Origin of the sequence: Streptomyces sp. NPDC001315 (genome assembly GCF_042896175.1) — a bacterium.
Lineage (GTDB): Bacteria > Actinomycetota > Actinomycetes > Streptomycetales > Streptomycetaceae > Streptomyces.
Genome location: NZ_JBIAWZ010000029.1, coordinates 1 through 56461, shown reverse-complemented (window position 1 = coordinate 56461; position 56461 = coordinate 1). Strand labels below are relative to the sequence as shown.

Here is a 56461-nt window from a genome sequence, read left to right as displayed (position 1 = left end):
GACGTGGGCGGTGCCGGGGGCGAAGTGTTCCCCGGTGACGATCAGCAGGCGTTCGCCGTCGTGGTACGGGGCGGTCCGCACGGAGCGCGTGCCCTGTTCCGGTGTGATGTACATGTCGCGCGGGGCGCGGTCCTCGTCGATGGGCGAGGCCACGACGAGTTCACGGCGTGAGCTGAGGCGGGTGAAGAGCAAGGCCCGGTCGAAGACCGGGTAGTGCGTGGCGACCACGACCTCGTCGGAGCGGATCGAGACACCGGAGTCGGTCCGCAGGGTGCAGGGTTCGCCCTCGGTGAGACCCACGACGCGCGTTCCCTCGTACACCGTGCCGCCGCGCCGGCGCAGATCGTCGGTCAGAGCCAGCAGGTACTTACGGGGATGGAACTGCGCCTGCCCGCTCACCCGGACCGCCCCGGCGACCGCGAAGGGCAGGTCGGTCTCGGTGACGAACTCAGCCGGCAGACCCGCCTCACGCGCCGCTTCGGCCTCCGCTCGCAGCGCGCCGACGCGCCCTGGATCCTCGGCATAGGTGCAGGCCGCAGCCTCCTCCCACTCGCAGTCGATGCCGAGTTCGTCGACGATCTCAAAAGCGCGCCGGATCGCCGCGGTTTGCGAGGCCGCGTACAGGCGTGCGCCCTCGGGGCCGCGGGTGCGGCGCAGGTGGTCGTAGACCAGGGTGTGCAGGGCGGTCAGTTTGGCGGTCGTGTGGCCGGTGACCCCGGCGGCGACGCGGTCGGCCTCCAGCACCGCCACCTCGCGTCCCTGCTGGACCAGTTCCCAGGCGGCGCTGAGTCCGGCGATACCGCCGCCGACCACGGCGACATCCACGCTGAGGTCACCGGACGGTGGGGGAGCGGGGACGCCGGGCGGCGCGGTCTCCAGCCAGTAGGAGCCCTGGATTCCGGTCTCGGCGTTCATGGCGGCCGAGTGCCCCTGGAGGTGCGTGATACGCACCGATATACCCATACCGGTCTTCTTCCTCTGGCCCGGGTACCCGGCGTCGTGCGGAACGACCGCCAGTGAGGAGGAACCGATGAGCACCGTGAAGGAAGCAGTGGACGTCGAGGTCCCTGTCCACACCGCCTACAACCAGTGGACGCAGTTCGAGGAGTTCCCGAACTTCATGGAGGGCGTCGAGGAGGTGCGGCAGCTCGACGAACGGCACAATCACTGGACGACCAAGATCGGCGGGGTGCGGCGCGAGTTCGACACCGAGATCGTCGACCAGCTGCCGGACGACCGGATCACCTGGCGGGTCGTGGAGGGCGAGCCCCAGCAGCGGGGATCGGTCAGGTTCGAGCGACTGGATGACACGCATACCCGGGTGGAGCTGACGATGGACGTCGAGCCCTCCGGCATGGCCGAGAAGGGCGCGGACATGCTCGGCATGATCGACCGCCGGGTGAAGGGAGATCTGCACCGCTTCAAGGACTTCATCGAAGAGCGCGGGGGAGAGACAGGCGCCTGGCGGGGACGCATCCGGCCCGAGAATCCTGGCTCGGCCTTCTGACCAGCAGGGGTGCCAGGACTACGCGCCGGACTACGCGCCGGACTACGTGTCGGACTCTCGTCGATCGGTGACCGGGTGGTTCAGGCCGGGCCAGGCAGATTTCCGCGGGCGGCCGCGCCGTCCGCGGGCACGTTGCACGCCCAAGTCGGCACGGCCCCCGTCGTTCACCCGGTCGCCGTCGACTGAGCCGTCGTAACGCCGTCACATGCCGTGGGCACCCGGCTCGATCACCCGTCGGGAGCGTCACGCAAGGGCCGCCGGACGGCTGCCAGGCGCCGCGATGACGCTCTGACTGAATGCGGGTGATGACGTCGTCGACGCAGGTCGGCTCCGAGGATCAGTGCGTCAGAGCGAAGGCGGCGGACCCGCGGAACCCCGCCCACACCGCGAGTCGGCGATCGTGCCGCGGCATATCACCTCATTCTTGCGAGGATGCCCCGGCGTTCACGCCGGGGAGGAATCGCATCCCGTGACGGCGACGCGGAGCGTCGCCGTGTCCGGTCTCCTGGGGCGCGGAGCGCCCGCAAGATCGCCCAGCTGAGCCGGGAAAGCGAACGCGTGTACCTGTGCTCGCTGGTTGCGGTGACGGTGTCGTGATGGGGGTACGGGCGTGCGCGTGTCGCACGTACGGTCTCACCATGCAAAGCCGGGATGAGCGGGCGGGGGAGGGAGATGTCGTGTCGGTGGTGATGGAGGCCGGGGAGGGCGGGCATGCCCGGTACACGTACCGGCTTCGCGTGTCGTCGACGGCCCGCACCGCGCTGCTGGCGGAGTGGGACCGTTGCCGGTGGATCTGGAACGAATGCGTCGCCCGCTCGAAAAGGGCCCGCCACGACGGGGAGAAGTGCGGCCCCGCCCGGCTGGACAAGATGCTGACCGAGGCCCGTGCCATGACGCCGTGGCTGGCCGGGGGCTCGTCGGTGCCGCAGCAGCAGCTCATCCGTGATTTCGGCAAGTCCCGCGCGAAGGCGCTCAAGGACGTCAAGGACCGCCTGCCACAGCGGCAGCGGGCCGGTATGCCGAAACACAAGAAGAAGCGCGAGGCCGACCCCACTCTCAACTACACGCGGCGCGGCTTCCGGCTCAAGGACGGGTGCCTGCACCTGGCCGGGAACATCGTCCTGACGGTGGTGTGGTCGCGCCTGCTGCCCGCCGAGCCGTCCAGTGTGCGCGTGTACCGGGACAGCGTCGGCCACTGGTACGCATCGTTCGTTGTTCCCGCCGAAGTCCAACCGCTGTCCGCCACCGGCCGCGTGATCGGGATCGACTGGGGTGTGAAGGAGACCGCCACCACCACGTCGCAGGCCCACGACCTCCCCCACGCCGAACACGGCAGGAAGACCAAGGCGAAGCTGTCCCGGTACGACCGGATGATGGCCCGCCGCAAACCGCCCAGGGGGCACGCGGCGTCGAAGGGCTACCGCGAGGCGAAGCACCTGCGCGCCAAGGCGCACAAAAAGGTCGCCCGGCAGCGGCAGGACACCGGACGCAAGTGGGCGAAGAAGGTCGTGACCGACCACGACGCCATCGCGGTGGAGGACTTCCGCCCGAAGTTCCTCGCCAGGACGTCGATGGCCCGCAAAGCAGCGGACGCCGCCATCGCAGCCACCAAGAAGGCCCTGATCGAGATGGGCCGCAAGCACGGGCGGGACGTCCGCCTTGTGCACCCTGCGCACACCACCATGGACTGCGCATCGTGCGGAGCGAGAACCAAGCACGCACTTCCTCTGTCGGAACGCGTTTATGCCTGCACCGCGTGCGAAGCGGTGTCCCCGAGGGACAAGAACTCCGCGCGTGTGATGCTCGTCCGGGCTGGTCTGGCCCCGGCTGGTGTCGAGGGCGTAAGACCTCCTGGAGCGCTGCTCCAGGAGGCAGCCTGAGCCAGGAATCCCCTCCCCCCTTCAGGGAGGGGGCAGTCAAGGCATGAGCCTGTCCTGATGTCCCGCGCGCCACTCCACCAGGAGGACGGTCGCGTCGTCGTCGAGGCGGCCGACATGGTGTTCCACGACCGCGTGCATCAGACGGCGCAGAGTCTCGTGGAGCGTCTGGTGGCCGGAGTGGTGGCGGACGATGAAGTCGACGAAGCGGTCGCGGCCGAACTCACGGCCGTCGGCGTCGCGAGCCTCGACGATGCCGTCGGTGTAGAGCAGGAGCCGATCGCCGGGCTGGAGCTGGTCGCGGCGCACGACGACGGGCAGTCCCAGCGCGGTGCCCATCGGAGCGGCCGGTGGGCAGGTCAGCTCGATGGTCCAGCGGTTGTCGCGGACCACGAGCGGCAGATGGTGTCCGCGGTTGATCCAGGTCAGTTGCCCGGTGCCCAGGTCGAGCTCGGCGAGGATGCCGGTGACGAAGCGGCTGGTGCCGAAGTGGGCGGTGAGCACGTCCTCGACGGCCTGGCCCGTCCGGGCGAGCGAGGCCCCCTGGCGGCGGGCGTTGCGGCAGGCCGCGACGGCCACACTGGCGGTCATCCCCGCGGTGGTGTCGTGGCCCATGGCGTCGAAGACGGCCAGGTGCAGGGTGGAGCCGCTGACGGCGTAGTCGAAGGCGTCGCCGCCGACCGCGTAGGCCGGCTCGATCATGGCGCCCACCGTCACCCCGGGACCGGCGAAGGCGGACGGCGGCATCAGGTTCCACTGCAGTTCCGCGGCCACGTTCATGGGCTCCGTACGCACCAGCCGGGCGAAGGAGTCGCTGAAGGACCGCTTGCTCAGCAACAGCAGCGCCACCAAGGAGGCCAGGTCGCGAAGGTTCTGCCGGAGGCCCTCGTTGTCGTCGTGCTCGGCTGTGTCCACCCGCAGGACGCCGATCCGTGCGACGCCGTCGGTCACCGGAACCCACCAACGCCGCCACTGTTTCTCATGAACGGGCTCGGCAATGATCTCGACGCGCTGATAGGCGCGTCCGGGAAACGTGTGGTCGACGCCGAGCTGTTCACCGCCGCCCCCCGCGTCGTCACCGCGGCCGGTGATCTGCCGCAGCACCGTCTCCTGGAGATCGGCGGCGAAGACGGCGACGTCGTGGAGGCCGGCACCTTCCGCGTGCGAGGCGATCAGATCGGGCAACTGCTCGAGCGTCGCCAGGTGAGCCGCCTGCATCAGCTCGCGCAGCATTCGCCCGCTACTCGTCGCCATCGACATGGTCCTCTCCGGTACCGCACCACACGCGGCACCGACCGTGTACCCGCCCAGGGCGGCGTTAGTGGATGCGTGCCTTCGACCGGCTGCTGCCCACGGTCCTGCAGGGCATCTACCAGTCCCACCAAGACGGTGCGAGCATCCGCACCGTGCCTCACCACACCAGCCACCCCAGTGGAGGATGAGCGGAGTCCGGTGACCCCCGTGGTCGGCCCGGGTGGCCGGGGATCAGACTGCCAGGCGGCGGATCGCGACCACGGCCGCGTCGTCGTTGAGGTGTCCGTCGAGGTGGGCCATCAGGTCGTCCTCAAGATGGCGCAGGAGTTCGTCGGGGTCGTCCTTGGTCCACTCGGACGCCCGTTCGGTGAAGGGGTAGAAGACTCCGTCGGCATTGCGTGCTTCGATGACGCCGTCTGTGTAGAGGAGCAGCAGGTCGCCGACCTCGAAGGGGAACGTCTGGACGTCGTAGGCGGCGATGCCGAAGACTCCGCCCAACCCGATCGGGAGGTGGCTCGCCTCGGGCATGAGTGGGGTGATGTGATTCCCCCGCAGCAGGAGCGGCGGTGGGTGGCCGCAGGTGATGAAGTGGACGACCGGATCGTGGTCGGGGATGTCGAGCAGCATGGCGGTGGCGAAGTCCTCGTTGGTGTCCTGTTCTGCCTGTGATCGCCACTGGCTGGTGTCCCAGCGGAACGCGGCGTCCAGGTGGACGGCGAGGCGAGCGAGGGTGGCCTGCCGATGGGCGGCTGCGCGGAAGGCGCCGAGCAGCAGGGCGGCGTTGTTGATCGCGGCCAGGCCATTGCCGCGCACGTCGCCGATGAGGAGCCGAGTGCTGTCGTGGTCGGTCCGCGCGGCCGCGTACAGGTCCCCACCCAGGTCGGCTTCTTCCTCGGCGGGGATGTACAGACCGGCGATCCGGAGCGGGCCCGCGCGTGTGGGCAGTGGCTGCAACAGCACACTTTGCGCTGCCTCGGCCACCGACCGCACCCGGTGCAACTGCTGCTCGCGCCGGTCCCGCACCACGCAGACGGTGACACAGACGATGGAGACGACGATCAGGGCAGCGATCTGGGCCTGGATGTTGGCAGTGGGCAGGACCCCTCTGAGCACGCCGATCAGCACCTGGGCCGCTACCGCGAGAGCTCCCATCAGCGCCGTCACGCGGGCGCCCGCGAACGCCACCGTGATCGCGGGTGCCGCCACCAGCAGGGGACCGAGGTGGATGTGCGGCGGAGAGAGCACATCGACCACACAGACCGTGACGATCAGCCCCAGTGGGATCACGACCAGCGCGGGTGCGTGACCCGGCCGCCAGGAACGCCGGAAGTCCAGCCATGGTCGAAGGGTCATGCCCCAAGCCTTCCACTTGGCTCCGCATACGGGGATGCGCCGCTCCGGGGACCCGGGGGCCGTGGCGGTGCGGGACGGAAGTTGTCCATCGGACGCCCAGGACAAGCCGGTCACCGAGAGCGATCTCCGCTGGTCGCTCCACGAGGCCGGAGGCCATATGGCGTCGGACCGTGCGGGCGTGGTCGCGGCCGTGGAGGCGGCCGTTGAGCCTGGCCTGGGTGGCGGCCAGGCCGTCCGTGCCGGGCATGCGGATGTCCATGAGGACGACATCGGGCTGTCCGCTGCCGTGTTCCTGTCCTCGTTGAACGGCATCTTCGCCGGCACGAACGACCTCGTGAAGAAGATCGGCGGCACCGACCCCCTCGATGTCGAAAGCTTCGTCGCCCAGAACCGGCCGGCTTTCGACCTGCACACCGCCTGAACCCTCGGGACCACCAGCAGGCCTTCTGCTGCGGCCAGTGCAAGTGGGCAAGTGGCAAGTGAGGCTGTCGCGCTTGCTGTTGAATGAGCTGATGAATGAGGCTGCTGTTCTGCGACTTCGTCAGGCCGTCCGGCGCATCCAGGACGTCACCCGCGAACGTGCCGGCACGGGGCGTGGCCCGGAGGAAGCTGACGACGTCGCCGGCACATTCGCCACGGACGGCGCGCTCGGCTTCGATCCGTTCCCTTTCCTTCGTGCTTTGTACGAGACCGGTTCGCATGGGGTGGTCATAGGCCAGGTCGCCGGCATCATGCACGGCTCGATAGAGCTGACCGGCGACCTCGACCTGCTGTGGGACGGCACGCCCGAGCAGGCACGCGCCCTGCGCGACGCCCTGACCGCCACGGGCTGCACCGACCTGCCCGACCTCGACCGGCCTCAGGTGGCCTACCAGGTGACCGGCGCCAGCGGTGACCTGTGCACACCCGCCCTGCCCTGGGGCGGCATGGACATCGCCCCCTGCCTGGCCCGGGCGGTGAGCACCCAGGACCCGGCGGGCTTCACCATCCGATACGCCGCCCTGGACGACCTGATCGGTATGCGGCGATCCCTCGGCCGTCCCAAAGACCACCGCCGCGCGGACGAACTCGAGCGCTTGAGCCCCTGAGGAGCTGCGCGAGAATCCCCGCGATATGGGCCGGGCGGCGTTGATGCACCATCCGGTACCCGGCCAGGCCGAGCAGGCAGACGAAATTCCCCGAACGGGCCTCAGCAGGACGGGGTTACCCTTTTTGTGGCGCTCGCCAGGTGGGGCGGTCCCTGATCGCGCAGATCGGGCCTGGTTCGTGGATGAAGACGTCGATCGCCTGATCAACAGGCTCAAGTCCTGGCGAGGCATCGCCACCCGGTACGCCAAGACCCCAGAGAGCTACCTCGCCGGCCTCCACCTGCGCGCCTCGATGATCTGACTCAAAGACCTCACCCAGACTGTCCCTCGATCACTGACCGATCCATGCCTAGAGCGCCGAGATGGAGGCCGGTGCGCGTTCGGCGCGGCTCAGTGCGCGCAGGACATTGGTCGCGCCATGCCGTCGCAGCGCGATCCGCGACAGCAGGTCCACGACTGTCTCAACGGCCGGGGCCGGGAACTCAGGTGTGGGCAGTCCGACGCTGCACGCGAGGTCATCGCAGTGAACGATGAGCTCCAGGGTCCGGCTGGTGATGAAGTCGTCGAGGCTGATCGACCACGGTCCCCAGGTCGGGCGGCGGACGAGGCGATCCGGCGCGGCGGGCAAGGTGTCGCGCAGCTCGTCGACGCACGTGGCGACCCGCGCGGCCAGTGCGGCGGGGCCATCGACTGCCTCGTCCTCGCCGTTGGACCGGATGCCCTGATTGAACGGCGTCTCGAGGTCCGAGCCGATCCAACTCACCCGCCTGTAGTACTCGTGGATGGAGATGGCGGGCTCAGAAGGTACTGGCTCAGCCAGCATCTTGGGAACGAAGAAGACCTGCCCGGCCAGGTGGCCCGCCAGCCCACGGACGCTGAGCTTCGCCAGGGCAGAGGGCTGGTGCCAGCCCTCTGCGACCGCCGGCTCCGCCAGCAGCTTCCCCGCTGATTCCGCCACGCTCAGGTAGAGCTCCCTGGCCTGTGTCACCTTTTCGTCCCCCCTGTCGCCGACGATTGCCTCACCGGTCAACATCGCGAGCAGGTGAAGCATTCCCGGACACAACTCGCTTGGGCGCGTACCGTTTTGGGCCGCCCATGGAAGATCATTCGTCCTCAGTGGGACCAGCTCGGTGAGGGGCGCGGGCGTGGGTCCCGCCCTGAAGAACGTGCGGGTGCACCGGCTGCGTAGGCTTGTGGGGGCGGCGTTCGAGGGGACACGGCGTTCACGTGTGCCGGGAGGTGGGGGACTCGGGAATGGGTGTGCGGAGCTGGATGTCGGGGTGTTCGGTCTGGCGTGTGCGGTGGGGCGGGGTGTCGGCCGCTCTGGGTCGCCGCGCTGTCACGGGCCTGCTCGCCGTCGTCGTGGTGGCGGCGGGGACCGGGTGCGATCCCGATCCCCTTTCGGACGAGGGCTCGGACTCGCGTCCGCCCGTGTCGGCCAAGGCGACGAACCCGCCACCGGGGCTGCCCGCGGCCTTCACCGCCGGCCAGCGGCTCAACTGGTCGGCCTGCCCGGCACCTTCCGCGGCTCAGGGCGGCGGTGACGCTCCGGGCGGTGACTGGGAATGCGCCACCATGAAGGCGCCGCTGGACTACCGAAGGCCCGGCCGCGACGCGATCGACGTCGCCCTGATTCGCAAGAGGGCCACCGGACCGGAGCGCAAGCGCATCGGTTCGCTCGTCCTGAACTTCGGCGGACCGGGCGAGTCCGGTGTCATGGGGCTCCCCGACTTCGCGGGCGACTACGCCTCGCTGGGGCAGCGCTACGACCTGGTCAGCTTCGATCCGCGAGGTGTCGGCGGGACCATCCCCGTCAACTGCGGGGAGAACGCGTACGAGGGCAGCGACGTCTGCGAGAAGCACTCCGGCAGGTTCCTGCCGTACGTCGGCACCGCGCAGACGGCGCGCGACCTGGACCTGATGCGCTATCTCCTCGGTGACCAGAAGCTGAACTACTTCGGCGTCTCCTACGGCACCGAGCTGGGCGGCGTATACGCCCACCTGTTTCCCAAGAACGTCGGCAGGCTCGTGCTCGAAGCCCCGGTCGACCCGACCCAGAACCTTCTGCAGGAAAACATCAGCCAGGTCAAGGCCGTCCAGTCCGCCTTCGACCGCTTCGCGCGCCACTGCGCGGACGCCTATGACGACTGCCCCACCGGCAGCGACCCCGAGCAGGCCGACCAACGCGTCATCGAGCTGCTGGACAAGCTCGAGAAGACCCCCGCCGCCACCGACGGCGACGAGAAACTCGACGGCAACCTCGCCGCCCACGCCATTTCGAACTACCTGGACCTCGGCAAGGAAGGCTGGGGGCCGCTGGTTAAGGCGCTCCGCGAGGTCATGGAGCAGGGCACCAGCAGCAAGCTGATGAAGAAGGCGTACGACCACGCCCCGGGCGCCCGGGCCCTGCCCCGGGCCGGCACCGGAGCCCACAACGAGCCCACAGGCGGCAATGGCACATCCGCCCTTGTCGCGATCACCTGCGCCGACTCCAACCTGCGCCCCGGATACACCCGGGCCGAGCAATGGATCAAGGAGACCGAGGCGGCCTCTCCCGTCTTCGGGGAAGCCTGGTCCGTCGGTGTCTACCTCTGCTACGACTGGCCGTTCCACGGTGAGCGCGCCACCCCCGACGTCCGTGCGGACGGTGCTCCTGCGATCCTGGTCGTCGCCAACACCGGCGATCCGACGACGCCGTACGCGGGAGCCGGGCACATGGTGAGCGAGCTGGGCGAGAAGGTCGGCGTCCTGCTGACCGTGCGGGCCGAAGGCCACGGCTCGTATCCCCAAAACCAGTGCGCGAGCGGGAAAGTTGACACCTACCTCCTCGACGGGACACTCCCCGCACGTGACACGACGTGCTCGTGACACAGTGACGACGACGCGAGCCGACGAATGGGGCGCCGACCTGGGTCTTCCGGACGGACCGGAAGGCCATCGGCCTCGCTTGCGACGCGGAGTGGTCGGGGTCCCAGACGGTGGCCGTGGTCGGGCCGGTGGTCGGGGCATTGTGCAGGCCCGCGCAATGCACGGTCACGGGTGCGCAGAGTGCACACCACTGGAGCTGAGGTTTTGAGTCGTTGGGAGACAGCAGCGCTCGGTGGCGTCAGCGAGCGGTGCACGGACTGTCGTAGGCGGGTGAGAGTCTGGACCGGTGCTGATAGAGGGATTTGTGGACGCCCCTGTTGTCGCGGGGGAGGAACTGCTGGCGCTGCCTGGGTTCTGGGCGGCCTACCTGATGTGGCTGAGCCAGACAGAGGAGTACGACCCCGTTCCGGAGTGGTTCGGTGTCGACGGGGCCGATGCCGACGCGGCCTTCGACGCACTGCACGACGAGGACCAGTGGCCTGTCTTCCGGATCCCGTTCGCGGGCGACCACACCGCGATGGTCCTCTGCTGCAACATTCCCGAGGATCCGGGAACGGAGTACTTCATCACCCACCCCGAGTGGGGACGGCACGGCTACCTGGCCACCATCGGCGGCCACCAGGCCGGCCCGGGACTCTCCTGGCGAGAGCTCCACCACATCGCCCGCACGCCTGACCTCAACGCCCCGGGAGTCCACGCCGAATACGCACGCCTGCTCCTCCTGCTGCCCACGCTCGGCGACCAGGACCTGCCCGACGACGCCGCAGACATACTCGGCGACGCGCTGGCGCATGCCGGCCTCCCGTCAACGCTGGCGCCGTCCCTCGCGGAAGCGCTCCTCGCGGACCATCCCTTGTGGGAGCCGGCTGAATGGACGCTTCCTGCCGCATCCCCGCTCTCGGGCAGCCAGGAACCCTTCCAGGGAATCCTGCACTGCGACGAGTCCATGAGTCCGCGGTGTGGTACCCGCCTCGCCCAGGGCATCACCCGAGAGCAGAGCGACCGACTGGCCCACGCACTCGGTACCTGGCCCGCCACATGAACGGCCCACCCACAGCCGAGGGGACGGCCGGCCCGTCGCCGCCCCCGTTGTCGCCGAAGACGATCCAGCCCGGTGAGCCGGCCGCCCCCCGCGCGGCGGCGTAGGGGCGCGGGCCAGTTCACCGGGGTTCGTGGGCGGGCAGGGCGCGGAAATCAGTCGGCCAGAGGCAAGGAGGCGGCTATCACGTTCCGCTCCTTGCGGCCGACCAGCGGGAAGATGATTTTCAGGCCTTGCTCGCTGTCCGGCGAGGAGATGATGAAGGACGAGTTGAGCACCCGCTCCTTGATCGCCGAGCGGACGAGACCGGCGCGCGGGATCGTCATCAGGTGTTCTTCCGGCCGGGCGAACGTCGGGTTCGCTCGGAAGATGAAGATGCGGCGGTCGGTCATCGCCAGGTACATCGGTGCCGGCGCCGGGATCACGGCCATTGCACCGCCGCTCAGGATGGCCGAGGCTGCCGCGAACGCTGCCGTCCGGCGCACGGTGACGGAACTCAGGTTCACGATGGTCGTCACCTCGACCTGCTCCCCGGGCTCGAGCATGGGGTCGATGGCGGCCAAGAGAAGTCGGCGGCGCTTGCCGTTCACGTGCGTACTCCTGAAAGGTCGGGCGTGAACCGTACGGGACTGTCCCGTACGGCTTGCGACTGTCCGGCTCCGCTGGCCCCGCAGGGTCCCGGCACCCGGAAAACAGCCGGGCCGGGGTCCCGCGCGTAGCCCGGTCGGCGTGAGTCGTCGGCATACCTTGCCATACGTGGTCAGGGACTCATCGAGATGCCCCGGACGCATGGCTGAGAACGACGGTGAACATGGTCGTGGAGTGCGAGGTGCCGTCAGGACCAGCGCATGCCGGGGGGCGTCGAGTGCCGTGCGCCGCTGCTCGCTCAACTTCCCGGTGCGACGGCGGGCGTTGTCCAGGAATGCACCGAGCTCGATTTCCTGCCCGTCTGCCATGTCGACATGCTTGGGTGCCGGCCGTAGGTGGCCTTCGCGGTCATGGAACTGCCGGGCGGCCGCGAGATTGGCCGCCCACCGCGGCCCGCGTTCGCTCCGCGTCCGGCGGCACGCATCCTGTGCGTGGTCCGGGAATGCGGGGGCAGGGTTCGTCACGCCCCCGGGTGCCGTGTCCGGCCTGGGCGGTCCGATGCCCACGACGATCGCTCTGGTCGTGGCGGGGCGGTGCCGTCCGTCGCCGGATGCGGTGTCCGAGGGCGCGTCGTCCGATCGCCACGGCAGCGCTGTCGTGGCGGGTGGTCTTGCGAGTCTTCGTGGTGAGGGACTTCTGCCGGTGCTCGGCGCCCCAGCGGGAGGTGTACGCCGCTGCGGGAGGGCTACCGCTGTGCGGCAGCCTGGTGCAGATGGCGGCTCACATCGCCGACCAGGTTGATGCGGGCTCGTCGCTGAACGAAGCGCCACTGTCCATCACGGCGTTCGAAGCGGTCGTGGTAACGACCGCCGGCGATGGGCTGCAACGGCAGGTCGGGCAGCGCCTGCAGCACGGTGACGTACGAGCGCGAGCGCGCCGTGCCCGCCTGTTCGTCGACCTCGATGGCCACATTGGTGGTGACGTGCTGGGTTCGTGGTGTGCCGTCGGCGTAGACGATCAACGTGTCCTTGAACATCTTCTCGATCGCGTCGCGGCCGCTGACCGGCTCGCCGCTGCCTGTGAAGGTGGCGTCAGCGAGAAGGGCGCCGAGTCCAGCGAAATCCCCGTCGTCCACGAGCTCGGCGTATCGGGCGATCAAGTTCTCGACAGCCCGGTAGCTCGACGTCGGGTCGGTGGCGGGCATGCTGCTGGATGTGGACATGGTCTCCTCCAAGCGGGACGGGCGATTCTCAGCGGGCTGCCTCAGCGACAGCAGAGTCTCGGATCGCAGACGTGGGACACACGTACCATGGCACGTTTGCTGACACCCGAATTGTCTCAGGCAAGGTGACTGCCCGGATCACCCCCTCGTCAGCGACGACCATGGTGCTCGGGCACGGACCTCGGCTCGTCGACGGTCGCCCGGCGCGTGAAAGCACAACTGCCGCACGGCGGAGCAGGAGCGGTGGCCTGGCCGGCGTGCAGGTGGACGCGCGCGATGTGCGTCACCCCGTCCCGAGGAGAGCGCACCCGGCCCGGCAGGGGACGGCCGCTCAAGACCACCCCTGCTTGCGTGGACCAGCTGGTTTCCGTGACCTGGTTGAAGAGTGGGCCGGCGAGGTCGACACCTGTGACCGCTCCGTTGCCGTCGCGGGAGAAGCTCCGTTGCCGTCGGGGAAGAAGCAGCCGCGCTGCCCCGCCCGACGACACCTGCGCGTTCGGCCTTCAGTCCCTCCTCGACGGCTTCGAGGCCCGCCTCACCACCGACCGTGCCGGAAGGCGTGAGCCACCCGAGCCCGGACACCACCCGCCCGAGCCTCGACAGAGGCTCGTCGAAGTGCGCAGCCCCACGTCAAGGCGCCCGGCCACCGCCTGAGTTCCAGGGTCATATCCTCTGGTGATCAAGCGGTGGCCGTTGCCTCCCACCGGGCCGGACGCGGGTTACGACCCGTTGGGGCGGAACCTCAGAAGGTCAGGCTCCAGCGCTGGAGATGACCCGGGTCCCACTTGAAGATGCCCGGGGTGCCGTCGGTGACGCGCAGCTTCCAGGTGCCGACCGCCGTGACCGCCGAGGCGTCGACCGTGTAGGTCTCATGCAGCTCGGGCGTGGGTTCCCAGCTCGGTCCCCACGGCTTGACGGGGATGACGGTGCCGTCGGGGCCGATCAGGTCGATCAGCATGAAATTGCTGAACTTGTGGTCGAGATCGACCGTGACCTTGAGGTCACTCGGTGCGTTGCCCGGCTTCCCCCGGACGATCAGCGGGGACTCGACCTTTCCCTCAAAGGGGATCACATACGTGGTGGGGTTGACGAAGAAGTGTCCGCCGGATTCAAGAGCGGTCCAGGTGAACGAGAGGCTCCGGGTGTCCCCGGCCCCGTCCTTGATGACGATGACCGAACTGTAGTCACCGGCCTTGTCGGGCGTACCGGTGATCAGGCCGGTGGTGTGGTCGATCGACAGGCCCAGAGGCAGCGACTTGGCCGAGTAGGTCAGCGAGCCGGGACGGCTGCTGGAGGCGGTGATCTGGCGGCTGACCGGCTGGCCTGTCGCCACCGGCTCGGTCGGCATCGGATCCACGGCGATGTGGTTGACGAATCGGTTTCCGACGTTGACGGCCGCCCAGGCGTTGGCCACGGCCTCCCAGGCGTCGCTGCCCGAGCCGTAGAGGTCGGCGGCGGCCTGGAGCGTCGCGGTCCGGGTGCCCGCGTAGTCGGTGGTGCTGGTCATGTAGACGGTGAGCGCGCGGTACACCACGTCGGCGGCGTCGGCCAGTCCGATGCCCGCCACCGGCAGCTTGTCGTACGTGGGGCTGTCGTAGTCCACGCCGTTGATGGTCTTCTGCCCGCTGCCCTCGGCGAGCAGGTAGAAGAAGTGGTCACCCACCCCGGCCACCATGTGGGGTTCTTCGGACTTCGCCTGCGGCGTCCAGTAGTCCAGGGGCGCGTAGCCGACGGAGCTGATGCCGGCCTTGGAGGGACGGTCCATGTAGCGGATGGGCTTGCCGTCAGCGTGCAGGTCGTCCAGCTCGGCCATCGTGTAGTCGGGCACGTCGTTGGGGTTGTCGGCGTAGAACTCGACGGCGGCGGCCATCATGTCGCTGATCGCCTCGTTGATGCCCGGTGATTCGCCGACGTTGCCCAGCCCGGCCGTGGCGGAGGTCACGCCGTGCGTCATCTCGTGCGCGGCGATGTCCAGGGACGTCACCGGGTGCCGGCCGTCCGCGCCGTCGCCGTAGCTCATGCAGAAGCAGCCGTCCTGCCAGTTGGCGTTGGCGAGGGGGACCCCTGGCTGCTGTTCGTAGTGGACTCGGGAGGTGCTGCCGCGGCCGTCGTCGGCTATGCCGTTGCGGCCGAAGCTGTCGTGGTAGAAGTCCCACGTCGTCTGCGCGCCGTACGCCGCGTCCACCGCCGCGGTCTGGAGGTTCGCGGCCGTTCCGTCGCCCCAGACGTCGCTGTTGCTGGTGAACAGGACCCCGTTGGAGTCGACACTCGAGTCGAGCGTCCGGTGATCACCGTGCGCGGGGTCGATCAGGGCGTACGTGCCGTCGTCCTGGAGGGTGGAGCCGATCGTGACCTGCCCGCTGTAGAGGCTGTTGCCCTGGGCGGATTCCACGTGTTCGGAGTTCTCCAGGGTGGTACCGCTCGCGGCGTCGGTCACGACGTGGCGCTCGCTGGGGGACCCGTCCTGCTGCACGCCGGTGACGACCGTCTCCCAGGCCAGCTTCGGCCGGTCGCCGATCATCCAGACGACCTGGCGGGGGGCCGTGTGCGCGCCCGCCTTGCGGGTGCCCTTCGCCGCGGCCTCGCTCAGGGCCGACTTCTTCGCCGTGGCGGCCGGCACCTTGGCCGTGGTCGTCGGCAGGGTCAGCTTCGTCTTGGAGGCGTAGGTGACGGTGCGGGCCCCGGACCGCTGATGGACCACCAGGTCACCACCGCGCACGGGCAGTCCGGCGTACGTTCGCTCGTAGCGGGTGTGAACCGTCCCGTCGGCGTCCTTGATGACGTCCTTCGGGATCAGTTTCTCGTGGGGGCCGAGGTTCAGTGAACGGGCCGTGTCCGGCGCCGCGTCGGCCGCATGGTCGAGCAGCCGTTGGCGTTGTCCGGGCGACAGGCCAACGGCCCCGGCGTCCGGCCTGGGTGTCACTTTGATCTGGGGGAGCGCTCCCACTTTCCGGGTGTTCCCGGATGCGATTGCAGTGGAGGCGGAGCCGGCCGAGGCGGGCAGTGCGGAGAACGCGAGTGCTGCGGCTGTGATCACCACGGTCGCGGCCACGCGTCGTCTGGGGCGGTGCGAACCCTGTGAGGACGCAGCCCTGTTGCTGGAGGAATTCAATCCCGGATCCTTCCGATCGGCCGTCTGCAGATGGCGACGGCCGCCGATACGGGGAGGCTGGAGGCCACGGTGCCTCCGGCTGCGGATTGCAGCGGGAGTGATCGTGACACAGGAACTGCCTTTGCCAAGGGTTCGCATAGATCATGAACAGATCTTTACCTAGCGGACTTTGGTCATTTTCGATCAGTTTCGGATGCAGTGTCAGCCCTGCCTGACGCCCTGCCCGTCCGGGGACGGTTCGAGCAGTCGATCCCCCGAGCCACCTACGACGCGGCTCAACAAATGATCCATAACTGCTGGTCAGAGGCGAGATGTTCGCGGCGTGACGGGAGCGGTCAGGATGTCGGGCCGTCCTGGAAACACCCCCCGCTCACAGCCGATGACCGCCCTCCTGGCGGATCAACCTCACGCCGCGGCAGCCGGTCCGCGCTTCGGGGTGTCCACGTAGGTCCGCCGGGGTGGCTGCAGCAGCCGACACGTGTCCACCTGGTGTGTCTTGGCCGAGGGGCGCCGGTTTCACACTTGCGCAACTGCGCGTATTCCCCTCGGGTTTCTCCTTGTCATGACGTGTGTCAGGCAGCGAAGGTGCAGGGCGAGCCGCGGGCGCGATGGTGCGCCACTCAATTGACGCCCGACTACCGGGCCCGGGCTGCGCCGGGCCGCCGGAGGCACTTGTCCATGCCAGCACTCATACGACAACGGCTAGTCCGTAGACCCGGCCACGCCGGTCCGGTCGCCCTGCTCGCTGCGACGGTCCTCCTGGCCGTCGGCGTGACCTCTCCCGCGCATGCCGCCGCGTCACCGGTCGGGGGCAGTGATACCGCGGGACCGACGACGGACACACCCGCGCTGGTGGACGGTCTGGCCGACGCGGTGGACGCGTCCGTGCCGGCCGCGACCGCGGCCCGTACCCATCTGGCGGGCCACAAGGACCGCTACCACATTCCCTCTCCCGACCGGGACCTGGTCGCGGACACCGTGACGGCGGACGCCGACGGCGCCGAGACGGTGCGCCTGGACCAGAAGTACCGGGGAGTGCCGGTCCTGGGCGCCCAGTACGTGGTGCGCATGACCCACAAGAACGGCAAGCGGACCGTCACCGGCACATCCGGCTCCTACTTCACCGACCTCGATGTCGACACCGACCAGAAGACCGCCCCCGCCAAGACCGCCGTGAACGACGCGGTGCAGCACGTGCGGAGCGAACTGGCCAGGGGCGGCTATCTCCCCAGCCACGCCAAGAACGGCGCGGCTGCCCTGTCGGGCGTCGACCGCGGGCTGACGATCCTGCCCACGGGCAAGGGAGTCCTGGCCCGCCATGTCACCGTGAGCGGCTCCGATCCGGCCACCGGCGCACCGGTCGTGCAGGAGGTGTACGTCGACGCCGCCACCGGTATGGCGCTGTTCGAATCCGGCGGGCTGCCCACCTTCGCCGCGCCCGGACAGACCGCCGGCGCCCGCCCGAACGGCACGCCGGTCAAGCAGAGCAAGGCCGAGCAGTCCGCGGCCGCGTCCACCTCCCAGGACGGGTCGTCGAGCGTCACCGGAAGCGGCACCCTGCTCAACGGGTCCACCGTGCCACTGAACCTCACGAAGGACGACGCCACCGGCACGTACCTGCTGCGCGACACGGCACACATGGCCGACACCACACAGCACAACGTCATCCAGACCTGGGACGCCTCCAGCGTCTGGTACCAGGACGCCTCCGGCCAGTGGCCCGACACCGTAGTGCCCTTCACCTCGCCCACCCCGCAGATCGGTTCCGACCTGACCGACTCCGGCGCCGTCGACGCGCACTGGGCGGCGGGCAAGGTGTACGAGTTCTACCGCGACACCTTCCAGCGCAACAGCCTCGACGGCCAGGGCATGGCCATCAACTCCCTGGTCGGCGTGACGGATTACGGCAACCCGTTCGTCAACGCCTTCTGGGACCACACCAAGATGGTCTACGGAACCGGAGACGTCGAGTACCGCTCGCTCGCCTCCGACCTCGACGTGGTGGGCCATGAGATGACCCACGGCGTGGTCGAGCACACCGCGAACCTCGTGTACTCGGGCCAGTCCGGCGCGATGAACGAGGCGGTGGCCGACTACTTCGGCAACGTCATCGACGTCACCGTCAACCACACGCCGATGAGCGACCCCGACGCGGGCCTGATCGGCGGCGACCTGTGCCGCACCCGTACGCCTCGGCAGTGCGCGTTCCGCGACCTCAACGACGGTGCCACGACGGCGCGCTTCCTCGGCGTGCCCCTCGGCGTGGCCGGCGACAACGGCGGCGTGCACCTCAACTCCACCATCTTCAGCGGCGCGCTGTGGGACATCCGCGAGAGCCTCGGCGGCGCGCTGGCCGACAAGATCGTCTACCGGGCGCTGACCTCCTACATCACCCCGCTCGACGGCTTCGAGGAGGGCCGGGACGCGGTCATCGCCGCGGCCAGGTCGCTCGGCGTCAAGGACGGCCGGCTGGACGTCGTCAAGAAGGCCTTCGACGCCCACGGCATCGTCCCGGGCTGGGAGAAGGGCCTCGGCCTGGACAGCAATGTGCTGCTCGGCAGGCTCGGCACACTGCCGCAGTACGTCGGCTCCGGCAACACGCCCAGTGCCGGAGGCGGTTGGTGGGCGGTGCCGAAGTCCAGCCCCGACGGAGTCGACCCGTACGCGGTGTGGGTGGGCCGCATCGACGGCAAGGGCCGGCCGCACCAGGTCTCCCCGGACGACGGCCGGAGCCACATGAGCGCGGTCACCGACGGCAAGCGCGTCGTCTGGGTGGCGGTCGGCAACGTCCCCGACGACCCGTGGTCCCACACGTACGACATCATGTCGGCACCGGTGCAGGGCGGTGAGCCGAAGACCCTGTTCAGCGCCCCCTCCGAGGTCACCGGCGTGAGCGTCGACGGCGACAGCGTGGCCTGGTCCTACCGGGACCCGGCGAGCGGGCTGCTGCGGGTCTACTACCTCAAGGGTGATGCCACCACCCCGCAGCAGGTGCCGATCGACCGCGACTACAACCAGGCGGAGCAACCGGTCGTGAAGAACGGGCGCATCGCGTACATCCACGACGGCCTGTTCGACGGGGCGTACGGGGTGCAGGTCGAGATGTACGACATCGCGAGCGGCACGACCACGGCCCTGGGCAGGCCCTCGCAGCCGGAGTGGATCAGCAGCCCGGTCATGACCTCGTCGGATGTGTACTGGCTCATCGACACCGACTACACCGACCAGGACCAGACCACCCTGCGCCGGGCGCACCTCGACGGCCCGGACGGTCCGGTGGTCACCGACGTCATCCCGGAGAAGAGCGACCGCGCCACACCGGCCTACGGCCTCACCGCCACGGACACCGCGCTCACCCTGACCGTCTACCCGTCGTGGGGCCAGGTCTTCGAGGACCCCAACGACTCGCTGTCCAAGCTCTACCAGTTCACCCCGGACGGCGCCCCGCTCGGCCGCGTCTCCTGCGGCGTCGGCCAGCAGTCCGCCGCGGCGGCCGACACCGGCAGCCGTGTGGTGTGGATGGACACCACGACGACCGACATGGACCTGGTGACCCGGAACCACCCGGCGGGCACCTGCGCCTGAGCCCTCCGTGCGACCACAGGCCCCGCCTTGCGTGCGAACCGCCCACCAGCACGCAAGGCGGGGCCGCCCCGTCCAGAGATCTTCCTGTGTGAAACGCGCTGGGTGCGGCAGGTGGATCGCGGCAACAGCAGGGCGGCCACCTTCCGCCGTTGGCCACACCCACGACTGGCTGCAGCGCCGTCATGGCTCAAACGGCGCGCCGCGGCTAACTCCTACAGGTGAAGCGCTGGACGTCCCGGCTGCCATGGGCGGCTCGGTGGACAAAATACCCCGGTCGGTGCGGTGGAGGATGCCGGGCCGGAAGTTAAGGACTGGCGTATGCACCCCCTGCGTAGTCTCGCGGCCATCTCCCTCAGCGCGGTGGCCGCCCTCGGCAGTTGCCTACCCGCTCAGGCACTCACGCCGGCCGACGCGCCGGCTGCCGCTCGCCAGTCGCCGCTGCCCAGCAGCCTGGACCGCCGACTGAACGCGGCGCCGAAGGGCAGTTCGGAGCGCGCGTCTGATGCGAATGAGTTCTCTGTCTCGTTCTGTGGCGTCTACGAGCTGGTAGGAGCCGTTGACAAGAGCACGGACGACGTCCGCGCCACGCTGTACGCGATTATTCCCACGGTGGGCCGCGTCCAACTGTCACAGCCCAGCGGGAACCTCGACGCCGGCGTCACCCAGGACGTGGACACCATGCTCGCGACGGGAACGTTCTCGCTGCGGGTGGATGCCGACGGCAGGGTGTGGGCCACCTCTGCGATTGATCTCAAGTTCGTCGGCAAGATCGAGTGCAAGGCCCACATTCTCACGCTGCCGCGGACCGTGGATGGCGGCATCGCCTGACAGTGATCGTTTGCCGGCCCACCGGTGCCGGCGTCGGCCTGTTGTCCGCGACCGCGCTGTCGCGGCCGCAGTCAGGTAGGAGAAAGGTCAGGCGTCGGGGATGGTGAGGCTGCTGTACGCCTCCGGGATGGGCTGGTCCGGGTCGGGCCCGTGGCGCACCCCGGTGTCGAGGGTGTCCAGCGTGGCGAGCTCGGCGTCGGTGAGGGCGAAGTCGAAGACGTCGAAGTTCTCGGCGATCCGCTTCGGGTTGGTCGACTTCGGGATGGCCGAGCGGCCCTGCTGGAGGTGCCAGCGGAGCAGGACCTGCGCCGGGGTCTTGCCGTACGCCTGCGCGAGGGTGGTGACGGCGGGGTCCTCCAGCACGCTGCGGCGCTGCTCACCCCAGCCCGGGTAGAAGGTGATCCCGCCGATCGGCGACCACGCCTGGGTGAGGATGCCGTGCTCGGCGTCGGCCTGCTGCACGGCGGGCTGGCTGAAGTAGGGGTGCAGCTCGATCTGGTTGACCGCGGGCACCACGCTGGTGCGCTGCATCAGGGTGGCCAGGTGGTGCGGCATGAAGTTGCTGACGCCGATGGCGCGCACCCGCCCGTCGGCGAGGAGCTTCTCCAGCGCGGTGTAGGCGGCTACGGTCGCATCGAAGCGGTCGGGGGCGGGCTGGTGCAGGATCAGCAGGTCCAGCTGGTCGACGCCGAGTTTGCCGGTCGCTTTGTCGAAGGCGCGCAGGGTCTCGTCGTGGCCGTAGTCGCTGATCCAGACCTTCGTCTCCAGGAAGACCTCGGAGCGGTCGAGCCCGGAGCGGCGCAGGCCCTCGCCGACCTGGCGCTCGTTGAGGTAGGCGGCGGCGGTGTCGATGTGGCGGTAGCCGGTCTCCAGGGCGGCGGCAACGGCGTTGGCGGTGTCCTCGGGGCTGCTCTGGAAGACGCCGAGGCCGAGGATCGGCATCTCCACTCCGTTGTTGAGGGTGACGTGCTGCACGGTGGGGCTTCCTTTCGATGGCGGGAGAGGGAACTGCCCCTCTCCCAGGGTGGGGGTCAGGTGGTGGTCAGGCACCGCGGGCCGTGAAGGACCGGCTGAACTGCTGCCCGGACCGGACCAGGCTGCGGGCACCGTCGAGCCGCCTGCGCTCGTACGTGGCCAGGGCCCGAGACATGTCGGTGCCGTGCAGGCCGACCACTACGGCGTCGGCGCCGTGGGGAGTGTGCATGCTGAGTCCTCGCATCGTCGTCATCTCGCATTTCCACCGCCTCGCACGAGGCGGCGATGAATGCATCAAAACCCGGCGAGACGGCGCGAGGGAGTCCACGCTGTGAGGGGTAACGGCAGGGACCCCCAGGGCGAGCGCCCCGCACCTAAATTGGCGGTATGGACAACCGGGAAGAAAGCAGCGCGTTCCTGAAGTCGCGCCGTGACCGGATCACGCCCGAGCAGGCGGGGATCGCGGTGTACGGGCAGCGGCGGGTGCCGGGGCTGCGCCGCGGCGAGGTCGCGATGCTGGCCGGGGTGAGCGTCGAGTACTACACACGCCTGGAGCGCGGCAACCTGCGCGGGGTCTCCGACGGCGTGCTCGACGCCCTCGCCCAGGCCCTGCGCCTGGACGACACCGAGCGCGCCCACCTGTACGACCTGGCCCGCGCCGCGGGCGGCACCGCCACGGCACGCGCGAAGAAGAAGGACGCCAAGACCGTGTCCGTACGCCCCAGCCTCGCCCGCATCATCGAGGGTATGCCGGAGCAGCCGGCCTTCATCGAGAACAACCGCCTCGACATGCTGGCCGCCAATCCGATGGGCCGGGCCCTGTACGCGGAGATGTACGCCGAGCCGGCCCTGGGTGCGAACACGGTCCGGTTCGCGTTCTTCAGCCCCGCCGCCCGCCGCTTCTACGCCGACTGGGAGCGCGTCACCCGCACCGCCGTGGGTGCGCTGCGTGTCGAGGCGGCCAAGAACCCCTACGACCAGGAGCTGTCGAACCTGATCGGTGAACTCTCCACCCGCAGCGACCACTTCCGCGTGCTATGGGGTGCCCAGGACGTGCACATCTACCGGGAGGGCACCAAGAACTTCCACCACCCGGTGGTCGGCGACCTGACCCTCCACCACGAGCGTCTCGACCTCCCCGACGACTCCCGCCTGAGCCTCGTCGTCTACAACGCGCCGCCCGGCAGCCCGGCCGAGGACAGCCTGAAACTCCTCGCGAGCTGGGCCGCCACCCACGCGCAGCAGGAGCACGAGCAGGAGCAGAGCGCCGATGCGGACTCCTGAATACGGGCATGGGGTGGCGCAGCGGTCTCTCTGAGCGGTGGCGGGGCGCCAGCTCGAGACCCGAGCTTGGGCCGGGCGCAGTCCTCAGGCCAGGACCCGCGCTGGACCAGCGAACACCCGGGCGCACCCTTTCCGCCCGAACACTGCCCCCACTGCACGCCAAGAGCTTCGGATCATGACCACCACCACGCCCGCACCCACAGAATTCGCGTCCGGCCTCGTGCGGTCCCTGTCCGTCGCGGCCCTGCACCCCCGAAGCTGCCGCGAAGTGACGCGCGGCACTCGGCGGCGGTCCGAGCAGCCGCCTGGCGTTCGGCCGCACAGACGGCTTCGGGGCGCGGGGCCGGGTTCTTGACGGACACGGCCCCGCTGATCCGACGGCGCGTCAGCCCGCCCAGACCTCGGCCTCGTCGGCCGGGACGGTGGTGGCCAGGCCCAGTTCCTTGCGGGCGGCGACCGACTTGTTCGGGTCGATGTCGGTGAACGCCGGGTCGTAGGCGATGTAGAACGCGTCGGCGTCGGCGGCGTTCGCGGCCTTCTTCCAGTTCCCGGCCGCCTTCGTCAGCTTCGCGCGGAGCTTGCCGACCTCGGTGCCCTCGATGCCGTCCAAGCCCTTGACGTGTGCGTCGAGGGCGGCCGCGACGGCCTTGGCCTGCGCCTTGTAGCCGGCCAGGTCGTCCTCGACGGCGTCCTTCTCGGGCTGGTTCGCCCACAGGGCCTCGTAGACCGCGTTCGAACCCTTGAGGTACGTGGCCTGCTCGGGCTTGAGGGACTTCGCGGTGTCCAGCGAGCCGCTGAACGTGCCCTTCTCCGCGGTGTAGGTGCAGCTCACCGCGCGGTCACCCGTCGCCCAGCTCTCCTTGGTCGGGGTGTAGTAGAAGAGGGCGACGCCCTTGGGGAGCGCCCAGGTGTCCGGGGCGTACTTCTGCGCCTCGACCGGGCAGCGGTTGTCCGCGATCGTCGAGACCCCGTCGTCGCCGGGGAACTCCGTGCCCTTGCCCTTGTCGATCGCGAACTCGCCGACGACCTGGCCCTCGTGCGCCTCGTCGCAGGGCACGACCTCGACGGCGTACGCTGCCCCCTCGGCCTTGCCGTTCGGGTTGTAGCAGTCGCCGATGTCCAGCGAGAACACCGAGCGCTGGCGAGCCACCTTCTTCGCGCTGTCCTTGGCGCTGCCGACGGCGTCGGAGACGTCCGAGCATCCCACCGCGCCGATCGCGAGCAGGGCGGCAACGGCGGATATACCGCGAAGGGAACGATACGGGGCACGGATTGCCATGACTTGTACATCCTCTTACGTGATCTTTATGAGGGTCGCGCGCATCGTATGTCATTCCTGTGGCCCGGTTGTGCGTAGGCCCTCACCTCATCGCGGCATCTCTGACTCGCGACGGGCCGCGAGAGTTGTATCCGTGCTGCTCGCAGGTGGCGCGCGGCGGCAGGCATCTGGTCGATGACCTGCCGCTCCATGGCCGCAAGAGCGGCCAGTGCGGCCAGTGCGGCCAGGGGATCGTGCAGTCCGGTGGCCGCGACCTGCTGCCGTATGGCATCGCGCCCCGTCGCCGGCTCCGAAAGCCCCGGGGCGTCAGTCGAAGCAGCCGGTCTTCGCCCCGTCCGTCTCGGAGCCGACCTCGATCTCGAATCCGGAGCCCGAGTCGAACATGCACAACCACGGCTGCTGATTCCGTACCTGTGCGCAGGCCGTCCAAGGTGCTGGAGGCGCGGGGCGACCGCCGGCCTCCAGAGAGCACAGCGCTCCGGCGCGATACCCCAGGCCCTGGACCCCGCACGACGCGGCGTCACATCGCTCTGCCAAGGAGCCGTAACCACCTCGCAGTAGCTGCTCTACATAGGAGCAGGCGGGCCGGCATGCTGGTCGGAACACCCCCAACGGGGTCAAGCCGGTACCGAGGCTGACCAGCCGCTTCGGGCGCCGGCCCCGGCACGGCCGGTCTGTTCGTTCGAAGTAGTCCGTCGGCGATGCGGCGTCCCGCCGATGCCGACGGCGAACCGGGCGCTGCCCCCTGGACAGGCGGACCGGCCGGGGGGCAGCGTTCGGACGGAAACTCGCTGCGGGGGCGCGGGCTCGTCGGGAAGAAGGGGCACTGGCCGCGGCCTGCGCCGATGGGCGACCGCGGGTGCCGGTGGGGCTCAGTTCCTGATGAGCAGGACGAGACCGGCGATCACCGCGGCGAGGACCACCGCCGCGACGCCGTACATGAGCCGGTGGGCGCGCAGGACGGGCAGGTAGCGGTCGACTGCGAGTCGACCGGGGCCGGTCAGCGCCAGGCCGGCGGCCGTGGCGGTGAAGAGGAGCTCGTACTCGACGCCAGTTGGCGCGAAGAAACCGCCGCCCCATTTCACGGCCATAGCGTTGATCATCGTGCCGAGCACGGCAGCTGCGGCCAGCGGTGTGAAAAGGCCGAGGACAAGACCCAGACCACCGAGCGTCTCGCTGAGCCCCGCGATCACGGCCATGGTCTTGCCCGAGGGGTAACCGCTCATGGCGAAGAACTGGCCGGTGCCCTCCAGGCCTCCGCCCCCGAACCAGCCGAACAGCTTCTGGGTGCCGTGGGCAGCGGCGGTGAGGCCGAGGGCGAGGCGCACGATCAGCAGGCCGACATCGTAGGGGTGCAACGACGTGGAGGCGGAGCCGGAACCGGTGGCAGTGCGTGGGGGGTTGAGGGTGGAAGCCATGGAGGCCCTCCTGTCGCAGAGATTTCTTGAATGTTCAATCTATTTGAGCCTAGCAAATACGTGAAACTTCAACAACATCTGCTTGGGGACAGGTCCACGCCAGCTCGCTGTCCAGGTCCCGCTCCTCAGCGGCGGACGGGGCTCGGCAGCCCAAGGAGTTCGGAACGACCAGCGCCTTCGTCCCTCTGACTCAGCTCATGAGCACCGCTTCTGCGAAAGCGCCGGGTCAGCACGACAGGCGAGATACCGACCGAAAATCTCCTGACTATCAGGAGTGAAGGTCCACTGCTGCAGAGTCCGCCGCAGCTCGGACTCGGTCAGCCACCCGTGCCAGGCCACTTCTCCCGGGTCGGGGAGGCCGATCTCCGGAAGCACGGCATCGCACACCCCAAGCCAGTGAGGGCTGAGCCCACCCCGGTTGAGGAACTTGAACCGAAGGCACACTGTCGCCCGCGCCCCAAGCTCCTCACTGAGCTCGCGGGCAGCCGCCTGCTCATAGGACTCGCCGACTCCCGCAGCGCCCCCGACCCCGAGTTCGTAGTGCCCCGGGAAACGGGACAGCTGTTCGGCACGCCGATGAACGAGAAAGCGACCTTGCCTATCGCGGCACACCACCACGCCAACCCGGTGCAGCCAGCCCTCCCGAACAGCGTCCCGCCGACTGACCACCCCCAGCACACGATCCTGCGCATCGACGCGTTCTACGAGTTCATCCACGACGCACACGATCGCAGAACCCACTGACACCCGCCCGGAATGCCCGGACAGGCACGCAGTCAACGGCCGTCGGACCGACCTCACCCCACCGGCGCGAGCACGTACAACTGCGGCAACGGGGTCTCCTGGATCTCGGTTGGCTTCGCGATCCCGAGCCACCGAGAGGCCCTGCCTTCATGCCCACGGCCAGCGGCGATCACCCGATCGAGACTGCCTGGTCGGCTGCACCGCCGTCACCCAGCCCCCGGCCGCCGGATGAGTGGGCGAGGGTCGCTGTGGGCGTCTGTCGGCGGGGCGCCCACAGCGTGTGGCGCGGGACCTGCGGGAAAAGCAGTCGTCTCCGGGCGGTGCTGTTCGGCCAGAGTGCTGAAGAATGGCTCTTGACGAGACAAGTAAGGCCCTCGGGAGCAACGCCCCAGCCCCGCGGTCTCTCCCTCGTGGGGCGGGCGACTAACGGGCGGGGCTGCGTCGCAGGACCCGGCCCGGGCGGGCGTCGGTGGTCTCGCCGGCCCGGAGCACGCACCGGCCCGCCACCAGGACGTCGCGCACGCCGGTCGCGTACTGCCAGGGGTCCGCGAAGGTCGCGAGGTCGGTGACCTTCTCCGGGTCCAGGACGACCAGGTCGGCGACCTGTCCGGCGGCGAGGGTGCCGCGGTCGGGCAGGGGCAGTCGGGACGCGGGCAGGGACGTCATCTTGCGTACGGCGTCGGCGAGTTCGAGGATGCCGCGGTCACGGACGTAGCGGCCGAGGACGCGGGCGAAGGTGCCGAAGTTACGGGGGTGCGGGTGACCGTCGCCGGGGGCGTGCAGCACCCAGCCGTCGCTGGCGACCGCGCTGCCGGGGTGGCGCAGCACGGTGTCGACGTCGGCGTCCGCCATGGCATGGTTGACGATCATGACCTCGCCCTGGTGCGCGGCCAGGACGTTGAGGACGGCCTCGGCGGGCTCCACGCCCTCGTCGCGGGCGATGTCGGCGATGCTGTCGCCGATCCGGTCGCTGTAGAGGCCGGGACCCATCATCGCGAGGACGACGCCCTCGGGCAGGAACGTGCGGCCGACGGCCGGGCGCAGGTCGGCCAGGACGCGGGCGCGGGTGTCCGGGTCGGCGAGCCGCTGCAGAAGGCCTGCGGGGCCGCCGTCCATCGCCCAGTCGGGCAGCCGGGAGGTGAGCCGGGTCGAGGACGCGGTGTAGGGGTAGACGTCGCAGGCCACGTCCAGGTCGTCGCCCGCCGCCGCGTCGATCGCGGCCAGCGCCTCGTCGACCTTGCCGTGGTTGGCCGGGCCCATCGCCTTCAGGTGGGAGACCTGCAGCCGTACCCCGGACGCCGTCGCCACGTCGATCGCCTCGGCGACGGCTTCCAGGAGGCGGTCGCCCTCGTCGCGCATGTGGGTGGCGTAGAGCAGGCCGTGCCGGGCGGCCTCGGTGGCGAGCGCCTTGATCTCGTCGGTGGTGGCGAAGGAGCCCGGGGCGTAGATGAGCCCGGTCGACATGCCGAAGACGCCCTGGGCCGCCGCGGTGGCGAGCAGGGTGCGCATGGCGTCCAGTTCCGCGGGACCCGCAGGGGTGCGGGCGTCGCCCATCACCGCCGTGCGCAGCGCGCCGTGTCCCACCAGCGGGGCGATGTTGAGGGCGGGCCGGGCGGCCTCCACGGCGGCGGCGAAGCCGTCGAGGTCGTGCCACTGCGCCCCGGCCAGGGTGCCCGGACCGCCGTCGGCGGCCGCCTCTGCGGCGGCGAGCGGGAACGGCGAAAGCCCGCAGTTGCCGGTGACCAGGGTCGTGACGCCCTGCCGGAGACACGCCTTGGCGTCGGGCATGGCCAGGACCGAGAAGTCCGCGTGGGAGTGCAGGTCGATGAAGCCCGGGGTGACGACCAGCCCGGTCGCGTCCAGCACCATGGCCGCCGCCGCCGTCGGGTCCGGGTCGCCGACATGGACGATCCGGTCCGCGCGCACGCCGACGTCCGCGCGGCGCGGGGCGGCGCCGGTTCCGTCGATCACGGTGCCGCCGGTGATGAGGACGTCGTACGGACCGGTCTGGTCGGGCATGGCCATGAAGCTCACTTCCTGGGATACGGGGCGATTTCAGCGGCGGGGGTGGTCGCGGCGCGGTTCACAGGACAATCGTGAGCAGCACCGTGTAGAGCGCGCAGGCGGGCAGCAGCAGGGCCCAGCCGGTGCCGAGCAGATACGGCAGCCGCCCGGCGCGGGCCATGCCCATGGCGCCGACCATGTTGGCGTTGGGCAGCGGCCCGTAGGTGTCCGCCTTGGAGGCCCAGAGCAGGATGATCACCCAGGCGGCCGGTGTGACGCCGACCTCGTGGCCGATCGGGCCGAACACCTCGCCGATCAGGATGACCTGCGCGGCGGTCGCGCCGGGCACGCCCACCCAGCCGAGCGCCGCCACCGCGAGGGCGAACGGCAGCGCGGACATGCCGCGCAGCCCCGGGCCGAAGTGCTCCAGGACCACGTCGTACGGCTTGAGCAGGTCGATGAAGCCGAACAGCGCGGCGAGCATCCAGAACAGCAGGAGCATCGGCAGCATCCGGCGCCCGCCCGTCAGGACCGCCTTGAGCGCCCGCACGGGTGACAGTCCCGCGGCGGCCACCGTCACCAGTGCCAGCACGGGCAGGGCGATCAGCGGGAAGGCGGTGTCGGCCTTGGTGGCGGCGGCGTAGCAGACGGTGGCGAGGAGCGTGAGGGCGAAGGCCCAGGTCGCGCGGCGGGTACGGGCCGCCTGGGCGGGGGTCACGGTGTCCCGGTCCGCCTCGGTGACCTCGTCCGGGCGGTAGAAGTCGCCCTGGGCGGCGCTGCGCCGCTGCACCCACGGGACGACCACGGCTGCCAGCACCAGCGAGAGCAGGGCGAGCGGGCCGGCGCCGACGGTGACGTAGGTGAGGTAGCCGGTGTCGGCGGTCTTCATGATGGCGATGTTGGAGCCTGCGAACGGGGCCAGCGCGAGCCCCGCGCACCCGCCGAGGAACATCGTCGCGGCGGTGGCCGACCGGGTGAACCCGGCGCGGGCGGCGATCGGCACCAGCAGCGGCGCGGCGATGGCGAGCGCTCCGGCCAGCGTGCCGAGGCTGGTCACGAGGACCAGGCAGGCCAGCATCATCCCGTACATGAGGACCGTGGTGCCGTGCCCGTCGGCGTACCGCATGATGCCCCGTACGAGCGCGTCGGCGACGCCGGTGACGCGCAGCGCCTCCCCGACCGCCGACCCGAACACGATGATCAGCCCGATGATCGTGACCGGTTCGGTGAGGGAGTTGCCGAGCACCTCGCCCGCCTGGCCGAGCGGCGGCAGCGCCACGAGGACGGCACTGCCCAGGGCTACGGCGGTCACGGTCACCAGGTTCATGCCGGTCAGGGAGAGGACCGCGTACATCCCGATGGGCAGCAGGCCCCAGACGGTGGGGGCGTCCGTCGTCAGCCCGGCGACCAGACTTGCCAGCAGGGCGACGCCCGCCGCGGCCGGTGCGAGCGTGCGGCGGCCGAGACGTGGTGGGCGTGGGGTGGTGCCGGTTGCGGCGCCGCTGACGGCGGACGATGTCATGTCTGGTCCTGGGGACGTCGGGACGGAAGAGGTGGCAACGGCGTCGTGCGGGAAACTCGGTGCGCGGGTGTGAGGGGGGTGGGGTGAGTCCTTGGTCGGCGACGGGTGGGGGGTTTCAGCGGGTGGTGGACGGGCCGGACGGGGTCAGAGCGAGGAGCCGGTCCGCGTGCCGGGCGCCGCTCTCCGCGGCGATCTCGTCGAGCGTCTGCGCGTCGCGCACGGGGGCGAGGCGCACGGCGCCGCTGTCCGCCGTGTAACCGTGCACGGCGGGGCGAGGCAGGCTGTTGTAGGCCCAGGGGGTGGAGAAGTAGTACGCGCCCGTGTCGTACAGGACGACCCAGTCGCCCTCGGCCAGGACCGGCAGGTCGCGGCCCTCGGCCACGATGTCGCCCGCGAAGCAGCAGGGCCCGGCGATGTCCTGGGCCTCGGTCGGACCGGTCCTGGGCCGCCCCTCCGCGTCGAAAGCACCGACCCGCAGCGGCCAGGAACCGGGCATGAGAACGGTACGGGTCGCGGTCTGCGCACCCGCGTGAGTGACGGCGATACGGCGTCCCCCGGACTGCTTGACGTACTCGACGCGGGCCGCGATGAACCCGTTCTTGGCCAGCAGCGACCGGCCGAACTCGGTGACCAGGGCGTAGCGTCCCTCGAACAGGCCGGGTACGGCGGCCCGTAGGGCACGGGTGTAGTCCTCGAAGGTGGGGCGCACGTCGTCGTCGGTGAAGTTGACCGGCAGGCCGCCGCCGATGTCCAGGCTGGTGATCTGCTGTCGGCCGACCGTGGCGTTGATCTCCTCCGCCAGGCGGTACGTCTGCGCGATGCCCTCGGCGATGAGCTCCAGCGGGCAGCCTTGGGAGCCGACGTGCGCGTGCAGCCGGGTCAGCCAGGGCCGTCGGACGAAGGCCTGGACGACACGGTCACGCCCGCCCGCGTCGCGCAGGGCGACCCCGAACTTGGAGGTGGCGGTGGCGGTGCTCATCGCGCCGATGGTGCCGCCGCCGACCTGCGGGTTGACGCGCAGCCCGATGACGGAGGCGCAGTCGGCGGGCCGCAGCGTGTCGATGCGGTCCAGTTCGTCGAGGTTGTCGGCGTTGAGGGCGATGCCCAGGGCGAGCGCCTCGGCGATCTCCTCGCGGGTCTTGGCGGGCGAGTCGAGGACGATACGGGACGGCGCGAATCCCGCGTCCCGGGCCAGCCGCAGCTCGCCGGGGCTCGCGACCTCGCAGCCCATGCCCAGGCCGGCGAGAAGCCGCAGCACCGGGACGAGAGAGGCGGCCTTGGCGGCGAAGGTGTGCAGCACCTCGGGGACGGTGGCGAAGGCGGTCTGCAGGGAGGCGACCGACGCCCGGATTCCGTCGGTGTCGAGGAATGCGGCGACGGGCTGGGAGGTCCCGAGCAGGCCGTGGTCGAGCGCGTGGCGCAGGACGGTGCCGACGCGCTCGGCCGAGCGCGGAGCGGCGCCGTCGGTGGTGGGCTGCGGGCAGAAGTCCAGGGGGACGTCGCTGTTCAGGGTCACGGGGAGCCTTCGTCACGTTTGAGGGAGTGACAAGAGGGTGTTCCCCGGGGCCGGTCGACGTCTTCGTAGTACGGAACAAAGGATCATGGGTTTTTTGTCAGCCGCTCCGAAAAGGGTGACGAGCCCGGAGAAATCCCCTTACACGCGGACCAACACCGTCAGAACCCCTCGTACTCGTGGTGGTCCGGTGCGTCGCTCCCGGCAAGGCGCACCGCCAGCGTGACCACGAGCCGGGTATCGGGGTCGTCGAGGTCGATGCCGAAGCGTTCCCGGACCCGACGCAGCCGGTAGCGCAGGGTGTTGGGGTGCAGGACGAGACGCTGGGCCGCCCGCGACATGTCGCCCGCCGCATCCAGGTAGGCGGTCAGCGAGCGCACCAGTTCGCCCCCGGCGGCGAGATCGGTGGTCACCATCTCCTGGACGGGGCCGCCGTACCGCTCCCACAGCGGCCGGATCGCGTCGAGGACCCGCAGTACGGCCACGGTCTGCCGCACGTCGCCCGGCCCCGCGTGCCGGATCGGCCCCTGCTGCTCCGCTCGCCCCCCGGTGGACCCGGAGCTGCCGGGCCGGACCGCGCGAGCCTCCCGTTCCCGCAAGGCCCGGACGACCAGGAGCGCTTCGTCGTAGGAGTCGGCGGCGCCGGACGGAGAGACGGCCAGCGTCCCGGCGCCGACCCAGACGGCCGGGGCGTCGGGCATGGCAGCGGCGAGGGAATCGAGCTCGCGGGCAAGGTGCGGGGCGTCGCGCTCGTCGCCGTCCGGGACCGGCAGCAGTACGGTCAGCCGGTGGCTCTCGCGCCAGACGCGGACGGTGGCACGATGCGCGGCGGCCTGGAGGGCGAGGGCCTGCAGAGTGCGTACCGCGGCGGGTCCCGACGCGCGGTCCCGTTCGGCGACGACGACGGCGCAGGGCACATCGGGGGCGAGTTCCAGCGACCACATGTGGGAGTGGCGGTCGCCCTCGCCGAGCAGCAGTCCGCGCAAGGCGTGCGCCTGGCGCCGACGGCTGGTACTCCCCCGCAGCCGGTGCTGCAGCAGGTACGGCACGGCGATCTCCGCGGCGCGCCGCAGCACCTGCGCAGCGTCCGGCGAGAGCTGTCCACCGTCGGCCGCGGCCCAGATGGATCCGAGGACCTCGCCGCCGCTGCGGATGGCGACGACCAGACGCTCGGGGTCGGTCTCGTCGGCGGGGCGGTGGATGACGTCTCGGGAGCTCCACAGGGCGCGCAGCAGTCCGCTGCGGCGCAGCTCGGCGACCCGCCACTCGGGGACCCGGCCGCCCAGGATGGTCGACTGGCGCAGTCCGTCGGCGTCGGCGCTGGTCGCGGAGTGGGCGAGGACCCGGAACTGGGTGTCCTCCACCGTGATGGACGCCCGGCAGTAGCGGGCGACGACCGACGCGAGCACGGCGAGGCCGCCACCGGCGGCGCCCTCGGCCAGGCTGTCCTGGCTGCCGACCGCGCCGAACGCGAGCGCGGACCGCACCAGCTCCAGGGTGTCGCCCCACTCGGCCCACTCGGCGCGGGACAGCAGCGCGATCCCGCTCTCCCGCGCGGCGGCGAGCACCGGCTCGGGCATGCTGTCCCCGCCGCCACTGCGCAGGACGACGGCGACGGCCCCCCGCCGGGCCGCCTCCCGCACCATGTCCGGGGCGCTCACGGCGTCCGGCCGCAGCCCCGCCGCGAGCACGAGGTGCCCGGCATACGGCCGCGCCGCGTCCTCCTCGCCGATGATCACTCCGTGCACGACCGTGTCGTCCTGACCGGACGGCGCGAGGACGAGGTGGAGGATGCCGTCCTCGTCCTGGGCGAGGATCTCCCGCAAGGTGACCCCCGACGACACGCCGTCCCCGGGACCGCTTCCGAGGGATGCGGCGGTCATGGGCGGACGGCTCTGGAGGCGGTGGGCTGGTGCATCGGGCCAGGATACGAGGGGGTGAGGTGCGGCTGGGCGCACGCTGACGCCCTGCACAAGCGGCACGGTCCAGCCGCCTACGCGAGCGGTCTGCACCGCCGGTCATGCAGCGCCGCCGCTGGACCCGGGACGGCCACTCGGCGCCAAAACAAACACCGAGCACCCCGCTACGACGTCGGCAAGACCGTCAAACGCCCCGCGACCCTGAAGGCCATCGGCAAGCCTGGAAGATCTTGGTGGATAAAGAACAGCTCAGCTTGTCCAGGTCTTGATCTGAGCGGCGGCCTCCCGCACGGGGAGCCCGTCCCGGGCGGCGCGGGCCAGCGGGAGAACGGTGTCCAGGCCAGGGCTCACCGGCAGGCCGCACGCAGACAGGTACGCAGCGGTCACCGTGGCCGCGAACAGAAGGTTCCTCAGCTCCAGGCTCGGGTTTCTCGCCAGCTCGCACAGCAGCGCTGCGGCCTTGTGATGGGGCTCGGGGTAGACCTCGTGGTCAAGGATTTCCGCCCGGTGACGTGCTTCTGCTGCGACCGGGACGCCGTAATCGACGACCTGGGGATCTCCCGGGATCTGCTGTGCGACTGCCAGGATCCAGGCGAGATCGATGCGGAGGTTCACGCGGCGTCCTTGGGTGCGGTCTCCGCCGGCTTGTCCGGGAGGCCGGGGTACCGGTCCTCACCGACCTCCGACTCGAACTCTTCCGTGTACGCGGCCAGGAACGCCGCGGCGCCGGCCATGAAGGCGGCGCGTGACTGGTTCACATCGGCCTCGATCAGGTCGGCCACATATCCCTGCAAGCTCAGGCCGCGGCGCTTGGCCCGGTCCTCGGCGGCCGCTTTGACGGCTTCGTCCAGTCGGATGTTCGTCTGCTTTCCCATACCGGCACTGTAGCTATGTGTTGGTACCAGTACATAGCAAACGAGGGTTTGGTCCGGGGGCTCGGACCCCGAAAGGGCGAGACGGGATCATTGTTCCGGGGCGTCAGCGGCCCACCTGCGATGGCGTTTCCACATCGTCTGCCAGGGCCCGAACGCCTCGCGAGGCAGATCTCTCCACGGGATTCCGGTGCGACGCGATACCGGAAGATGATCCCTTCGGGGATGCGACGGTGGTCGGCGAGCCGGCGCCCTGCCTTCCCCGCGTTGCTGCGAAGGCAGGTCGCCAGGCGTGCCCACTACTCGGCGGTCAGTGGGCGCATGCGCCCACTCATGGTCACCGAGGCTGGTAGGCGGTGGCCAGCACGGAGACGGTGACCTGGCCGGGCAGGAGGCCGTCATCGTTCAGCTCTGCACGGCTCACGTGGCGTGCGCTCGGAGTCATCTCCACCAGGTCCAAAGCCTCCAGCCTGGTCAGGGACGTCAGATACTCCACCTGTTCGGTCACGGCGGCCTCGAAGAAGGCGTCCAGCGCTTGGTGAAGGCGCTGTTCCTTGGCCGGGTCGATCGTCACCATCGCAGGCACCCGGCCGCGTAGCTCGGCCAGGTGCCGCGCTGTAGGACGTACCACGATCAACCGGCCGGTCGGGCTGAGCACTCGGTGGAACTCGGCTGGGTTGCGCGGGGCGAACACGTCCAACACGACGTCGGCCACCTCGTCGGCCAGCGGGAAGGGACGGAAGACGTCCCAGGTCGCTGTGGCGGCTCGTTCATGGGATCGGGCTGCCGAGCGCAGCGCGTGCACCGACGTGTCCAGACCCAGCCCACGGGCGTCGGGCAGCTGGTCGAGTACACCGGCCAGGTAGTAACCCGTGCCACACCCGACGTCCACGACCGTGCCCTGCGCAGGCACGGAGTCGGCCGCCAGGCGGGCCACGGCCTGGCGGACAGGTAGGTACCTGCCGGTGGACAGGAACCGGTCACGGGCCTGGACCATGGCCGCGTCGTCGCCGCTGGTGGCGCGGGTGCCCGTCAGAAGGCTGGCGTAGCCGTGACGGCCGATATCGAAGGTGTGACCCACCGAGCAGCGCAGTGCGCCGCGGTCGGGGCGCAGGCGGCGCGTACGGCACGTTGGGCAGCGCAGCAGGTCAACGGACAGTTCGAGGGCAGGGGGAAGCGACATGGACACGAGGCACTCCTGGCAAGGGTTACAGGGAGGGACCGTGCCTGCACGCGCGCTCAGAAAGTCACTGCCCCAGAAGGAACGGGCAGCGCCGGAGACGTGGTGCACGCAGCAGGCACACCAAGGAGGGCGACGCCGTCCGGCATCGCCCTCAACGCCTTCCCATCACAGGAAGCAGCAGTGCGGGGTGCTCATAAATGCCACCCGATGAGTGTACGAGCAACGGCAAGCCCCCTCGTGCCCGCCGGAGTTGGGAAACACGCCCTATTCACGGTTGATCAGGGCCCAAGTCGCGGTGCGGGTCAGCTCGCAGTGCCCGAGGACGTCCGTGGCAGGAACCGGCGTGGCGGTGGGCATTCCGGAGAGTGGGAGTCCGCTCTGCCTGTCTCAATTCGCCCATGCCGGCCAAGGGTCTTCGCTGCTCGACAAAGTTCTCAGAACGGCTCGAAGCTCGGCTGAACGGGACCGATCTCACCGGCGGCGACCAGTTCCTCCAGATCCTCCGGCTCCAAGAACTCCAGAGCTTCCGGTTCGATGCCGTGGTACTGGTCGACGTCGAGCAGTCGCCGCACGAAACCCAGGGCGAAGTCAGAGAACGGGCCGTCAAAGGTCTCACAGCCCTCTTCGTGGACCATCGTGACGATCTTCCATAGGTCCGGGTTCGGATCACAGGGCAGGAAGAAGTGCTCATCGCCGCTGTAGTCGTAACCCCAGGAGATCAGCCCGCCGGCGGCGGGGTGGAAGGGGTACGGAATGTGTGGGGAGTCTCCGCGGCGAAGGGCCCTGTCTCGACGGTCACTGAACATCTCGTGCGTCGTGCGCATACGCTCAAGCAACGGGCTTGAGCCACGCGGGTGGAAGACAACGAGTTCGCCGGAGAGGACCCCGCTGCCGTAGGCATCGAGGAACGTCTTGAAGTCGCTGGGCAAAGCAGTGCCGATGTGCTGCTCGACTTCGTTCCAGTCGTTCGGGTTCAGCTGCCTGCGGGCGGGCTTGCCCAGCAGAGCCCGCAACTCATCCAACGACGACATGCACTGCTCCAGGCCGATCAGCGGGGATATGTGCCGCCACCATAGCCCTGCTCATTCCAGGCCCAGAGTCACCCGAGCCCCGAGGGGGCCGCAGCCGCGCCCCGTTACCGCTCGCTCACTTGCAAGCCAGTGTGATGCGCCAGAAATTCTGAGGGTTGGGTTCTCCTCTGTTTTCTTCTGGTTGTGGGCTCCGACCTTGGTGAGGTAGTCGGCTGGGGAGTTGAGGATCTCGTCGGCGGTCTTGGTCCAGGTGAAGGGCCGTGGGTTCTCGTTCCAGGTGTCGATCCATCCGGCGATGTCGTCTTCCAGGGCCCGCACGGAGGTGTGGACGCCCCGGCGGATGAGTTTGCCGGTCAACAGGCCGAACCACCGCTCGACCTGGTTCATCCAGGAGGAGCCGGTCGGGGTGAAGTGGACGTGGAAGCGCGGGTGTCTGCCCAGCCACGTCCTGATCTCGGCGGTGCTGTGAGTGGCAGGTGTCGCACACGAGGTGGACGTCCAGCCCGGCGGGCACTGCCTTGTCGATTGTGACCAGGAACTTCTTGAACTCGATCGCCCGGTGGCGGCGGTGCAGCTGCGATATGACGGTGCCGTCGGCGATGTTGAAGGCCGCGAACAGGCTGGTGATGCCGTGCCCGTAGTAGTCATGGGTACGCCGGCTCGGGCATGCCCGGCATCATCGGCAGCACCAGCTGCGAGCGGTCCAGCGCCTGGATCTGGGACTTCTCGTTTATACACAGCACCGCCGCCTTCTCGGGCGGGTGGTGGTACAGGCCGACGACGTCGACGACCTTCGCGACGAACTGCGGATCGGTGGAGAGGTCGTTCGGCAGGAGAGCCCACTGACAGCCGGTCCGGGACTGGTAGAGGATCGAGTTCACGATCTCCCGCATCGAGTAACGGCCCTGGTGGCCACTGACGGAACGGTGCCGGTTCTTCCAGGCCGTGAGCACGGGCTCGATCAAAGCCCATTGCTCGCCCGTCAAGTCGCTCTGGTGCGGCTTGCGTTCACTCACCCCACCGATCCCAGCAGGCCACCGGCATCGGACCGGCACGTTCGGCCTCGCCCACACCATCAGGCGACATCAGAACCACGCATAGACTCACGAACCGCCCACTGAGTCCGGCTATGTGCTGACCGCGTGGACTCAGCTGATGGGCCATGTGCGCTTGGCCGCCCAGGTGCCGAAGCGCTGCCAGCCGATCTTCGGAAAGTCGCGCCGCAGTGCGTCTACCTCCACATCGAGGCCGACCTCGGTGAAGTAGCGGAACATCGCGGCGAGATCGGCCGAGAACGCCTCGACGTGGGCGATCGGTAGCCGCTCGAAGACGATCGGCCGGCCGCACACGCCGGTCAGGGCTTCCGCGATCTCCAGGCAGGTCAGCTTGTCGGAAGCGATGTCGATGCGCCGGCCCTCGAACTCCTGCGGCTGCGCAAGAACATGGGCTGCGAAGGCGCCGATGTCCCGTGCGGGAATCAGCGTCAGCGGCCGGTCGGCCGCCATCGGCAACACGAACCGGCCTTCGCGCAGACCCTCAAGCGACCACTCGACCGTGTAGTTGTCCATGAACGCGGCCGGACCGAGGATCGTCCACGGCACACCCAGCCCTCGCAGGTGCCGCTCGATGCGGTACTTGCTGTCGAAGTGCGGGATGCCCGTGCCGCGGTCGGCGTGCGCTGCCGAGGTGAACACGATGTGCCCGACACCACGGGCGGCCTCCAGCAGGTCGATGCCCTGCCGGACTTCGGTCTCCGGGTCGGAGCCGAATGGCGTGGACATCGCAAACAATCCGTCGGCGCCCTTGAGGGCTGCCTCCAGCGACTTGCTGTCGTCGAAGTCGGCCGCGTGCACCTCGGCGCCGAGGCTCCTCAGCGCGTGTGCGGCGGCCGAGTCGGGAGTGCGGGTCAGGGCCCGGACCTGGAAGCCCTGATCGAGCAGCGAGCGGGCGGCCGCGCCGCCTTGGGCGCCGGTCGCTCCGGCGACGGCCACCACGGGCCGGTACGATTCCTTCGTCATGCGTTTACCGTACGACACAGTTACTGCGTTACGCAGATATTTAACGAGGGTGCGCATGCTGACTGACGATCTCCAGCAGGAGTCCCGCCGCTACCTGGCCTCGTACGTCATGTTCAACCAGGCGGTCGCGGACCATCTCAAGCTGCACCCCACCGCCGTCCAGTGCCTCAACCTGCTGACCGGCGACCCCGGCCCGTTCACCACCGGCCGGATCGCCGAACTCACCGGCCTGACCAGCGGATCGGCGACCCGGCTGGTCGACCGTCTCGAGAAGGCCGGCTACGTGGTCCGGCACCGCGACCGGTGGCGGCGCTGCCGGCGTCGGCGGCCGACCATGCCGCTCCGACCGCTCGCTGAACAAGGAGTGGGTGGAACTCACCAACACCACGCGTCGCTCGGTCAACCTCGACGGCTGGACCCTCGAAGACGAGTCCGGCCCCACCTACACCTTCGACCACTACCGCCTGGACGGCCGCGCCACGGTGCGCATCCACACCGGTGAGGGCCGCGACACCCGTACCGACCTGTACCAGGACCGCCGTCAGTACGTGTGGAACAACGACCACGACACCGCCACCCTGCGCAACGACCGCGGCCGCTTCGTCGACGAGGAGTCCTGGGGCTACGACCGCCACCATGGCGACGCCCGCCGCTGACGCAGCACACCGCACGGGTGGCTGAGAAGGTGGCCGCCGACAAGCCCCGCCGTACCGCGTAGGCGGCCCGAAGTCGCGCTCGGGGGGAAGATGGTGGTGCGGGCCTTCGTGCCGAGATTCCCCCCGAGCCGGCGCGGAGGTCCGCCCGGTGGCCGGTGGCCCGTGCTGGGAATGGTTTCGGGGTCCGGATGGTTGAGGCAGGCGTGGTTGTGAAGGGGACAGTGTCCCCGGGCCTCACCTATTGCCTGCTGGGACGATCGTTCGGCTGAAGCCCCGCAGAGCCTTTCGCCGCGTAGGCGACCGCCCCTTCACGACCACGCTTTTCGTCTGTGGCCCCGGTTTCGGCACTCCTGCCGAAACCGGGGCCACATGCGTCCCGGGCTGGTGCGTGACGTGTCGTCGTGGGACGCGTGGCGCCGGTCATGGCCGACGATCACGACCGCTGGACCTGGCCGCCGTACAGCTCGGCCTTTCAGGGGGACACCCCGACCATGACCCCGACCACGGCAGGTCAGCGTGCCGGCGTACCTCGCCGATCGCCGCGCCCGGCATTCCTCGAGGAAGCTGTCTGGGTGGGTGCCTTCTTCGCCGTCTTCCGTGCCGCGGCCTTCTTTGCGGGCTTGGTCGGCGCCGCGTGCATGTCTGCGTCGCCCGTCTCGCCGCGCGCCGCGCGGGCCCCACTGCTTCATCACCGGTGCCATGCACCACTGGCACAAAGGATTCTCTGGGCTGGTGCTGTGGCGTGAGCTCGTCGGTGGTCGTTCGCAACCACGAAACCCCAGGTCACAGTCACGACCCAGAGTCTCGATCAAACCCGGAACGGTTCAGGGTCACTAGCTGCATTGGTTCGACACCAAAGCGGCTGAGACCACAAGCGACCTCTGTAGGGGATCCCGAGGTCGACACTGGTGCCTGTTTTGGGTTTCCGGCCCGTACCTCCCGGTCGGCCGGACTGCGTGAGAGGACAAAGATCTGCTGTGAAGGCGTGCGGAGTGTCCGGGGCCGAGAAGGAAGCCGCCCTGCTGGAGTTGCCCGAACCGTCATCTCCCGGGCCCGGTCAGATCCTGGTGTCGGTTGAGGCGGCCGGCGTCGGCCCATGGGACGAACTGCTGAACGGCGCTGGCTGGGACGTGGGGCTGCGCCCCCCGGCGGCGCTGGGAGTGGAGGGTGCGGGCAAGGTGCTGGCCGTCGGCGCGGGTGTCACCGGGTTTGCCGTAGGCGACCGGGTGCTCGCGCACGAGGCCCCGCTGCCCGGGGGAAGCGGCTTCTGGGCCGAACGCGTTCTGATCAACGCGGATCACACGGCAGCCTGCCCACCCGGGCTGGACGCCGTGCACGCGGCGGCGCTGCCGGTCAACGGACTCACCGCGGTGCAGGCCCTGGAGAAGCTGGACCTCAGCCGAGGACAGCGGCTCCTGATCACCAACGGAGGCGGGGCCACCGGAGCCCTGGCCATCCAGCTTGCCGCGGCCAAGGGCATCGAGGTGACCGCGACCGCGTCTACGGCCGCCGCGGAGCGCCTGCTCGGTCTGGGAGCGACGGAGGTCGTCGACTACCACGACCCGAACTGGCCCGCCAAGGTACGCGGCGGGTTCGACGCCGCCCTCACCATCGCCACCAACACGGCGGACGCCGCCCTGCCCTTGGTGCGAGACGGCGGCCGACTGTGCTCCCTGACCTCGGACGCACCTCCGGAGGAACGAGGCATCACAAGTTGGGACCTCTACCTTGAGCCCAACGCCGCGCAGCTTGTCCAGCTGGCGGAGCAGGCCGCCGCGGGGACCTTGAAACTCGCACCGGAACCCCTGCCACTGAGCGAAGGACCGGCTGCGTTCGCCCGGGTGGTTACCGGACGGGCCGGCGGAAAGAAGATCGTGCTCACCCGAGCATGACCCGACCGGGCACCGCCCAAGAAAGCGGACAGCCAGCCCGGTCGTACTTGTGGGTCTTGCGCTGGCACGCGGCGCACAATCCAACCTGGTCACCACGGCAGATCAGTGCGGACGGGTCCGGCTCCGTGAGCGGAGGAGGGGGAGTGCTGGTCATCGGGGGGTGTTCCGAAATGCGGCGTAGCTACTGGTCGGTTCGACAGGCATGCCGTGGCGGGGCGTCCTGGTGGCATTGTGCGGCGTTCCGGCAGCACACCGTCGGCTAGCTAGATGTGGATGAGAATCTGTCGTAGGGGATGTCCGAGCGCGTTCGTGAGAGAGGCCAGTTCCTCGTCGGTCAGCCATGCCCGGTTCGGATACAGGACCTCGATCCTGAACCGCGCGAACCCCATCGGCCAGTCGTACACCAGCTCGTTGAGCGACGTCGCGGCGTCACAACAGGGAACCGTCACCATGAGCGTCGAAAAGCCTTCGTCGTAGCGCTCCGAGACGGCCTCCCCCCACCAGCCGGGTGGGAAGTTGGCTCCACAGCACGGGCAGGAGATCTTCTCCAGGTTGGCGCCGCAGAAGACCACCTCGACGCTGTCGTGCCACTTGGCTTCCAGGCCATGGCGGGCGTCGTCGTCGGGAAGCATCTCGGACAGCACGGCAACAGCACGATCCGCCGCATCCTTACTGGGCCACCAGTACGGATCAGTCGGAATTACCGTCAGGTAGTTGTCACTCATCGCCCGCCTCCCCCTGCCCGCCAGGGGCCGCTCCTCGTCCACCGACACTGCGAACCTATCCGGTCGCAGCATGGTGTCGACCTTGGCCTCTTATCGCTTCACCCAGCCGGAGTCGATCAACGGGGTCAGCCAGTCCGGGGCGGACGCCGTCAGCGCCTTCAGCGGCGTCCGCAGCGTCTCACCGACGAACTCCATCCGGTTCAGCGTGCGCACCGCGGGCAGCACGTGTGTGGAGTCGGTGCGCTGTCGGCCACCGGTCCGCAGCAGTCCCGGCCTGCGACAGCCGGGCCAGCACCACCTTCAGGACCTGCTCCTCCAACCGGTGGGTGATCAGGCGGGAGCGGAAGTCACCCAGGACTGTGAAGTCGGCGCGTCCCAGGTCGACATCGTCGGCCACTCCCTTTGACGGGGCGGTCTCGTGGCATGCCGCGTGCGGCGCCCGCACGGACGCAGGTGTCGCACGCGGCCGAACGCCAGGCGTCAAGCGGAGGGCGCCGAGGCCGGGGCGTACTCGAACCAGTCGAAGGCGACCGTGCCCTCGGTGGCGTACATGCCGATGACGCGGCCGGTGAAGCCGCAGGCGACCTCGGTGGACAGGTAGCGCCCGTCCAGTTCGACGAGTGGCTGGGCGTCCGAGGCGTCGGGATCGCCGACCCAGAAGGCGACGGTGTCAGGGCCGGTGGTCCCGCCATCGGTGAGTTCGGGCGACGCGGGCACAAGGTCGTTCGTCCGGATCGCGACGGTGAGGGTCAGCGGCCCGGACGGGACCGGTCGGCTGGCCACGGTCTGGCGCAGCGGACCGATCCGGGCGACGACGCTGGCCTCTCCGTTGCCGACCTCCAGTTCGTAGTGGTGGGCTTCGTCCAGGCGCACGCAGAGGCCGCCGCGTCCCGTACCCGGGTCGATCGCCGCGGTGACGCGGCAGTCGTGGTGTTGCTGGCGGCGGCCGACGAAGGTGTACCCGGGGCGGTCGAGGGTGGCGCCGGTGGCGTTGAGGGCCAGCCAGCCAGGGCGCTCGGTGAGCGACCAGGAGCCCTCCGGGCGGGTGAACGGCGAGACCCACTGCGGAGCGAGAGCGGACTCGTCGAAGTCGTCGCGGGCGGGCAGAGCCGGAACGGGGTGCCAGGCACCGCCCGGGGCCGCGTGGCTCTCGGGAACGGGCGCGACGACGGGCCAGCCGTCCTCGTCCCACTCCACGGGGGTCAGGAACGTCTCGCGGCCGAGCACGTGCACGTCGGGCGTGAAGCCGCGGGGCCGGACGCCGAGCAGCACCATCCACCAACTGCCGTCGGGAGCCTGCACCAGGTCGGCGTGGCCGGTGTTCTGGATGGGGCGGCCGGTACCGCTGTGGGACAGCAGGGGGTTGGCGGGTGCGCCTTCCCAGGGGCCGCGCGGCGAGCGGCCGCGGGCGATGGACACGCTGTGGCCGCGTTCGGTGCCGCCTTCCGCGATCAGCAGGTACCACCAGTCCCCGATGCGGTAGAGGTGCGGCGCCTCGGGAAACTTGAGGCCGCTGCCCGACCACGTGGCAAAGGGCCCCTCCAGCACCTCCCCCCTGACCGGGTCGATCCTGGCCATGTTGATGCCGCCTTCGGGCCCGGAGAACGCGCACCAGCAGGTGCCGTCCTCCTCCCACGCCAGATCGGGGTCGATCCCGTGCAGGTCGATCCACACCGGGTCGCTCCACGGCCCCTCGGGCCGCTCGGCCGAGACGACGAAGTTGCCGCCGCCGTCGATATTGGTGTTGATGACCCAGTAACGGCCGTCGTGGTGGCGGATCGTGGGGGCGTAGAGGCCGCCGGACGCCTTGGCGCCGGGGAGAGGCAGCGGCAGTTGTTCGGACCGGTCGAGCACGTTGCCGATCTGCTCCCAGTGCACGAGGTCCTTGCTGTGGAAGATCGGCAGCCCGGGGAAGTATTCGAAGCTGGAGCACACCAGGTAGTAGTCGTCACCGACCCGGCACACGCTCGGATCGGGGTGGAACCCGCTGATCACAGGGTTGTCGTACGTACGCACAGAATGTGTTCCTTTCGGGCAGCCGGGTGCCGTGGAGCGAGTCCAGGGGGTGCTGTAACTGCTGGTTACGGGTGAGATGATCGTGTCGTGGCTGGTTGGATCACGGCGTTGAACCGCTCCTGGACAGCCCTGTTCACCGGGTTTCGTCCGCGTCGGTTCGGAAAGCTGATCTCCGCGTGCGGCAGGAGGGGGCGGACCCGGTGCGCAGCGACTCACTCGTCACCCGTCCGGCAGTTCGGCGTAGGAGCCGTGGCGCCAGGTCGGGGACAGCGAGTGCGGTGCCGCCGCCCTGGCTTTGACCGATCACGGCGACCCGGTCGGGGTCGACGCGGTCCAGCCGGCGGACGGCGTCCACGGCCCGGACCGCCTCGGTGAGCAGTCGGCGGTAGTAGTACGTGCGCGGCGAGCTGATGCCTCGGGTCATCACGCCGGAGACCTCCGGCCCGGTCGGGCCGGAGTCGGGGTCGCGCCCCGGCTCCAGCCCGAGCCCGGCCCGCGCGTGTCCACCTGGAGGTGGGCGTACCCGGCGGACGCCCAGAGCAGGTTCTCCAGCACATGCCCCCGTCCGCAGCCATGACCGACGAACTGCACGACGGCCGGAAGCGGGCCGGTCGCCGTGCCCGGCAGGCGCAGCCACGCCTTGACCGGCTCCCCGCCGAAGCCCGGGAAGGTGACGTCGAAGGTGTCCACGGTGCTCAGTCCGGTGCTGACCGGCGTCAGGCCGGCCTCGCCGCCGTACGAGCGGGCCTCCTCGGGCAGGTCGGTGTACACGCGCGGCTCTCGTTGCGTCAGCGGCACTCGACGGTGACGACGGGGTGCAGCCTGCGGGTGTGGTCGACCTCCCGGGCGTGGCCGGTCAGGCGCAGCGGGACCGTGATGCGGTGGTCGGTGCTGCTGGCGGAGATCCGCAGTTCCAGCTCGCCGGGTTCGACGATGCGACGGCCCGTGCGGCCGGTGAAGGAGGCCAGGTCCGCGGGCAGTTCCAGGAGGACCCGGCAGACTTCCCCGGTTTCGAGCGGGAGGCGCCGGTAGCCGACGAGTCGCTGCATCGGCTGGACCACGGAGGCCACCGGGTCGTGCAGGTAGAACTGCACCACCTCGCAGCCGGAGCGTTCGCCGGTGTTGCGGACCTCGAAGGCGATCCGGAAGCTGCCGTCGGTGCCGGTCTCCGCGACGCTGACGTCGAGCGCGGACCACTCGAATTCCGTGTAGCCGAGACCGTGCCCGAACCCGTAGGCCGCGCTGGTACTGGTGCTGGACACGTCGCTGTCCTGAGCCAGCCGGGCGGCCAGGTAGGTGGAGGGCTGAACACCCTTGTGCCGCGGCACACTCACGGGCAACCGTCCGGAGGGGTTCACCCGTCCGCTCAGCACGCCGGCGATCGCCTCGGTGCCCGCCTCCCCAGGGAAGAAGGACTGCACGATCGCCGCCGCCTCCGTGTCGGCGCGACCCAGTGCGTACGGGCGGCCCGCCAGCATGACGAGCACCATGGGCGTGCCGGCATCCAGCAGGGCGTCCAGCAACTGCTGCTGCACGCCGGGCAGTTCAACCGATTCGGCGTCGCATCCCTCGCCGCTGGTGCCGCGGCCGAACAGGCCGGCGCGGTCCCCGAGGGCGAGCACCACGACGTCGGCGACGCGGGCCGCCGCGACCGCCTCGGCGAAGCCGGCCGTGCTGTCGCCGTCGACCGTCGCACCGGGCGCGGAGAAGATCTCGGCGTCGGGGAACTCGGCCGCCAAGGTCTCGCGCAGCGTGGGCAGCGCGATGCCGGTCGGGACCTCGGGGTGTTGCGAGCCGACGTGCACGGGGAAGGAGTAGCAGCCCAGCACGGCCGTCGGGGTGTCGGCGTTGGGGCCGATCAGCGCGATCCGGCGGGGGCGGCCGAGCGGCAGTGTGCCGTCATTGCGCAGCAGCACGACGGCCTGCTCCGCCAGCTCGCGCGCCAACTCCCGGTTGGCCGGGGGGTCCAGGTCGACGCTGCCGCGCAGCGCCTCGGGATCGGCCAGTTCCGCTCCGGAGAGCGCCTGCGGAACCGGGTTCCACTCGGGGTCGAGCAGGCCGAGCTGTGCCTTCTGGATGAGGACCCGGCGCAGGGCGCGATCGATCAGCTCCTCAGGGACGGTGCCGGCCTCGACCGCGTCGAGCAGCGGCTGTCCGAATGTCTTGACGGTCGGCAGCTCGACGTCGACGCCACTGGCGAGGGCAAGCCCGGCGGCCTCGTCCCAGCTTCCGGCGACGCCGTGCAGGAGCTTGAGGAAGGCGATGCCGAAGTAGTCCGCCACCACCGTCCCGTCGAAGCCCCAGGTGTCCCGGAGCAGACCGGTGAGCAGTTCCTGGTCGGCGGCCGAGGGGATGCCGTCGGTGTCGGTGTAGGCGTGCATGACCGAGCGCGGTCGGCCCTCGCGCAGCGCCATCTCGAACGGGGGAAGGATGACGTCGGCGCGCTCGCGGGCGCCCATGGAGACCGGTGCGAGGTTGCGGCCGGCCCGCGAGGCGGAGTAGCCGGCGAAGTGCTTGAGCGTGGCGACGATCCCGGCGGACTCCAGGCCCTGCACGTAGGCGGTGGCGATGGTGCCGACCAGGTACGGGTCCTCGCCGATGGTCTCCTCGACGCGGCCCCAGCGGGCGTCGCGCACCACGTCGAGCACGGGGGCGAGGCCCTGGTGGACGCCGACGGCGCGCATGTCGGTCCCGATGGCGCCGGCCATGGTGTGCACCAGCTCGGGGTTGAAGGTCGCTCCCCAGGACAGCGGGACCGGGTAGGCGGTCGCCCCCCAGGCCGCGAACCCGGCCAGGCACTCCTCGTGGGCGATCGCGGGTATGCCGAAGCGGTTGGCGGCGACGATGCGCTGCTGGGAGCGGGCGAGCGAGAGCGCACCGACGGCGGCGTCCACGGGAACGGTGCCGAAGGGCCGGGTCAGCTGGCCCAGACCGTTCGGCAGCAGCTCGTCCAGGTCCGGCGGCTCCTCCATCTCGTGCTGGTGCGGGGCGACCTCGCCGCCCTCGTCGGAGGCGCCCACCCAGATGCCGACCAGCTGCGCTGTCTTCTCCCGCAGGGTCATCGCCGCGATCAGGGCGTCGGCCCTGGTCGCGGGGTCGAGCGAGACGTCCCGCCACACAGGGGTGGTGAGCTCGGCGGTGGGGTTCATGTTGCCGGTCACTTTCCTCCGACCCCCATGAGCCCCTGGACCAGGGCGCGGCGGGCGAACAGGTAGACGATGAAGATGGGGAGCATGGACAGCACCACGGCGCTGAGCAGTCCGGGGACGTCGACGCCGTGTTCGGTCTGGAAGTTGTACAGACCGAGGGTGATCACCTTGGTCGACTCCGACTGGGTGAGGATCAGCGGGAAGAGGAAGCCGTTCCAGGCCTGGAGGGCCGAGAAGACGACGATGGAGGAGAGCCCGCTCTTCGACAGCGGCAGGACCAGTTGCATGAAGACCCGCCGCGGGGAGGCTCCGTCCATCGCCATGGCTTCGTACAGCTCAGGGGTGATGTCGCGCATCGTCCCGGTCAGCACCAGGGTGCACACCGGCAGCGAGAACGCGGCGGTGGGCAGGATGACGCCGATCAGGTGGTCATAGAGCCCGGCCTGGCTGATCACGTAGAACATCGGCACGATCACCGCCTGCGCGGGGATCGCGAGTCCCAGCAGGAAGACCCGGAACACGACGGTGATGGTCCGGCCCTGGGCGCGCACGATGGCGTAGGCGAGCGGCGGCACCACCACCAGCACGATGCCGACGACGCTGACGGTGACGATCAGGGTGTTGAGGAAGTCCTGGCCGAAGCCGTTGGAGAACGCGTTGAGGTAGTTGCTCAGGGTCAGCTGCGACGGAAAGCTCAGCGGGCCCTGGGTGGAGTAGTTGGAGGTGGTGCGCAGGGTCGAGATCAGCAGCACGTAGAGCGGCAGACCGACCAGAGCGAGCCATATCAGGGAGCCGAGTCCGGCAAGGTAGTTGGGGCGCTGTCGCATCAGATCCCCTCCGCCGTGCTGCGCATCTTGTCGTAGCCGGAGAGCCGGACCACGGCCAGGGAGATGAGCGTGGCCACCACGACCAGGACCAGCGCGATGGCCGAGCCGGCGCCGAAGTCGAAGTTCTTGAAGCTCTGCTGGTACATGTAGTAGGCGCTGACCGTGGTGTCCGTGCCGGGGCCGCCCTGGGTGAGGATCAGCACCGTGTCGAACGTGGTCAGCCCGCCGACGACCATGAGGATCATCGAGGTGATCGCGGTGTTGCGCAGTTGCGGCAGCGTGATGTGGAAGAACTGCCGCACGGTGCCGGCCCCGTCGATCGCCGCGGCCTGGTAGAGCACCTGCGGAATCCCGCGGGCGCCGCCCTGGTAGAGGAGCGTGTGCAGGGGGGTGAACTGCCACATTCCGACGAAGGTCAGCACCCCGATCGAACCGGTCTGGCTGCCGAGCAGGTTGCCGTCACCGAACAGCCAGGGAAGCTGGCCCGGCATGCCGAAGTTGGGGTCGAGCAGGGCGCGCCATACCACCGAGACCGCGGTCGCCGAGAGCAGCAGGGGGACGAAGAAGATCGCGGACAGCACGGCCCGGTTGCGCTGGTGGCCGGCCGCCCAGACGCCCAGCAGGATGCTGATGGGCGTCTGCGTCACGACCCCGAGCACGGTGAGCACGAGGGTGAGCCAGATGCTCTGGGTCATCACCGGGTCGTGGATCAGCTTGGTCCAGTTCGCCAGGCCGTTGAAGTGCGGCGAGGTGATGCCGTCCCAGCTGGTGAAGGACAGCACCGCGACCAGCACCAGCGGGAGGATCGCGAACAGGAGGAAGAAGACGGTCGCGGGTACCGCCCAGGCGAAGCCCGGGCGGGTCACCCCGACGCCGGCCCGGCGCGCCTTGCGGCGGCCGGACACGGCTGCGAGAGAAAGTGAGCTCATCGGTCCTACTCAGGAGTTGGACAGCGACTGCATCGCCTGGATGAAGCCGTTGGCGTCGGTCTTGCCGTCGAAGAACTTCACAATGGCCGTGTGCAGCGGCGTGGCCGCCGCCGGCGGGTAGGCCTGGTCCCAGGACAGCTGGAACGACGGGGCCGCCTTGACCAGGTTGAACTGGAACTTCGAGTAGTCCGGGCTGGCCGAGGTGGACAGGAACTTGTCGGTGTTGGTGGTGGTCGGCAGGTTGCCGATGCCGAGCTGGGCCTTCACGAACTCGTCGGAGTACATGAGCTTGAGGAAGTCCGCCACGGCCTCGGGGTGCTTGGTCTTCTTCAGGACGGAGTAGAAGTTGTTGGTGTTGCCGACGAGGTTCTTCGGGTCGCCCTTGCCGCCGCTGATGGTCGGGAAGGCGCTGTAGCCGAGGTCGTTCTTGGCGAAGTCGGGGTTGTTGGACTGCTGGGTGGAGTACTCCCAGGAGCCCATCAGCTCGAAGGCGGCCTTGCCCTTGGCCAGCAGCGCCGGGGACCCGCCGTCGGTGAACTTCACCGAGTCGAAGTTGCTGCCGAATGCGCCGGTGTCGACCAGCTGCTTCAGCATGCCCAGGGCCTTGCGGCTTTCCGGCCTTTCCCACGCGCTCTTGTCACCGGCGAGCGCCTTCTCGAACAGGTCCGGACCGGCGACCCGGTCGAAGATGTACTCGAACCACATGAGGGTGGGCCACTGGTCGCCGCCGCCGAGCGCGAACGGGGTCACGCCCTTGTCCTTGAGCACCTTGACGTCGTTGATCAGGTCGTCCCAGGTCTGCGGGACGCTCAGGCCGGCGCTCGCCAGGACCTTCTTGTTGTTGAAGAGCAGCACGGGCTGCGTGCCGCGCATCGGGACACCGTAGGACTTGCCGTCGATCACCGCGGTGTTGAACACCGAGGGGAGGAAGTTGGCCTTGAGCCCCGGGTCCTTGGCGATCATGTCGTCCAGGGGGAGCAGGAGGTTCTTCTTGACGTAGGGCGCGATGCTGCCGCCGCCCCAGTTGAAGAAGATGTCCGGGGCCTGCGGGGTGTTGATGATCGTGTTGAGCTTGGCCTGGTAGTCGGCGCCGGGGATGGTGTCCAGCACCACCTTGACCTTCGAGGTCTTGTTGAACTGGTCGACGATCTGCTTTTCGACCTTGTTCGCGGAGTCCCCGTAGACGAGGACGTGGATCGCCCCGGAGCTGGAGCCGCCGCTGGACCCACATGCGGTGGTCAGACCGAGCAGCAGCGCGGTCGTTGCCGCTACTGCGGCGAGTCTGTTCCGGGTCGCACCGTTGCGAACGGTCACGCGAAGAGAACCCATTGGATTGCCACTCCGTCGATAATTTCGAAGAGATTTCCGAATGCTGCGGGAAACCTAGGCGTAACATCGATCTTCGTCAAGGGTTTGGAAGATCTCGATTCGGCCCGTACCGGCTGGGGCCCTGACCAGCTAATATCCGCCTTGTACAGCCGCAATGACTACGTAGTCACACCAGGGCAGCACAGGAGGGGCTCGTGACCAGAGCGGCGACACTCGACGAAGTCGCGCGCGAGGCGGGGGTGTCCACACCGAATGTTTCGAAGATCGTCAACGGCCGCGCGGACGTTGCCCCGCACCCGGAGCGGGTGGAGGAGCTGCATCACTACGGCTACCAGCGGCGACGCAGCAACAGCGCCCCGTCCAGCCCATTGCTGGAGCTGGTGTTCCACGAGCTCGAGAGTCATCCGTGGGGGCGAGAACGTCGTCCGCGAAGAGGGGATGAGCGCGTCCTGTCGGAATCCTCGGGCCGGCTCAGCCTCGGGCAGTCCTGGATGGACGGGGTGCTCGCCCGCCGCCCCGGCGCATCGGCATGATCGCCGGACCACGGCGGATGACGTGCAGCCGCGCCCGGATTGACGGCTATCGGGCCGCGCTGGAGACGGGCGGCGTCGCCTTCGATCCCGCACTGATCCGCGAGGGTAACTTCTACCACGAAACCGGCTACTGTGCGGGCCTGGGGCTGCTGCGCCTCAAGGACCGGCCCTCCGCGATCTTCACCAGCAACGACCTGCAGGCGCTCGGCGTCTACGAGGCCGCACGGGAGTTGGGCCTACGCATCCCCTAGGATCTCAGCGTCGTCGGCTTCGACGACCTGCCCATCACCCGCTGGGTCGGCCCACCCCTGACCACCGTCCGCCAGCCGCTGACCGAGACGGCCGAGGTCGCCGCGCGCATGGTGATCGACCTCGCCCGCGGCAACCCACCGTCCGCGCTGCGCGTTGACCTGGCCACCAGCCTGGTCGAGCGCAGCAGCACAGCCCAGCCCCCGACCGCCGGCCGCCACCGAGTCGTCGGCACCTTCGAAATTTCGACAGCACGTGGCGCATCGCTCCGGTCGCGTACCGCGGGCTCTGGAGCCATTCCCGCCGACCTGCCCCACTGCCGGCTGCCGGCCAGGTGTGCCCCGCGAACATCGACTGCTTCGGGCGGCGTCCCACTTCCCGCAACGGCATGCCCTGGGACGACTCGAGCCCCAACGGAACCCAGGTGAGTGGTGTTGAGAAGCCGTATCTCTATCGATCATGAGGACGGTTCTGATCGAACACGGTCCCTGGTTGGGTGATCTCGGCCGGGTGGATGCATGAGGACAGGGCCCCTTGGTAGCTCGAGGTTGCGACACCAAACGAGTCTCAGGAGGCCCTGTCCCAGTCTTGCGTGCCGGTCCCCGTCCCGTCCAACTCCCGTGTGTCTTCGTGCGATTGCCTCGCGCACCGGTTCGGGAACGCGGCCGACCGCCCGGAGAGGATGCCGGTATGTCCGTCGGACATGACGGATGCGCAGTGGGCGGTGGTGCGGGATGTGATGCCGGTGCCGGCCTGGCTGGGGGCCGGGGCGGGCAGCCGGAGGCTACTGCCACCGCGTGATGCCGGATGCGATCTTCTACGTGACCGACAACGGCAGTGGCGCTCCATGCCTGCCGATTTCCCCGCCTGGGACCGCGTACATGCCTTCTTCCGCAGGTGGCGGGAGCGCGGTCTGGTCAAGGAGTTCCACGACCGGTTGCGCGGCCGGCCCCGTGAGGCCGAAGGCCGCAAGGCGGAGCCGACCGCGGCCATCATCGACTCGCAGTCGGTCAAGGGCGCCGCCTCGGTACCCGCGGCCCTCGCGGGGCTATGACAGCGGCAAGAAGATCAACGGCAGGCGCCGGCACGCCATCACGGACACGCTCGGCCTGCTGCTGATGGTCCCGGTGTGTGCCGCCGACGTCACCGACCGCCAGGCCGCCCGCGTCATGCTGCCCCGCCTGCGGACACGGTTCCGCATGATCACGCTGGTGTAGGCCGACGGCGGCTACACCGGCCGCCTGGTCACCTGGGCGAAGGAGAAACTCCAGCTCACCCTCGAGATCGTCGAGCGCAGTGACGACATGAAGGGGTTCGTGGTGCTGCCGAGACGCTGGGTAGTAGAGCGCACGCTGCAACGAAGTGGCTGATACGTTCGCGTCGTCTGGTGCGGGACTTCGAGACGCTGCCCGCTTCCAGCGAGGCGTTCGTCTACTTCTCGCAGGCCATGCTCATGAGTCGTCGCAAGGCGATGCCCATCGCGCCGAGGATGACTGGGGCCGCGCCGTCCACGGAGGAGATCCACTCGTGCTCGCGTTGCCCGATCAGCTCCAGGTGTCCGGTCCGGCCCGAGCCGAGGAGCCGGTAGACGATCAGATCGTCGACCAAACCGCGGTCCTTCAGGTAGGCGGTCGCCAATCAGCGGGTGCGGCACAGCTGCCCGTCGGGATCCGGCCGACGCGATGCCGGCAAGGCGATGGCCCCGGCCCAGTCGCTGGTCACGAAGGCGTCGTAGGTGCGCAGCCACTCTTCGTCGTCCGCCGCGTGCAGGACCGCGCACAGCCGGAATGCGTCGCCGGACTGCTCCCGGATCTCGCGCGCGGCCTGCTCGCTCGCCTTCAAGGTCGCGGCCCCGTCCCGCATGACGTCCGGCAGGATGATCTCCCTCGCGGACACCGCGCGCGGCTTCGACGAGGCTTTCCGCCGGCAGGGCATAGCCGAGGTCGAACAGCCCGTTGTCCACGATGATCTCGGCGCCGCGCTCGGCCTCGCGAGTAAAGAAGACCCGGTAGATCTCGTCGGACAGCACGCGCTGGGCGGCCACATGGTGGACGCGGGCCGGCTCCTCGGCGACGAAGTCCTCCAGGTAGGCAGGCGGAGCGAGGACGGAGAAGTCGATGCCCGTGGCGGCCATCACGGCGCCCCCAAAGCCCGGCGGTGAAGTTTCCCCGTGATCTCGGACACGTGATCGTTATGCTTCGTCTGCTGCTGTTCACGGACCTCCTTGCGCAGCCGCTTGAGTTCCTCGCGCTCGGCGCTGGCCAGCTCACCGGACTCGCCCTCACCCCGGTCCGCCTTCGCCCGGCGGTACCAGCCGCGCAGGGACTCCGAGCTGATCCCGAGCTCTCGGGCGATGGCGGTGACCGTCTTGCCCGTGGAGTCGACGAGCGCGATGGCGTCCCGCTTGAACTCCTCGGTGTACCGCTTCGTGTACTTGCTTCCCACCTGGTGCTACTTCCTCTGGAACCTCAAGATCCCAGTCTCCAGGTGTCCACGATCAAGGGGAAGCTTCACTTCGTCGTCGTGACCTGGTCGGTCTGCGTCGAGTGTTCGGCACCGGACGAGGCGACCACCTGGGAGCGGCGCGTGCCACGGTCCATGAAGCCTCCCGCGAAGGCGAGGCCGAGTCCGGCGACGGCGAGGGCTGCGCCGACCAGGTTGGGCGAGGCCCAGCCCCAGCCCGCCGAGATGGACAGGCCGCCGAGCCAGGCGCCGCCCGCGTTGGCGAGGTTGAAGGCGGAGTGGTTGGAGGCGGCCGCCATCGTCGGTGCCGCCTCCGCCTTGGACATCAGGAGCATCTGCACCGGCGTCGTGATGAGCGAGCCCAACGCCCCGATGCAGATGATCGTGATCAGCGCGGGCACCGTGCTGTGGACCGCGAAGTAGAAGGTCACCAACGCCGCGGCGAGCAGGGCGAGGCCCGCGTACAGCGTGGGCCGCAGCGCGCGGTCCGTGAGCGGGCCCGCGACCAGCGTGCCCAGCGTCATGCCGACGCCGTAGAGCGCGAGGACCAGCGTGGTCGAGGAGTCGGAGATGCCCGTGACGTTCGTCAGCATGGGCACCAAGTAGCTGTAGACGGCGAAGAATCCGCCGAATCCGACGACGGCCGTGGCCAGGCCGATCACGACCTGCCGGTTGCCCATCGCACGCAGTTCGTGCCGGATCCCGGTCTGCCCGCCGCGCGGCTGGTGCGGCACGAACAGGGCCAGCGCCGCGAGCGCGACACCACCGATGACGGCGACCGCCCAGTACGCGGAGCGCCAACCGAGGTGCTGCCCGAGGGCCGTGCTCGCCGGTACGCCGACGATGTTCGCGACGGTGAGCCCGAGGAACATCTTGGACACGGCGCGGGCGGCCCGGTCGGGCGCGACGAGCCGGGACGCGACGACGGCGCCCACACCGAACAGCGCGCCGTGCGGCAGGCCGGCGAGGAAGCGCGCGGCGAACAGCGTGCCGAAGTTCGGGGCGAGCGCGGACGCGGCGTTGCCGACGACGAACAGGCCGGACAGGAGCAGCAACAGCCGCTTGTGGGGGATGCGCGCGCCGATGCCCGTCAGGACGGGGGCTCCGACGACAACACCGAGCGCGTACGCGGAGACGAGATTGCCGGCGTGCGGCACGGACACGTCGATCCCGTCGGCGATCTGGGGCAGCAGCCCCATCGTGGCGAACTCGGTCGTGCCGATGCCGAACGCGACAACAGCCAGGGCCAGCAGGGCCAGCGGCATGGTGCAGAAAACCTTTCGAGGAACGGGGAGGCCCACCCCTGGGACAGGGGTGGGCTCATAACACGTGCAGCAGCAGGAGCGTCCTCTCGCATTCCGTGATCGCCCCGTTCGCCCCAGTGACCTCTGTCACCCCGCGCCAACGTCCTGGACCAGGACTTCGTCCGCACCGCCTCCCGCCGCCCCGGCAGCAGCAGGCACAGGGCCGCGGCGGCGAGGGTGAAGCCGGTGGCCCACCTGAATGGTCGGGGCGACCAGGTGGCCGTGGGCGGGCCTGTGGTCGGGGCATTGTGCAGGTCTGGCGCTGCGCCCGGTCGCGGTCCGCGTTTCGGGCCGGCGCGGGGGCGCCTCCGCGGCGAGGTGTGGTCTGCCTGGGCCGGTGGGTGCAGTGGACGGCGTTCGGTCGCCGGGCCCTCAACATCGCGCCGAACGTCGCCCCGGTCGGGCACGTCAGAGGAGCTGGAGCACCTCGGCCAGCGCGCCGGGACGCTGGTCAACGGGCAAGGGATCGACTAGGTGGACCCGGCACCCCAGCGTGGCAGCGCCGACGTCCGCAACAGGCTCGTCTCCCACCATGAGTGCATCGCCGGGCGCCACTTCGAGCTTGTCGCACGCCATCTGGAAGATCCGGGGATCGGGCTTCTTCACCCCACACTCGAAGGAGAGGAAGTAGGCGTCCACGAGGTCATCGACACCGTGGTCGCGGAAGACAGGGCGCATGTCCCAGCCGATGTTGCTGACGACAGCGACCGGGATGCCTCGCCCGCGCAGGGCGCGGAGGGTTTCCTCGGTGTCGGGATAAGGCAGCCATGCTCCAGACACTTGGGAACGTTCATACAGGGCCTCGGCCAGGTCAGCCGCAGGCAGCTTCGCTTCCCGGGTAAGGGCTGTGAAGGCAGCCCGGTGTCGTTCGGCGGTCAGATCGCGCTCCCGCCACAGTGCCTCCAGATGGGGCGGCACTTTGCGCGGAGGAACCCCTCCGGGCTGAGCCCCGAACTCTTCCAGCCGGCTGACGCACGCGTCGAGTTCACCCTCGGGCACGTCCAGACCGGCCTTGGTTGCCACCGTGCGCAGCCACTGCGCGGCCGATTCGATCCGGAAGAGGGTCCCGGAGAAGTCGAACATCACACCCTTGATCATGCAGCCGATCCTGGAGGCGTCGACGAGCCGGCCGCAAGCCCAAGACGATCAAGATCTGCAACCCGGGCAATCCACCAACGTCCTCAGACCCTTGATGTCCGAATCAACTGAGGAACAAGATCCACGCTGGTCGATTCAGGAATCGCCATCACGATGAGCGAACTCGAGTGGATGCTGGGGCCTCCGGTCCAGAGTGAGGCTGCGGCAACTCAACGACGACGTGCCCTCTTCGGAGTGAATGCGCTGCTCCGTCCGCCCGGCGGCGGCAGGGTTTGTGCGTCGATCACGGTCATGCTGGAAGAGGGTACTGCCTCCTTTAATATCCGCACCATGCGTAGGTTCTTCATGGTGGGTGGGCGGAAGCTGTCGTATCTGGACTTCGGGGGTCCGGGAAGGCCGCTTCTGGCCCTGCACGGGCATTACAACGAAGCGTTGGCGTTCGCGCCGTTGGCTGCGGCACTGACCCCACGGTGGAGAGTGATCGCGCTCGATCAACGCGGGCATGGAGAGTCCGACCGTGCTCGCAGTTACGAGCGGGACGAGTACGTGGCCGATGTGGCTGCCTTTCACCGGCATCTGGGAGTCGGCCCTGCGGCGGTGCTGGGCCACTCACTGGGTGGAGTGAATGCCTATCAGTTCGCGGCCCGGCACGCGGACAAGGTCAGCGCGTTGATCGTCGAGGACATCGGTGCGGTCGTGGACTGCGACTGGTCGTTCACCACACGCCTTCCCGGTGTCATGCCGTCCCGGGAAGCGCTGGTCGCGGCTTTGGGCGCGACGGCGCCCTATCTGGAGTGTTCCCTCCGGCAGGCAGTCCAGGGCTGGGGGTTCTCGTTCGACATCGCTGGCACTGTGGCGTCCCAGAAGGCTCTCAATGGTGATCATTGGAACGACTGGATGTCGGTGTCCTGCCCCACGCTGCTGGTCCATGGAACGCGCAGTGACGAATTGGCGGCCGATCACGCTAAAGAGATGGTGGCCCGCTGTGCCGGCAGAGTCCGCCTGGCCGAGCTGCCTGCCGGTCACGTCGTGCATCACGATGTTCCAGCGCAGTTCGCCGATGCGGTCGCCGTTTTTCTCTCCGAACCCTGCTAGGGCGCGTATTGAGTCGCGATCAACGGGCGGTCCGGGTGAGGTCTTTGATCCAGATCATCGAGGCGCGCAGGTGTAGGCCGGCGAGGTAGCTCTGAGGCGTTTTGTCGTATCGG

At 69.4% G+C, this 56461-nt stretch carries 49 protein-coding genes and 8 pseudogenes (1 of these 57 cut by a window edge); 19 read left to right on the top strand and 38 right to left on the bottom strand.

Annotated elements, in window-relative coordinates; translation table 11 throughout:
* On the bottom strand, positions 1 to 915 hold the 5' portion of the coding sequence (locus tag ACFY16_RS39345) for an FAD-dependent oxidoreductase (RefSeq protein WP_390652069.1). It extends 618 nt beyond the left edge of the window; the window shows 915 of its 1533 coding nt (coding positions 1–915); its start codon is at positions 913 to 915; the stop codon falls past the left edge of the window.
* Between the two features lie 115 nt (positions 916 to 1030).
* On the opposite strand from ACFY16_RS39345, the gene ACFY16_RS39340 reads away from it, so the two are divergent.
* Entirely contained in the window at positions 1031 to 1507 is a 477-nt protein-coding gene (locus ACFY16_RS39340) for an SRPBCC family protein (protein WP_390652036.1), read from the top strand.
* A gap of 689 nt (positions 1508 to 2196) precedes the next feature.
* Positions 2197 to 3387 (top strand): RNA-guided endonuclease InsQ/TnpB family protein, encoded by a 1191-nt coding sequence (locus tag ACFY16_RS39335; protein ID WP_390652068.1) that lies wholly within the window; start codon positions 2197 to 2199, stop codon positions 3385 to 3387.
* Positions 3388 to 3423: 36 nt separating this feature from the next.
* Here the strand turns inward: ACFY16_RS39335 and ACFY16_RS39330 are convergent, their stop codons facing one another.
* Entirely contained in the window at positions 3424 to 4638 is a 1215-nt protein-coding gene (locus tag ACFY16_RS39330) for a PP2C family protein-serine/threonine phosphatase (protein ID WP_390652035.1), read from the bottom strand.
* A 231-nt stretch (positions 4639 to 4869) separates the two neighbouring features.
* Positions 4870 to 5991 carry a PP2C family protein-serine/threonine phosphatase gene (locus tag ACFY16_RS39325; RefSeq protein WP_390652034.1) on the bottom strand — a complete coding sequence of 374 codons (1122 nt, stop codon included), beginning with the start codon at positions 5989 to 5991 and terminating at the stop codon, positions 4870 to 4872.
* A gap of 178 nt (positions 5992 to 6169) precedes the next feature.
* Here ACFY16_RS39325 and ACFY16_RS39320 point away from each other — a divergent pair, with 178 nt between their 5' ends.
* The 3 genes and pseudogenes from ACFY16_RS39320 to ACFY16_RS39310 form a co-directional block, all read left to right on the top strand.
* Entirely contained in the window at positions 6170 to 6412 is a 243-nt protein-coding gene (locus ACFY16_RS39320) for a hypothetical protein (RefSeq protein ID WP_390652033.1), read from the top strand.
* A gap of 37 nt (positions 6413 to 6449) precedes the next feature.
* Positions 6450 to 7079 (top strand): hypothetical protein, encoded by a 630-nt coding sequence (locus tag ACFY16_RS39315; protein ID WP_390652032.1) that lies wholly within the window; start codon positions 6450 to 6452, stop codon positions 7077 to 7079.
* A 190-nt stretch (positions 7080 to 7269) separates the two neighbouring features.
* A pseudogene (locus ACFY16_RS39310) lies at positions 7270 to 7380 on the top strand (IS5/IS1182 family transposase); the annotation flags it as partial.
* A gap of 48 nt (positions 7381 to 7428) precedes the next feature.
* On the opposite strand, the gene ACFY16_RS39305 reads toward ACFY16_RS39310, so the two are convergent.
* Positions 7429 to 8130: a maleylpyruvate isomerase N-terminal domain-containing protein gene (locus tag ACFY16_RS39305; RefSeq protein WP_390652031.1), complete on the bottom strand. Its 702-nt coding sequence runs from the start codon at positions 8128 to 8130 to the stop codon at positions 7429 to 7431.
* A gap of 203 nt (positions 8131 to 8333) precedes the next feature.
* Between ACFY16_RS39305 and ACFY16_RS39300 the strand changes: the two genes are divergently transcribed.
* Positions 8334 to 9947, top strand: coding sequence for an alpha/beta hydrolase (locus ACFY16_RS39300; protein ID WP_390652030.1), 1614 nt, complete (start codon positions 8334 to 8336; stop codon positions 9945 to 9947).
* A gap of 304 nt (positions 9948 to 10251) precedes the next feature.
* On the top strand, positions 10252 to 10989 hold the full coding sequence (locus tag ACFY16_RS39295) for a hypothetical protein (protein ID WP_390652029.1): 738 nt from the start codon (positions 10252 to 10254) through the stop codon (positions 10987 to 10989).
* A 152-nt stretch (positions 10990 to 11141) separates the two neighbouring features.
* Here ACFY16_RS39295 and ACFY16_RS39290 read toward each other — a convergent pair whose 3' ends face one another.
* The 5 genes and pseudogenes from ACFY16_RS39290 to ACFY16_RS39270 all read right to left on the bottom strand — a co-directional run bounded on the left by ACFY16_RS39290 (position 11142) and on the right by ACFY16_RS39270 (position 15836).
* A complete protein-coding gene (locus tag ACFY16_RS39290; protein WP_390652067.1) occupies positions 11142 to 11576 on the bottom strand; it encodes a hypothetical protein in 435 nt (144 codons plus the stop codon).
* Positions 11577 to 11903: 327 nt separating this feature from the next.
* Positions 11904 to 12098: pseudogene (locus tag ACFY16_RS39285) on the bottom strand (hypothetical protein); the annotation flags it as partial.
* Positions 12025 to 12306: pseudogene (locus ACFY16_RS39280) on the bottom strand (IS200/IS605 family accessory protein TnpB-related protein); the annotation flags it as partial. The pseudogenes ACFY16_RS39280 and ACFY16_RS39285, both read right to left, overlap by 74 nt.
* A 13-nt stretch (positions 12307 to 12319) precedes the next feature.
* Positions 12320 to 12796, bottom strand: coding sequence for a nuclear transport factor 2 family protein (locus ACFY16_RS39275; RefSeq protein ID WP_390652028.1), 477 nt, complete (start codon positions 12794 to 12796; stop codon positions 12320 to 12322).
* A gap of 742 nt (positions 12797 to 13538) precedes the next feature.
* A complete protein-coding gene (locus ACFY16_RS39270) occupies positions 13539 to 15836 on the bottom strand; it encodes a M4 family metallopeptidase (protein WP_390652066.1) in 2298 nt (765 codons plus the stop codon).
* Positions 15837 to 16760: 924 nt separating this feature from the next.
* On the opposite strand from ACFY16_RS39270, the gene ACFY16_RS39265 reads away from it, so the two are divergent.
* Positions 16761 to 19493, top strand: a complete 2733-nt coding sequence (locus ACFY16_RS39265) for a M4 family metallopeptidase (protein WP_390652027.1) — start codon at positions 16761 to 16763, stop codon at positions 19491 to 19493.
* A gap of 318 nt (positions 19494 to 19811) precedes the next feature.
* Positions 19812 to 20321 (top strand): hypothetical protein, encoded by a 510-nt coding sequence (locus ACFY16_RS39260; protein WP_390652026.1) that lies wholly within the window; start codon positions 19812 to 19814, stop codon positions 20319 to 20321.
* Between the two features lie 87 nt (positions 20322 to 20408).
* On the opposite strand, the gene ACFY16_RS39255 is transcribed toward ACFY16_RS39260, so the two are convergent.
* Positions 20409 to 21263 (bottom strand): aldo/keto reductase, encoded by an 855-nt coding sequence (locus tag ACFY16_RS39255; RefSeq protein ID WP_390652065.1) that lies wholly within the window; start codon positions 21261 to 21263, stop codon positions 20409 to 20411.
* Positions 21264 to 21363: 100 nt separating this feature from the next.
* Complete coding sequence (locus ACFY16_RS39250) at positions 21364 to 21525, bottom strand: hypothetical protein (RefSeq protein WP_390652025.1); 162 nt, start codon at positions 21523 to 21525, stop codon at positions 21364 to 21366.
* A gap of 158 nt (positions 21526 to 21683) precedes the next feature.
* Between ACFY16_RS39250 and ACFY16_RS39245 the strand changes: the two genes are divergently transcribed.
* Positions 21684 to 22580: a helix-turn-helix transcriptional regulator gene (locus ACFY16_RS39245; RefSeq protein WP_390652024.1), complete on the top strand. Its 897-nt coding sequence runs from the start codon at positions 21684 to 21686 to the stop codon at positions 22578 to 22580.
* A 385-nt stretch (positions 22581 to 22965) separates the two neighbouring features.
* Here the strand turns inward: ACFY16_RS39245 and ACFY16_RS39240 are convergent, their stop codons facing one another.
* The 14 genes and pseudogenes from ACFY16_RS39240 to ACFY16_RS39175 all read right to left on the bottom strand — a co-directional run bounded on the left by ACFY16_RS39240 (position 22966) and on the right by ACFY16_RS39175 (position 38083).
* Positions 22966 to 23859, bottom strand: coding sequence for a septum formation family protein (locus ACFY16_RS39240; RefSeq protein ID WP_390652023.1), 894 nt, complete (start codon positions 23857 to 23859; stop codon positions 22966 to 22968).
* 872 nt (positions 23860 to 24731) lie between these two features.
* Entirely contained in the window at positions 24732 to 25277 is a 546-nt protein-coding gene (locus ACFY16_RS39235; RefSeq protein WP_390652022.1) for a DoxX family protein, read from the bottom strand.
* A 195-nt stretch (positions 25278 to 25472) separates the two neighbouring features.
* Positions 25473 to 25994 (bottom strand): NUDIX domain-containing protein, encoded by a 522-nt coding sequence (locus ACFY16_RS39230; RefSeq protein WP_390652021.1) that lies wholly within the window; start codon positions 25992 to 25994, stop codon positions 25473 to 25475.
* Between the two features lie 450 nt (positions 25995 to 26444).
* A complete protein-coding gene (locus ACFY16_RS39225) occupies positions 26445 to 28046 on the bottom strand; it encodes an amidohydrolase family protein (protein ID WP_390652020.1) in 1602 nt (533 codons plus the stop codon).
* A gap of 58 nt (positions 28047 to 28104) precedes the next feature.
* Entirely contained in the window at positions 28105 to 29547 is a 1443-nt protein-coding gene (locus tag ACFY16_RS39220; RefSeq protein ID WP_390652019.1) for a Na+/H+ antiporter NhaC family protein, read from the bottom strand.
* Positions 29548 to 29662: 115 nt separating this feature from the next.
* Positions 29663 to 31063: a diaminopimelate decarboxylase gene (locus tag ACFY16_RS39215; protein ID WP_390652018.1), complete on the bottom strand. Its 1401-nt coding sequence runs from the start codon at positions 31061 to 31063 to the stop codon at positions 29663 to 29665.
* Between the two features lie 158 nt (positions 31064 to 31221).
* Positions 31222 to 32943 carry a PucR family transcriptional regulator gene (locus tag ACFY16_RS39210; RefSeq protein ID WP_390652017.1) on the bottom strand — a complete coding sequence of 574 codons (1722 nt, stop codon included), beginning with the start codon at positions 32941 to 32943 and terminating at the stop codon, positions 31222 to 31224.
* Between the two features lie 285 nt (positions 32944 to 33228).
* On the bottom strand, positions 33229 to 33594 hold the full coding sequence (locus ACFY16_RS39205; RefSeq protein WP_390652016.1) for a hypothetical protein: 366 nt from the start codon (positions 33592 to 33594) through the stop codon (positions 33229 to 33231).
* A complete protein-coding gene (locus tag ACFY16_RS39200; RefSeq protein ID WP_390652015.1) occupies positions 33591 to 33854 on the bottom strand; it encodes a hypothetical protein in 264 nt (87 codons plus the stop codon). Before ACFY16_RS39200 ends, ACFY16_RS39205 begins: the two co-directional genes overlap by 4 nt.
* Positions 33855 to 33956: 102 nt before the next feature.
* A pseudogene (locus tag ACFY16_RS39195) lies at positions 33957 to 34141 on the bottom strand (transposase); the annotation flags it as partial.
* A gap of 47 nt (positions 34142 to 34188) precedes the next feature.
* Positions 34189 to 35040 carry a methyltransferase domain-containing protein gene (locus ACFY16_RS39190; protein WP_390652014.1) on the bottom strand — a complete coding sequence of 284 codons (852 nt, stop codon included), beginning with the start codon at positions 35038 to 35040 and terminating at the stop codon, positions 34189 to 34191.
* 428 nt (positions 35041 to 35468) lie between these two features.
* Positions 35469 to 36065: a hypothetical protein gene (locus ACFY16_RS39185; RefSeq protein WP_390652013.1), complete on the bottom strand. Its 597-nt coding sequence runs from the start codon at positions 36063 to 36065 to the stop codon at positions 35469 to 35471.
* Positions 36066 to 36281: 216 nt separating this feature from the next.
* Positions 36282 to 37081, bottom strand: a pseudogene (locus tag ACFY16_RS39180) (IS630 family transposase); the annotation flags it as partial.
* A gap of 132 nt (positions 37082 to 37213) precedes the next feature.
* Positions 37214 to 38083 carry an NmrA/HSCARG family protein gene (locus ACFY16_RS39175; protein ID WP_390652012.1) on the bottom strand — a complete coding sequence of 290 codons (870 nt, stop codon included), beginning with the start codon at positions 38081 to 38083 and terminating at the stop codon, positions 37214 to 37216.
* A 55-nt stretch (positions 38084 to 38138) separates the two neighbouring features.
* Here ACFY16_RS39175 and ACFY16_RS39170 point away from each other — a divergent pair.
* The 3 genes and pseudogenes from ACFY16_RS39170 to ACFY16_RS39160 form a co-directional block, all read left to right on the top strand.
* A pseudogene (locus ACFY16_RS39170) lies at positions 38139 to 38447 on the top strand (MarR family transcriptional regulator); the annotation flags it as partial.
* Positions 38410 to 38739, top strand: a pseudogene (locus tag ACFY16_RS39165) (lamin tail domain-containing protein); the annotation flags it as partial. The pseudogenes ACFY16_RS39170 and ACFY16_RS39165, both read left to right, overlap by 38 nt.
* Positions 38740 to 39731: 992 nt before the next feature.
* The gene (locus tag ACFY16_RS39160) at positions 39732 to 40631 is read left to right on the top strand and encodes an NADP-dependent oxidoreductase (protein WP_390652011.1); all 900 of its coding nucleotides are present in this window, start codon (positions 39732 to 39734) and stop codon (positions 40629 to 40631) included.
* A gap of 263 nt (positions 40632 to 40894) precedes the next feature.
* Here the strand turns inward: ACFY16_RS39160 and ACFY16_RS39155 are convergent, their stop codons facing one another.
* Entirely contained in the window at positions 40895 to 41356 is a 462-nt protein-coding gene (locus ACFY16_RS39155; RefSeq protein WP_390652010.1) for a hypothetical protein, read from the bottom strand.
* 70 nt (positions 41357 to 41426) lie between these two features.
* Between ACFY16_RS39155 and ACFY16_RS39150 the strand changes: the two genes are divergently transcribed.
* A complete protein-coding gene (locus ACFY16_RS39150) occupies positions 41427 to 41762 on the top strand; it encodes a hypothetical protein (protein WP_390652009.1) in 336 nt (111 codons plus the stop codon).
* Positions 41763 to 41836: 74 nt separating this feature from the next.
* On the opposite strand, the gene ACFY16_RS39145 is transcribed toward ACFY16_RS39150, so the two are convergent.
* The 7 genes from ACFY16_RS39145 to ACFY16_RS39115 all read right to left on the bottom strand — a co-directional run bounded on the left by ACFY16_RS39145 (position 41837) and on the right by ACFY16_RS39115 (position 49591).
* Positions 41837 to 43372, bottom strand: coding sequence for a glycoside hydrolase family 43 protein (locus ACFY16_RS39145; RefSeq protein WP_390652008.1), 1536 nt, complete (start codon positions 43370 to 43372; stop codon positions 41837 to 41839).
* A gap of 133 nt (positions 43373 to 43505) precedes the next feature.
* Positions 43506 to 43796, bottom strand: coding sequence for an acetylxylan esterase (locus ACFY16_RS39140; RefSeq protein WP_390652007.1), 291 nt, complete (start codon positions 43794 to 43796; stop codon positions 43506 to 43508).
* A complete protein-coding gene (locus ACFY16_RS39135) occupies positions 43796 to 44143 on the bottom strand; it encodes an acetylxylan esterase (RefSeq protein WP_390652006.1) in 348 nt (115 codons plus the stop codon). Before ACFY16_RS39135 ends, ACFY16_RS39140 begins: the two co-directional genes overlap by 1 nt.
* Positions 44144 to 44160: 17 nt before the next feature.
* Complete coding sequence (locus ACFY16_RS39130) at positions 44161 to 46521, bottom strand: beta-glucosidase (RefSeq protein WP_390652005.1); 2361 nt, start codon at positions 46519 to 46521, stop codon at positions 44161 to 44163.
* Between the two features lie 8 nt (positions 46522 to 46529).
* Entirely contained in the window at positions 46530 to 47348 is an 819-nt protein-coding gene (locus ACFY16_RS39125; RefSeq protein ID WP_390652004.1) for a carbohydrate ABC transporter permease, read from the bottom strand.
* On the bottom strand, positions 47348 to 48277 hold the full coding sequence (locus ACFY16_RS39120; protein WP_390652003.1) for a carbohydrate ABC transporter permease: 930 nt from the start codon (positions 48275 to 48277) through the stop codon (positions 47348 to 47350). Before ACFY16_RS39120 ends, ACFY16_RS39125 begins: the two co-directional genes overlap by 1 nt.
* 9 nt (positions 48278 to 48286) lie before the next feature.
* Positions 48287 to 49591, bottom strand: coding sequence for an ABC transporter substrate-binding protein (locus tag ACFY16_RS39115; protein ID WP_390652002.1), 1305 nt, complete (start codon positions 49589 to 49591; stop codon positions 48287 to 48289).
* A gap of 278 nt (positions 49592 to 49869) precedes the next feature.
* Between ACFY16_RS39115 and ACFY16_RS39110 the strand changes: the two are divergent.
* The 3 genes and pseudogenes from ACFY16_RS39110 to ACFY16_RS39100 form a co-directional block, all read left to right on the top strand.
* Positions 49870 to 50591 (top strand): annotated as a pseudogene (locus ACFY16_RS39110) (substrate-binding domain-containing protein); the annotation flags it as partial.
* A gap of 479 nt (positions 50592 to 51070) precedes the next feature.
* Complete coding sequence (locus tag ACFY16_RS39105) at positions 51071 to 51442, top strand: transposase (RefSeq protein ID WP_390652001.1); 372 nt, start codon at positions 51071 to 51073, stop codon at positions 51440 to 51442.
* On the top strand, positions 51342 to 51605 hold the full coding sequence (locus tag ACFY16_RS39100) for a transposase (RefSeq protein ID WP_390652000.1): 264 nt from the start codon (positions 51342 to 51344) through the stop codon (positions 51603 to 51605). The genes ACFY16_RS39105 and ACFY16_RS39100 overlap by 101 nt, the downstream gene beginning before the upstream one ends.
* A gap of 214 nt (positions 51606 to 51819) precedes the next feature.
* Here the strand turns inward: ACFY16_RS39100 and ACFY16_RS39095 are convergent, their stop codons facing one another.
* Complete coding sequence (locus tag ACFY16_RS39095; protein ID WP_390651999.1) at positions 51820 to 51996, bottom strand: hypothetical protein; 177 nt, start codon at positions 51994 to 51996, stop codon at positions 51820 to 51822.
* Between the two features lie 30 nt (positions 51997 to 52026).
* A complete protein-coding gene (locus tag ACFY16_RS39090; RefSeq protein WP_390651998.1) occupies positions 52027 to 52251 on the bottom strand; it encodes a hypothetical protein in 225 nt (74 codons plus the stop codon).
* A gap of 13 nt (positions 52252 to 52264) precedes the next feature.
* Here ACFY16_RS39090 and ACFY16_RS39085 point away from each other — a divergent pair, with 13 nt between their 5' ends.
* Positions 52265 to 52549, top strand: a complete 285-nt coding sequence (locus ACFY16_RS39085; protein WP_390651997.1) for a hypothetical protein — start codon at positions 52265 to 52267, stop codon at positions 52547 to 52549.
* Here the strand turns inward: ACFY16_RS39085 and ACFY16_RS39080 are convergent.
* The 3 genes from ACFY16_RS39080 to ACFY16_RS39070 all read right to left on the bottom strand — a co-directional run bounded on the left by ACFY16_RS39080 (position 52522) and on the right by ACFY16_RS39070 (position 55253).
* Positions 52522 to 52833 carry a transposase gene (locus ACFY16_RS39080; protein ID WP_390651996.1) on the bottom strand — a complete coding sequence of 104 codons (312 nt, stop codon included), beginning with the start codon at positions 52831 to 52833 and terminating at the stop codon, positions 52522 to 52524. The two genes, ACFY16_RS39085 and ACFY16_RS39080, sit on opposite strands and share 28 nt — an antisense overlap.
* Before the next feature lie 65 nt (positions 52834 to 52898).
* The gene (locus tag ACFY16_RS39075; RefSeq protein ID WP_390651995.1) at positions 52899 to 54116 is read right to left on the bottom strand and encodes an MFS transporter; all 1218 of its coding nucleotides are present in this window, start codon (positions 54114 to 54116) and stop codon (positions 52899 to 52901) included.
* A 447-nt stretch (positions 54117 to 54563) separates the two neighbouring features.
* Positions 54564 to 55253: an HAD family hydrolase gene (locus ACFY16_RS39070; protein WP_390651994.1), complete on the bottom strand. Its 690-nt coding sequence runs from the start codon at positions 55251 to 55253 to the stop codon at positions 54564 to 54566.
* A gap of 153 nt (positions 55254 to 55406) precedes the next feature.
* Between ACFY16_RS39070 and ACFY16_RS39065 the strand changes: the two genes are divergently transcribed.
* The gene (locus tag ACFY16_RS39065; protein WP_390651993.1) at positions 55407 to 56348 is read left to right on the top strand and encodes an alpha/beta fold hydrolase; all 942 of its coding nucleotides are present in this window, start codon (positions 55407 to 55409) and stop codon (positions 56346 to 56348) included.
* Positions 56349 to 56461 lie beyond the last annotated feature (113 nt).

Excerpts from the sequence above, each read along its gene's own strand:
- ACFY16_RS39340 (WP_390652036.1), top strand. The coding sequence starts at position 1,031 with ATGAGCACCGTGAAGGAAGCAGTGGACGTCGAGGTCCCTGTCCACACC.
- ACFY16_RS39335 (WP_390652068.1), top strand. The coding sequence starts at position 2,197 with ATGGAGGCCGGGGAGGGCGGGCATGCCCGGTACACGTACCGGCTTCGC.
- ACFY16_RS39330 (WP_390652035.1), bottom strand. The coding sequence starts at position 4,638 with ATGGCGACGAGTAGCGGGCGAATGCTGCGCGAGCTGATGCAGGCGGCT.
- ACFY16_RS39325 (WP_390652034.1), bottom strand. The coding sequence starts at position 5,991 with ATGACCCTTCGACCATGGCTGGACTTCCGGCGTTCCTGGCGGCCGGGT.
- ACFY16_RS39305 (WP_390652031.1), bottom strand. The coding sequence starts at position 8,130 with ATGCTTCACCTGCTCGCGATGTTGACCGGTGAGGCAATCGTCGGCGAC.
- ACFY16_RS39300 (WP_390652030.1), top strand. The coding sequence starts at position 8,334 with ATGGGTGTGCGGAGCTGGATGTCGGGGTGTTCGGTCTGGCGTGTGCGG.
- ACFY16_RS39275 (WP_390652028.1), bottom strand. The coding sequence starts at position 12,796 with ATGTCCACATCCAGCAGCATGCCCGCCACCGACCCGACGTCGAGCTAC.
- ACFY16_RS39260 (WP_390652026.1), top strand. The coding sequence starts at position 19,812 with ATGCACCCCCTGCGTAGTCTCGCGGCCATCTCCCTCAGCGCGGTGGCC.
- ACFY16_RS39255 (WP_390652065.1), bottom strand. The coding sequence starts at position 21,263 with ATGCCGATCCTCGGCCTCGGCGTCTTCCAGAGCAGCCCCGAGGACACC.
- ACFY16_RS39250 (WP_390652025.1), bottom strand. The coding sequence starts at position 21,525 with ATGCACACTCCCCACGGCGCCGACGCCGTAGTGGTCGGCCTGCACGGC.
- ACFY16_RS39245 (WP_390652024.1), top strand. The coding sequence starts at position 21,684 with ATGGACAACCGGGAAGAAAGCAGCGCGTTCCTGAAGTCGCGCCGTGAC.
- ACFY16_RS39240 (WP_390652023.1), bottom strand. The coding sequence starts at position 23,859 with ATGGCAATCCGTGCCCCGTATCGTTCCCTTCGCGGTATATCCGCCGTT.
- ACFY16_RS39235 (WP_390652022.1), bottom strand. The coding sequence starts at position 25,277 with ATGGCTTCCACCCTCAACCCCCCACGCACTGCCACCGGTTCCGGCTCC.
- ACFY16_RS39225 (WP_390652020.1), bottom strand. The coding sequence starts at position 28,046 with ATGGCCATGCCCGACCAGACCGGTCCGTACGACGTCCTCATCACCGGC.
- ACFY16_RS39220 (WP_390652019.1), bottom strand. The coding sequence starts at position 29,547 with ATGACATCGTCCGCCGTCAGCGGCGCCGCAACCGGCACCACCCCACGC.
- ACFY16_RS39210 (WP_390652017.1), bottom strand. The coding sequence starts at position 32,943 with ATGACCGCCGCATCCCTCGGAAGCGGTCCCGGGGACGGCGTGTCGTCG.
- ACFY16_RS39200 (WP_390652015.1), bottom strand. The coding sequence starts at position 33,854 with ATGGGAAAGCAGACGAACATCCGACTGGACGAAGCCGTCAAAGCGGCC.
- ACFY16_RS39185 (WP_390652013.1), bottom strand. The coding sequence starts at position 36,065 with ATGTCGTCGTTGGATGAGTTGCGGGCTCTGCTGGGCAAGCCCGCCCGC.
- ACFY16_RS39175 (WP_390652012.1), bottom strand. The coding sequence starts at position 38,083 with ATGACGAAGGAATCGTACCGGCCCGTGGTGGCCGTCGCCGGAGCGACC.
- ACFY16_RS39155 (WP_390652010.1), bottom strand. The coding sequence starts at position 41,356 with ATGAGTGACAACTACCTGACGGTAATTCCGACTGATCCGTACTGGTGG.
- ACFY16_RS39150 (WP_390652009.1), top strand. The coding sequence starts at position 41,427 with ATGGTGTCGACCTTGGCCTCTTATCGCTTCACCCAGCCGGAGTCGATC.
- ACFY16_RS39140 (WP_390652007.1), bottom strand. The coding sequence starts at position 43,796 with ATGACCCGAGGCATCAGCTCGCCGCGCACGTACTACTACCGCCGACTG.
- ACFY16_RS39130 (WP_390652005.1), bottom strand. The coding sequence starts at position 46,521 with ATGAACCCCACCGCCGAGCTCACCACCCCTGTGTGGCGGGACGTCTCG.
- ACFY16_RS39125 (WP_390652004.1), bottom strand. The coding sequence starts at position 47,348 with ATGCGACAGCGCCCCAACTACCTTGCCGGACTCGGCTCCCTGATATGG.
- ACFY16_RS39120 (WP_390652003.1), bottom strand. The coding sequence starts at position 48,277 with ATGAGCTCACTTTCTCTCGCAGCCGTGTCCGGCCGCCGCAAGGCGCGC.
- ACFY16_RS39105 (WP_390652001.1), top strand. The coding sequence starts at position 51,071 with ATGCCGGTATGTCCGTCGGACATGACGGATGCGCAGTGGGCGGTGGTG.
- ACFY16_RS39090 (WP_390651998.1), bottom strand. The coding sequence starts at position 52,251 with ATGCGGGACGGGGCCGCGACCTTGAAGGCGAGCGAGCAGGCCGCGCGC.
- ACFY16_RS39085 (WP_390651997.1), top strand. The coding sequence starts at position 52,265 with ATGATCTCCCTCGCGGACACCGCGCGCGGCTTCGACGAGGCTTTCCGC.
- ACFY16_RS39075 (WP_390651995.1), bottom strand. The coding sequence starts at position 54,116 with ATGCCGCTGGCCCTGCTGGCCCTGGCTGTTGTCGCGTTCGGCATCGGC.
- ACFY16_RS39070 (WP_390651994.1), bottom strand. The coding sequence starts at position 55,253 with ATGATCAAGGGTGTGATGTTCGACTTCTCCGGGACCCTCTTCCGGATC.
- ACFY16_RS39065 (WP_390651993.1), top strand. The coding sequence starts at position 55,407 with ATGAGCGAACTCGAGTGGATGCTGGGGCCTCCGGTCCAGAGTGAGGCT.